The sequence below is a fragment of the Rhizobium anhuiense genome (assembly GCF_003985145.1).
GTDB lineage: Bacteria > Pseudomonadota > Alphaproteobacteria > Rhizobiales > Rhizobiaceae > Rhizobium > Rhizobium anhuiense.
The window spans coordinates 54,756-111,952 of the sequence record NZ_ML133524.1; the positions used below are offsets into that span (position 1 = coordinate 54,756).

The 57,197-nt window shown below is 61.5% G+C and carries 51 protein-coding genes and 4 tRNA genes (2 of these 55 cut by a window edge); 23 read left to right on the plus strand and 32 right to left on the minus strand.

Annotation, left to right across the window (positions count from 1 at the left end; all coding sequences use genetic code 11):
- The 13 genes from rpoB to EEQ99_RS13625 all read right to left on the minus strand — a co-directional run.
- Positions 1–2,309, minus strand: the 5' portion of a protein-coding gene (gene rpoB / locus EEQ99_RS13570; protein WP_127430615.1) for a DNA-directed RNA polymerase subunit beta. 1,855 nt of this gene lie to the left of the window's left edge; only the first 2,309 of its 4,164 coding nucleotides appear in the window; it begins with the start codon at positions 2,307–2,309; its stop codon lies beyond the left edge, outside the window.
- Positions 2,310–2,570: 261 nt separating this feature from the next.
- A complete protein-coding gene (rplL, locus tag EEQ99_RS13575) occupies positions 2,571–2,948 on the minus strand; it encodes a 50S ribosomal protein L7/L12 (RefSeq protein WP_028757409.1) in 378 nt (125 codons plus the stop codon).
- Between the two features lie 58 nt (positions 2,949–3,006).
- Positions 3,007–3,525 carry a 50S ribosomal protein L10 gene (gene rplJ, locus EEQ99_RS13580; protein WP_028757410.1) on the minus strand — a complete coding sequence of 173 codons (519 nt, stop codon included), beginning with the start codon at positions 3,523–3,525 and terminating at the stop codon, positions 3,007–3,009.
- A gap of 350 nt (positions 3,526–3,875) precedes the next feature.
- On the minus strand, positions 3,876–4,577 hold the full coding sequence (gene rplA, locus EEQ99_RS13585) for a 50S ribosomal protein L1 (protein ID WP_047620022.1): 702 nt from the start codon (positions 4,575–4,577) through the stop codon (positions 3,876–3,878).
- A 4-nt stretch (positions 4,578–4,581) separates the two neighbouring features.
- Complete coding sequence (gene rplK / locus EEQ99_RS13590; RefSeq protein WP_047620024.1) at positions 4,582–5,013, minus strand: 50S ribosomal protein L11; 432 nt, start codon at positions 5,011–5,013, stop codon at positions 4,582–4,584.
- Between the two features lie 176 nt (positions 5,014–5,189).
- The gene (gene nusG / locus EEQ99_RS13595) at positions 5,190–5,720 is read right to left on the minus strand and encodes a transcription termination/antitermination protein NusG (RefSeq protein WP_003547516.1); all 531 of its coding nucleotides are present in this window, start codon (positions 5,718–5,720) and stop codon (positions 5,190–5,192) included.
- Positions 5,721–5,737: 17 nt separating this feature from the next.
- A complete protein-coding gene (secE, locus tag EEQ99_RS13600) occupies positions 5,738–5,938 on the minus strand; it encodes a preprotein translocase subunit SecE (protein ID WP_003573826.1) in 201 nt (66 codons plus the stop codon).
- Between the two features lie 194 nt (positions 5,939–6,132).
- A tRNA-Trp gene (locus EEQ99_RS13605) sits at positions 6,133–6,208 on the minus strand.
- A 168-nt stretch (positions 6,209–6,376) separates the two neighbouring features.
- Positions 6,377–7,270, minus strand: coding sequence for an NAD-dependent epimerase/dehydratase family protein (locus tag EEQ99_RS13610; protein WP_047620026.1), 894 nt, complete (start codon positions 7,268–7,270; stop codon positions 6,377–6,379).
- Positions 7,271–7,499: 229 nt separating this feature from the next.
- Positions 7,500–7,634: a hypothetical protein gene (locus EEQ99_RS35380; protein WP_010069473.1), complete on the minus strand. Its 135-nt coding sequence runs from the start codon at positions 7,632–7,634 to the stop codon at positions 7,500–7,502.
- 202 nt (positions 7,635–7,836) lie between these two features.
- On the minus strand, positions 7,837–9,012 hold the full coding sequence (gene tuf / locus EEQ99_RS13615; protein ID WP_028757605.1) for an elongation factor Tu: 1,176 nt from the start codon (positions 9,010–9,012) through the stop codon (positions 7,837–7,839).
- Positions 9,013–9,360: 348 nt separating this feature from the next.
- Positions 9,361–9,434: transfer RNA gene (locus EEQ99_RS13620), tRNA-Gly, on the minus strand.
- A gap of 24 nt (positions 9,435–9,458) precedes the next feature.
- Positions 9,459–9,543, minus strand: a tRNA-Tyr gene (locus EEQ99_RS13625).
- 201 nt (positions 9,544–9,744) lie between these two features.
- Here EEQ99_RS13625 and rlmB point away from each other — a divergent pair.
- Positions 9,745–10,635: a 23S rRNA (guanosine(2251)-2'-O)-methyltransferase RlmB gene (gene rlmB / locus EEQ99_RS13630; RefSeq protein WP_047616594.1), complete on the plus strand. Its 891-nt coding sequence runs from the start codon at positions 9,745–9,747 to the stop codon at positions 10,633–10,635.
- Between the two features lie 29 nt (positions 10,636–10,664).
- Here the strand turns inward: rlmB and EEQ99_RS13635 are convergent, their stop codons facing one another.
- On the minus strand, positions 10,665–11,405 hold the full coding sequence (locus tag EEQ99_RS13635) for a hypothetical protein (protein ID WP_063474328.1): 741 nt from the start codon (positions 11,403–11,405) through the stop codon (positions 10,665–10,667).
- Positions 11,406–11,612: 207 nt separating this feature from the next.
- Between EEQ99_RS13635 and EEQ99_RS34600 the strand changes: the two genes are divergently transcribed.
- Both EEQ99_RS34600 and EEQ99_RS34605 read left to right on the plus strand, forming a co-directional pair.
- A complete protein-coding gene (locus tag EEQ99_RS34600) occupies positions 11,613–11,771 on the plus strand; it encodes a hypothetical protein (RefSeq protein WP_164735933.1) in 159 nt (52 codons plus the stop codon).
- A gap of 64 nt (positions 11,772–11,835) precedes the next feature.
- Complete coding sequence (locus EEQ99_RS34605) at positions 11,836–11,973, plus strand: hypothetical protein (protein WP_164735934.1); 138 nt, start codon at positions 11,836–11,838, stop codon at positions 11,971–11,973.
- 32 nt (positions 11,974–12,005) lie between these two features.
- Here the strand turns inward: EEQ99_RS34605 and EEQ99_RS13640 are convergent, their stop codons facing one another.
- Together EEQ99_RS13640 and EEQ99_RS13645 are read right to left on the minus strand one after the other, a co-directional pair.
- Positions 12,006–12,419: a hypothetical protein gene (locus EEQ99_RS13640; RefSeq protein WP_174824454.1), complete on the minus strand. Its 414-nt coding sequence runs from the start codon at positions 12,417–12,419 to the stop codon at positions 12,006–12,008.
- A gap of 151 nt (positions 12,420–12,570) precedes the next feature.
- Positions 12,571–12,646, minus strand: a tRNA-Thr gene (locus tag EEQ99_RS13645).
- Between the two features lie 157 nt (positions 12,647–12,803).
- Between EEQ99_RS13645 and EEQ99_RS13650 the strand changes: the two genes are divergently transcribed.
- Genes EEQ99_RS13650 through EEQ99_RS13660 form a run of 3 tightly spaced genes read left to right on the plus strand, consistent with a single transcriptional unit; the run spans position 12,804 to position 15,145 of the window.
- On the plus strand, positions 12,804–13,577 hold the full coding sequence (locus EEQ99_RS13650; RefSeq protein ID WP_047616590.1) for an NAD kinase: 774 nt from the start codon (positions 12,804–12,806) through the stop codon (positions 13,575–13,577).
- Positions 13,578–13,581: 4 nt separating this feature from the next.
- The gene (locus EEQ99_RS13655) at positions 13,582–14,091 is read left to right on the plus strand and encodes a hypothetical protein (RefSeq protein WP_047616589.1); all 510 of its coding nucleotides are present in this window, start codon (positions 13,582–13,584) and stop codon (positions 14,089–14,091) included.
- Between the two features lie 34 nt (positions 14,092–14,125).
- Positions 14,126–15,145 (plus strand): alpha/beta hydrolase family protein, encoded by a 1,020-nt coding sequence (locus EEQ99_RS13660; protein WP_127430616.1) that lies wholly within the window; start codon positions 14,126–14,128, stop codon positions 15,143–15,145.
- A gap of 55 nt (positions 15,146–15,200) precedes the next feature.
- Here the strand turns inward: EEQ99_RS13660 and prfB are convergent.
- From prfB to EEQ99_RS13675, 3 genes are all read right to left on the minus strand, one after another.
- A protein-coding gene (gene prfB / locus EEQ99_RS13665) for a peptide chain release factor 2 (RefSeq protein ID WP_164735935.1) occupies positions 15,201–16,332 on the minus strand; the annotation gives its coding sequence in 2 pieces (ribosomal slippage) (positions 15,201–16,262 and positions 16,264–16,332; 1,131 coding nt in all).
- A gap of 158 nt (positions 16,333–16,490) precedes the next feature.
- Positions 16,491–18,950, minus strand: coding sequence for a penicillin-binding protein 1A (locus EEQ99_RS13670; protein ID WP_047616584.1), 2,460 nt, complete (start codon positions 18,948–18,950; stop codon positions 16,491–16,493).
- A gap of 362 nt (positions 18,951–19,312) precedes the next feature.
- Positions 19,313–20,569 (minus strand): N-acetylmuramoyl-L-alanine amidase, encoded by a 1,257-nt coding sequence (locus tag EEQ99_RS13675; RefSeq protein ID WP_097543043.1) that lies wholly within the window; start codon positions 20,567–20,569, stop codon positions 19,313–19,315.
- Positions 20,570–21,191: 622 nt separating this feature from the next.
- Here EEQ99_RS13675 and EEQ99_RS13680 point away from each other — a divergent pair.
- Positions 21,192–24,068 carry an Rne/Rng family ribonuclease gene (locus tag EEQ99_RS13680; protein ID WP_127430617.1) on the plus strand — a complete coding sequence of 959 codons (2,877 nt, stop codon included), beginning with the start codon at positions 21,192–21,194 and terminating at the stop codon, positions 24,066–24,068.
- A 191-nt stretch (positions 24,069–24,259) separates the two neighbouring features.
- Here EEQ99_RS13680 and EEQ99_RS13685 read toward each other — a convergent pair whose 3' ends face one another.
- On the minus strand, positions 24,260–25,918 hold the full coding sequence (locus EEQ99_RS13685; RefSeq protein WP_097595134.1) for an acyl-CoA dehydrogenase family protein: 1,659 nt from the start codon (positions 25,916–25,918) through the stop codon (positions 24,260–24,262).
- A 179-nt stretch (positions 25,919–26,097) separates the two neighbouring features.
- Between EEQ99_RS13685 and EEQ99_RS13690 the strand changes: the two genes are divergently transcribed.
- The 9 genes from EEQ99_RS13690 (at position 26,098) to rpmG (ending at position 37,744) form a co-directional block, all read left to right on the plus strand.
- A complete protein-coding gene (locus EEQ99_RS13690) occupies positions 26,098–27,054 on the plus strand; it encodes an aspartate carbamoyltransferase catalytic subunit (RefSeq protein WP_007626148.1) in 957 nt (318 codons plus the stop codon).
- Complete coding sequence (locus EEQ99_RS13695) at positions 27,051–28,340, plus strand: dihydroorotase (RefSeq protein WP_048338644.1); 1,290 nt, start codon at positions 27,051–27,053, stop codon at positions 28,338–28,340. Before EEQ99_RS13690 ends, EEQ99_RS13695 begins: the two co-directional genes overlap by 4 nt.
- Positions 28,341–28,385: 45 nt before the next feature.
- Positions 28,386–29,006, plus strand: a complete 621-nt coding sequence (plsY, locus tag EEQ99_RS13700) for a glycerol-3-phosphate 1-O-acyltransferase PlsY (protein WP_048338645.1) — start codon at positions 28,386–28,388, stop codon at positions 29,004–29,006.
- Positions 29,006–30,148, plus strand: a complete 1,143-nt coding sequence (dprA, locus tag EEQ99_RS13705; protein WP_097595133.1) for a DNA-processing protein DprA — start codon at positions 29,006–29,008, stop codon at positions 30,146–30,148. Before plsY ends, dprA begins: the two co-directional genes overlap by 1 nt.
- Positions 30,149–30,384: 236 nt before the next feature.
- Positions 30,385–33,039 (plus strand): type I DNA topoisomerase, encoded by a 2,655-nt coding sequence (gene topA, locus EEQ99_RS13710; RefSeq protein WP_097595132.1) that lies wholly within the window; start codon positions 30,385–30,387, stop codon positions 33,037–33,039.
- A 1-nt stretch (position 33,040) separates the two neighbouring features.
- On the plus strand, positions 33,041–35,413 hold the full coding sequence (rnr, locus tag EEQ99_RS13715; protein ID WP_097595131.1) for a ribonuclease R: 2,373 nt from the start codon (positions 33,041–33,043) through the stop codon (positions 35,411–35,413).
- Positions 35,414–35,536: 123 nt separating this feature from the next.
- Positions 35,537–35,989, plus strand: a complete 453-nt coding sequence (locus tag EEQ99_RS13720) for a DUF983 domain-containing protein (protein ID WP_047616564.1) — start codon at positions 35,537–35,539, stop codon at positions 35,987–35,989.
- Positions 35,990–36,299: 310 nt separating this feature from the next.
- A complete protein-coding gene (locus EEQ99_RS13725) occupies positions 36,300–37,484 on the plus strand; it encodes an MFS transporter (protein WP_063474318.1) in 1,185 nt (394 codons plus the stop codon).
- 92 nt (positions 37,485–37,576) lie between these two features.
- Complete coding sequence (gene rpmG, locus EEQ99_RS13730; protein WP_003587245.1) at positions 37,577–37,744, plus strand: 50S ribosomal protein L33; 168 nt, start codon at positions 37,577–37,579, stop codon at positions 37,742–37,744.
- A 749-nt stretch (positions 37,745–38,493) separates the two neighbouring features.
- On the opposite strand, the gene EEQ99_RS13735 is transcribed toward rpmG, so the two are convergent.
- Positions 38,494–39,867 (minus strand): PleD family two-component system response regulator, encoded by a 1,374-nt coding sequence (locus EEQ99_RS13735; protein WP_063474317.1) that lies wholly within the window; start codon positions 39,865–39,867, stop codon positions 38,494–38,496.
- A gap of 18 nt (positions 39,868–39,885) precedes the next feature.
- On the minus strand, positions 39,886–40,257 hold the full coding sequence (locus EEQ99_RS13740) for a response regulator (RefSeq protein WP_003547430.1): 372 nt from the start codon (positions 40,255–40,257) through the stop codon (positions 39,886–39,888).
- A gap of 132 nt (positions 40,258–40,389) precedes the next feature.
- Here EEQ99_RS13740 and EEQ99_RS13745 point away from each other — a divergent pair, with 132 nt between their 5' ends.
- Together EEQ99_RS13745 and EEQ99_RS13750 are read left to right on the plus strand one after the other, a co-directional pair.
- Positions 40,390–40,698 carry a DUF3572 domain-containing protein gene (locus EEQ99_RS13745; protein ID WP_047616556.1) on the plus strand — a complete coding sequence of 103 codons (309 nt, stop codon included), beginning with the start codon at positions 40,390–40,392 and terminating at the stop codon, positions 40,696–40,698.
- A 2-nt stretch (positions 40,699–40,700) separates the two neighbouring features.
- On the plus strand, positions 40,701–41,375 hold the full coding sequence (locus tag EEQ99_RS13750) for a hypothetical protein (protein WP_097543037.1): 675 nt from the start codon (positions 40,701–40,703) through the stop codon (positions 41,373–41,375).
- Here EEQ99_RS13750 and EEQ99_RS13755 read toward each other — a convergent pair.
- On the minus strand, positions 41,350–41,937 hold the full coding sequence (locus tag EEQ99_RS13755; protein ID WP_127430618.1) for a GNAT family N-acetyltransferase: 588 nt from the start codon (positions 41,935–41,937) through the stop codon (positions 41,350–41,352). The genes EEQ99_RS13750 and EEQ99_RS13755 overlap by 26 nt on opposite strands.
- Positions 41,938–42,012: 75 nt before the next feature.
- Between EEQ99_RS13755 and EEQ99_RS13760 the strand changes: the two genes are divergently transcribed.
- Both EEQ99_RS13760 and EEQ99_RS13765 read left to right on the plus strand, forming a co-directional pair.
- Positions 42,013–43,305, plus strand: coding sequence for a DNA polymerase IV (locus tag EEQ99_RS13760; protein ID WP_047616550.1), 1,293 nt, complete (start codon positions 42,013–42,015; stop codon positions 43,303–43,305).
- A gap of 91 nt (positions 43,306–43,396) precedes the next feature.
- Positions 43,397–44,653 carry a L,D-transpeptidase family protein gene (locus tag EEQ99_RS13765; RefSeq protein ID WP_047616549.1) on the plus strand — a complete coding sequence of 419 codons (1,257 nt, stop codon included), beginning with the start codon at positions 43,397–43,399 and terminating at the stop codon, positions 44,651–44,653.
- An 11-nt stretch (positions 44,654–44,664) separates the two neighbouring features.
- Here EEQ99_RS13765 and dnaE read toward each other — a convergent pair whose 3' ends face one another.
- Complete coding sequence (gene dnaE / locus EEQ99_RS13770) at positions 44,665–48,162, minus strand: DNA polymerase III subunit alpha (protein ID WP_047616547.1); 3,498 nt, start codon at positions 48,160–48,162, stop codon at positions 44,665–44,667.
- 133 nt (positions 48,163–48,295) lie between these two features.
- On the opposite strand from dnaE, the gene EEQ99_RS13775 reads away from it, so the two are divergent.
- Complete coding sequence (locus tag EEQ99_RS13775) at positions 48,296–48,580, plus strand: hypothetical protein (protein WP_127430619.1); 285 nt, start codon at positions 48,296–48,298, stop codon at positions 48,578–48,580.
- Between the two features lie 83 nt (positions 48,581–48,663).
- Positions 48,664–49,128, plus strand: a complete 465-nt coding sequence (locus tag EEQ99_RS13780; protein ID WP_047616542.1) for a DUF5680 domain-containing protein — start codon at positions 48,664–48,666, stop codon at positions 49,126–49,128.
- Between the two features lie 8 nt (positions 49,129–49,136).
- Here EEQ99_RS13780 and EEQ99_RS13785 read toward each other — a convergent pair whose 3' ends face one another.
- The 3 genes from EEQ99_RS13785 to proS are packed head-to-tail and all read right to left on the minus strand — an operon-like array spanning position 49,137 to position 52,477.
- Entirely contained in the window at positions 49,137–49,820 is a 684-nt protein-coding gene (locus EEQ99_RS13785; RefSeq protein WP_047616540.1) for an ABC transporter ATP-binding protein, read from the minus strand.
- A gap of 14 nt (positions 49,821–49,834) precedes the next feature.
- A complete protein-coding gene (locus tag EEQ99_RS13790; RefSeq protein WP_047616538.1) occupies positions 49,835–51,139 on the minus strand; it encodes a lipoprotein-releasing ABC transporter permease subunit in 1,305 nt (434 codons plus the stop codon).
- 15 nt (positions 51,140–51,154) lie between these two features.
- On the minus strand, positions 51,155–52,477 hold the full coding sequence (proS, locus tag EEQ99_RS13795; RefSeq protein WP_127430620.1) for a proline--tRNA ligase: 1,323 nt from the start codon (positions 52,475–52,477) through the stop codon (positions 51,155–51,157).
- Here proS and EEQ99_RS34610 point away from each other — a divergent pair.
- Entirely contained in the window at positions 52,476–52,628 is a 153-nt protein-coding gene (locus EEQ99_RS34610; RefSeq protein WP_164735936.1) for a hypothetical protein, read from the plus strand. The genes proS and EEQ99_RS34610 overlap by 2 nt on opposite strands.
- A gap of 439 nt (positions 52,629–53,067) precedes the next feature.
- On the opposite strand, the gene EEQ99_RS13800 is transcribed toward EEQ99_RS34610, so the two are convergent.
- From EEQ99_RS13800 to nuoN, 5 genes are all read right to left on the minus strand, one after another.
- Positions 53,068–53,343: a DUF1467 family protein gene (locus tag EEQ99_RS13800; protein ID WP_047616533.1), complete on the minus strand. Its 276-nt coding sequence runs from the start codon at positions 53,341–53,343 to the stop codon at positions 53,068–53,070.
- A 113-nt stretch (positions 53,344–53,456) separates the two neighbouring features.
- Entirely contained in the window at positions 53,457–53,861 is a 405-nt protein-coding gene (mce, locus tag EEQ99_RS13805; protein ID WP_047616531.1) for a methylmalonyl-CoA epimerase, read from the minus strand.
- A gap of 2 nt (positions 53,862–53,863) precedes the next feature.
- Positions 53,864–55,534: a ribonuclease J gene (locus EEQ99_RS13810; RefSeq protein ID WP_047616529.1), complete on the minus strand. Its 1,671-nt coding sequence runs from the start codon at positions 55,532–55,534 to the stop codon at positions 53,864–53,866.
- A gap of 17 nt (positions 55,535–55,551) precedes the next feature.
- Positions 55,552–56,316 (minus strand): biotin--[acetyl-CoA-carboxylase] ligase, encoded by a 765-nt coding sequence (locus tag EEQ99_RS13815; RefSeq protein WP_047616527.1) that lies wholly within the window; start codon positions 56,314–56,316, stop codon positions 55,552–55,554.
- On the minus strand, positions 56,316–57,197 hold the 3' portion of the coding sequence (gene nuoN / locus EEQ99_RS13820; RefSeq protein WP_048338649.1) for an NADH-quinone oxidoreductase subunit NuoN. The gene runs 564 nt beyond the window's last position; only the last 882 of its 1,446 coding nucleotides appear in the window; its start codon lies beyond the right edge, outside the window; it ends in the stop codon at positions 56,316–56,318. The genes EEQ99_RS13815 and nuoN overlap by 1 nt, the downstream gene beginning before the upstream one ends.

The following is a 57,197-nucleotide window of genomic DNA, read 5'->3' on the forward strand; positions in this document are numbered from 1 at the left end:
TGGTTCGAACGCTGGAACTTCTGCAGACGGTAGATATCGACGCCGGATTTGCCGGCTTCGAGGTCTTCCGTGGCGCGGATAACGATACGCGTCGCGTCGACCTGGTCGACCACGCCGCCGCGACGGGCGCCGATGGCGGCACCGGAGTCACGGGCGACGACCGGCTCCATGCCGGTACCGACGAACGGGGCTTCGGCACGCAGCAGCGGCACGGCCTGACGCTGCATGTTCGAGCCCATGAGCGCGCGGTTGGCGTCGTCGTTTTCCAGGAACGGGATGAGCGCGGCTGCGACCGAAACGACCTGCTTCGGCGAAACGTCCATCAGGTTCATGCTGTCGCGCGGGGCGAGCATGACTTCGCCGGCATGACGGCAGACGACGAATTCGTCGACGAAGGAACCATCGGCGTTCATTTCGGCATTGGCCTGGGCGACGTAGTACTTCGCCTCTTCCATGGCGGAGAGGTAGAGCACGTCGTTCGTCACCTTGCCGTCGACGATGCGGCGGTACGGGCTTTCGATGAAGCCGTACTTGTTGACGCGGGCAAAGGTCGCAAGCGAGTTGATGAGACCGATGTTCGGGCCTTCCGGCGTTTCGATCGGGCAAATGCGGCCATAGTGGGTCGGATGCACGTCGCGGACTTCGAAGCCGGCGCGCTCACGGGTCAGACCGCCCGGACCGAGAGCCGAAAGACGGCGCTTGTGGGTGATTTCCGAGAGCGGGTTGACCTGGTCCATGAACTGCGAGAGCTGCGAGGAGCCGAAGAATTCGCGGACGGCGGCGGCTGCCGGCTTGGCGTTGATCAGATCCTGCGGCATGACCGTGTCGATCTCGATCGAGGACATGCGTTCCTTGATCGCACGTTCCATGCGCAAGAGGCCGAGACGGTACTGATTTTCCATCAGTTCGCCGACCGAACGGACGCGGCGGTTGCCGAGGTTGTCGATGTCGTCGATCTCGCCCTTGCCGTCGCGCAATTCGACCAGCATCCTGACCACGGCCAGGATGTCGTCCTTGCGCAGGATGCGGACGGTGTCTTCGACGGTCAGGTCGAGGCGCATGTTCATCTTGACGCGGCCGACGGCGGAGAGGTCGTAGCGCTCCGCATCGAAGAACAGCGAGTTGAACATGGCTTCGGCCGATTCCATGGTCGGCGGCTCACCCGGACGCATGACGCGGTAGATGTCGAACAGAGCGTCCTGACGGTTCTCGTTCTTGTCGGCAGACAGCGTGTTGCGGATATAGGCGCCGACATTGATGTGGTCGATGCCGAGAACCGGGATCTCGTCGAAACCGTTCGACAGGATGACGCCAAGCGTCTTCTCGTCGATTTCGTCGCCGGCCTCGAGATAGATTTCACCCGTGGAGTAGTTGACGATGTCTTCGGCAAGGTAGTTGCCGTAAAGGTCGTCGTCGCCGGCCTTCAGCGCCTTCAGGCCCTTGTCGGAGAGCTGGCGCAGCAGGCGCGGGGTCAGCTTCTTGCCGGCTTCCACGACGACTTCGCCGGTATCGGCGTCGACCATCTCGGTGATCGCCTTGGCGCCCTTCAGCGTTTCCGGCTTGAAGGGAATGCGCCAGCCTTCGCCGTCGCGCTTGTAGAGCGACTTCGTATAGAAGGTGTCGAGGATTTCCTCGCCGTCCATGCCAAGCGCCATCAGCAGCGACGTGACCGGAATCTTGCGGCGGCGGTCGATACGGGCGTAGACGATGTCCTTGGCGTCGAATTCAATATCGAGCCAGGAACCGCGGTAAGGAATGACACGCGCAGCAAAGAGCAGCTTGCCGGACGAATGGCTCTTGCCCTTGTCGTGGTCGAAGAAGACGCCCGGCGAACGGTGCATCTGGGAGACGATCACGCGCTCGGTGCCGTTGACGATGAACGTGCCGTTATTGGTCATGAGCGGCATGTCGCCCATGTAGACGGACTGCTCCTTGATGTCCTTGATCGACTTCGCGCCCGTATCTTCGTCGATATCGAACACGATGAGGCGCAGCGTCACCTTCAGCGGCGCTGCATAGGTCAGGTCGCGCTGACGGCATTCATCAACGTCGAACTTCGGCGGTTCGAATTCGTAGGACACGAATTCCAGCATGGAAGCGCCGGAGAAATCGGTGATCGGGAAAACCGACTTGAAGACGGCCTGAAGACCCTCGTCGGGACGACCGCCCTTCGGCTCTTCAACCATCAAAAACTGGTCGTAGGACGCCTTCTGAACCTCGATGAGGTTCGGCATTTCTGCGACTTCGGGGATCTTACCAAAAAACTTGCGTACGCGCCTGCGACCGTTGAACGAAAGGGTCTGAGCCATCGTCGCTCCTTCAAAATCTTGCACCCGGGCCTGCAACGGACGGGAACCGATGGCCAGTCGATCCCGTCAATCAATGAGTAATTCAATCTCGTCCGACTCCCGAAAACGCTCAGCTCGGATTGCTGTGCTGCCTTCGGTGCGAGACTATCCTTTTGAAGAACCCATTACCCAAAAGCCGTTTTGACGCGGCTTTTGGGTAATTCGTTCAGAAAAACGGCAAATGGGAGGCAGTAGATGCTGCCTCCCAAAAGCAGTTCAAGATTACTTGACGTCGGCCTTGGCGCCAGCGTCTTCAAGCTTCTTCTTGATGTCAGCGGCTTCAGCCTTGTTGACGCCTTCCTTGACAGCCTTCGGAGCGGCCTCGACGAGGTCCTTGGCTTCCTTGAGGCCGAGACCGGTGATGGCGCGGACTTCCTTGATGACGTTGATCTTGTTGGCACCAGCGTCGACGAGGATGACGTCGAATTCGGTCTTTTCTTCTTCAACGACAGCAGGGCCAGCACCACCGGCAGCGGCAGCAACAGCTACCGGAGCAGCAGCGGAAACGCCCCACTTTTCTTCGAGAAGCTTCGACAGTTCTGCAGCTTCCAGAACGGTCAGCGAGGAGAGGTCGTCTACGATCTTTGCGAGATCAGCCATTTTACTAGTTCCTTTTGTTCGGTTCGAACCGGTTGATTATAAACAGCGAAAAACCGCCTTACGCGGCTTCGTCCTTCTTGGCGTAGGCCGCAAACACGCGAGCAAGCTGGCTTGCCGGTGCTGCAACAACCCCAGCGATGCGGGTAGCCGGTGTCTGGATCATGCCCAGCAGCTTCGCACGCAGCTCATCAAGCGAAGGCAGGGTCGCAAGCGACTTGACTGCTTCGGCGTTGAGCGTGGTTGTTCCCATGGCGCCGCCCAGAACAATGATCTTGTCATTGGTCTTGGCGAAATCCATGACGACCTTCGGAGCGGTGATCGGGTCATTGCTGTATGCAATCAGCGTCTGACCTTTGAAGAGATTGGTAATCCCTTCCGCTTCCGTACCCTGAAGGGCAATTTTGGCCAGGCGGTTCTTCGCGACTTTGACGGTACCGCCAGCTGCACGCATCTTCGAACGAAAATCGTTCATCTGCGCGACTGTGGCACCAGCATAGTGGGCCACGACAACTGAGCCCGAAGCCTTGAAGACTTCGTTCAGTTCCGTGACGAATTCGCGTTTTTCCGCTCTTTCCACTGCCTATCTCCAGTTGGCAGGACCGAAATCGGACCTGCCGGGTTGCCTTTGCCTCCTGGGATCATGTGAGATCCCAAGCGACGCTTGAGGATCCTGTCCCCCCGCGCTCCCGCGCCAATCAAGGCTAAAGAGGCACAAGGCATCCAAGGCTCGAACCGAGTTACGAGAAGCGAACTTCATGCAATTCGGGTCTTACCCGTCTCATGCAGGCCAAGTGATTAAGGGAAAACCACCTGCAATCTCGGACAGGATTCCGGATTTCTCCGGAATATTCCGGCCCCTTGCGAGGCCGGAAATTCAGTCGCCGGGCTCAAAGCCCGACCATTGCGCCCAAGTCCTTGGGCGCGAACTTATGCAGTCGGAGCTGCGGTGACCGAGCCGACTTCGATCTTGACGCCCGGGCCCATGGTCGAGGAAATCGCCACGCGCTTGACATAGTTGCCCTTGGCGCCAGCCGGCTTTGCCTTGATGACGGCGTCAGCGAAGGCGCGGATGTTTTCTTCCAGAGCCTTGGCGTCGAAAGAGGCCTTGCCGATACCGGCATGGACGATGCCAGCCTTCTCGACGCGGAACTCGACAGCGCCGCCCTTGGAAGCCTTGACGGCTCCGGCGACGTCCATGGTGACGGTGCCGACCTTCGGGTTCGGCATCATGCCACGGGGGCCGAGAACCTTACCGAGACGGCCGACGAGCGGCATCATGTCGGGGGTGGCGATGCAGCGATCGAATTCGATCTTGCCGCCCTGGACGATTTCGACGAGCTCTTCAGCGCCGACGATATCAGCACCGGCAGCCTTGGCTTCATCAGCCTTGGCGCCACGCGCGAAGACTGCGACGCGAACCGTACGGCCTGTGCCGTTCGGCAGGTTGACGACGCCGCGAACCATCTGGTCCGCATGGCGCGGGTCGACGCCGAGGTTCATCGAGACTTCGATGGTTTCGTCGAACTTGGCGACAGCCCGTTCCTTGACCATGCCGATGGCCAGGCTCAGAGCGTAGAGCTTGGTGGGATCAACACCTTCGTTGATCTTCTGCGTGCGCTTACCAGCCATGATCTTAACCCACCACTTCCAGGCCCATGGCGCGGGCAGAGCCCTCGATCATCGCCATTGCACCTTCGATATCCGCTGCGTTCAGATCCTTCATCTTGGCTTCTGCGATCGTCTTGATCTGAGCCTTGGTGAGGGAGCCGGCCTTGGCGCCCTTGCCGGGCGTCTTGGAACCGGACGTGATCTTCGCTTCCTTCTTCAGCCAGTAGCTGACCGGAGGCTGCTTCATCGCGAAGGTGAAGGACTTGTCCTGGTAATAGGTGATGACGACCGGAATCGGCATACCCTTTTCCATTTCCTGCGTGGCGGCATTGAACGCCTTGCAGAATTCCATGATGTTAATGCCACGCTGACCAAGCGCCGGACCAATCGGCGGGGACGGGTTTGCCGATCCTGCCTTGACCTGAAGCTTGAGCTGGCCTGCAACTTTCTTAGCCATATCTCTCTGCCTTTCATGAACGGCCGGTCGCCCGGCCCGTGATGCCGGATCTCTCCGGCGGCTGCGGTTGCGTGGTGCGGATCGTTAGGGTCCGGCTAAGACCCCTCACCTTCCACGCGGATGCGGACAAAGTCCGCAGGAAACAGGCCGCAAGGGCCAGCCTCCAGTCTCTGCAATCAGACCTTCTCGACCTGAGCGTATTCCAGCTCGACCGGCGTTGCGCGGCCGAAGATCGACACTTCCACCTTCAGGCGCGAACGTTCTTCGTCCACATCCTGAACCGTGCCGTTGAACGACGCGAACGGGCCGTCGGAAACGCGGACCTGCTCGCCGATCTCGAAGGTAATGGAGGCCTTCGGCCGCTCGACACCTTCCTGGACCTGACCGAGAATGCGCTCGGCTTCGTAATCTGGAATCGGAACGGGCTTATTGTCGGAGCCGAGGAAACCTGTGACCTTCGGCGTATTCTTGATCAGGTGATAGGCTTCATCCGTCAGATTGGCGCGAACCATGACGTAGCCCGGGAAAAACTTGCGCTCCGAATCGACCTTGCGGCCGCGACGCACTTCCACCACCTTTTCGGTCGGCACGAGGATCTTCTCGAACAGGTGCTCCAGCCCCTTCTGGCGAGCCTTGTTCTCGATGTCTTCAGCCACCTTCTTTTCAAAATTAGAATATGCGTGGACGATGTACCAACGTGCCGCCATTTTCATCTCCACCCGTATCAGTTGCCGGTATTCAGCACGAAGCTCAGGACCCAGCCGATCAGCTGGTCAGCGGCAAAGAAAAACAGCGCGGCGAAAACCACCATCACAAGCACCATAACCGTCGAGATCATCGTCTCGCGGCGCGACGGCCATGTAACTTTGGACGTCTCGGAGCGAACCTGCTGCAGAAACGCAAACGGATTGGATTTGGATGCCATCGACTGCCCACGCAATTACGGCGCGTAAAGCTGAAACTATCAGCCCCACGCACCGCGTGTCTGTTGAACCCTAAATAAACACCGATTTCCGAATACACAAGAGGGAAACCGAAGTTTAACGAAATTACTTACCACCCATCAATCCCCGGCCGGAATGCCGCGAGCATGTCCGCGCTGTCCCGCATCAAGGAGAATGGCAGGGGCAGTAGGGCTCGAACCTACGACCTGCGGTTTTGGAGACCGCCGCTCTACCAACTGAGCTATACCCCTTCATACCTGTCATTCAGCGCCAGAGCCAAGGCCCGCAAATCGCTGCTGAAAAGCATGGCGCTCCCTTTAAGACGACGGCACGGGATTGGCAAGCACGATTTTCGATTTTCAAAGCCATTCTCCTCATATGCGAGCAGTAGGCTTTTCCACCGGGCGACCAAGATCCGTTCAGAGGTTCACATATTTCCGCCAATCGTGCTCTTCTTTAAAGCCCAGCACCTCGCGAATCTTGCGGTTGGAGAGCAGACCCTCATATTCGCCGATCTCGCGGGTGAAGGGCACGTTCGGGAAGAATCGCTTTGCAAGCTCCTTCGACGGCGTGTTGGCCGAGACAGTGTCGTTGGCGGCGTTGAAGACCTGATAGCCGAGACCGTCCTTCTCGATGCACAGATGGCAGATCTGTCCGAGGTCGCGGGCGTCGATATAGCTCCAGGCGATGCGCTTGCGCATCTCGGGATTGGCGAAAAAGGTGGGGAATTTCTCGTATTCGTGCGGCTCGATGACGTTGCCGATGCGCAGCGCATAAATGTCGAAACCCGAGCGTTCGGCAAAGGCGCGCGCCGTCTTTTCGTTGACCACCTTGGAAAGGCCGTAAGAATCCATCGGATTGACGTCGTAGTCCTCCTCCAGCGGGAAATGGTGGAAATCGCGATGGCCTTCGGCGAAGCAGACGCCGTAGGTCGTCTCGCTCGATGCGACGATGATCTTCCTGATGCCGAGCTTCACCGCCGCCTCGATGACATTGTAGGTGCCCATCGTGTTGATGCGGAAGGTTTCGTTGTCGGGCTTGATCAGAATGCGCGGGATGGCGGCGAAATGCACGACAGCATCGAAGGGCTGCACGCCCCTGCCCGCATCGAGATCGGGAAAATCGCGATGCATCGAGAGCGCATTGAAGACCTGACCGCTGTCGGTGATGTCGGCGATGAGATTGGTGACGCCGGGGCTATCCAGCGGCACGAGATCGAGGTTGTGAACCTCGTAACCGGCATTGACGAGCCATGGCACAGTATGGCGACCTGCCTTGCCCGAACCGCCCGTGAACAGAATGCGTCTCTTCATGGAATATCCTCCGCGTCATGAAATCGGAGGCATAGTGAGACGCTTCCGCGCGAAGAGCAAGCGAGCGTCGTGCAAGGGTTCACCCCCGCGTCGCCAGGAGCATCCTATCCGGGAGCGCCTGGCCGATCATTTCCGATCATCGCAGAAGGCTGCGATGCTCTGCAAGGGTCGTCACTTGACGACACTTACCTCCAGCGTCGTCACTTGACGACGCTTAACTCCAACGTCGTCACTTGACGACGCTTATCTCGTTGACCTGCACTCCGGCTGCCTGAACAACCTCTTGCGGAATTGCAGCGATGAAAAACATCGTGAAAACATACATAGCGAATATCGTCGCAGCGAATGTGGCCTTTGGAATCATCCGGGCTCTCCTCTTTGCAAGAAGGAGTCTGGACTAAAATGGGCCATTCACAAACCGGTTTCTGAATGTGAGATGAACAAAATACTGTGACAGGCCAATTTAACGATATTTTTACAACACCTGTTAAACCTACCGGAAGCCATGAAAATGAAAAACCCCGCTGTTTCCAGCGGGGTCTTCATAATTGCGGATAACTCGAAAGTTACTCGACGATCGAAGCGACGATGCCGGCGCCGACGGTGCGGCCGCCTTCGCGGATGGCGAAGCGCAGCTTTTCTTCCATCGCGATCGGAACGATCAGCTCGACGGCAACCGTGACGTTGTCGCCCGGCATAACCATCTCCGTGCCTTCCGGCAGCGTCACAATGCCCGTCACGTCGGTTGTGCGGAAGTAGAACTGCGGACGGTAGTTGGTGAAGAACGGCGTATGACGGCCACCCTCTTCCTTCGTCAGGATGTAGGCTTCCGCCATGAACTTCTTGTGCGGCTTGACAGAACCCGGCTTGCAGAGAATCTGGCCACGCTCGACGCCGTCACGGTTCACACCGCGGATCAGCGCGCCGATGTTGTCGCCAGCCTGGCCCTGATCGAGCAGCTTGCGGAACATTTCAACGCCGGTCACCGTCGTCTTCGAGGTCGGACGGATGCCGACGATCTCTACTTCTTCGCCAACCTTGACGATGCCACGCTCGACGCGGCCGGTCACAACCGTGCCGCGGCCCGAGATCGAGAACACGTCTTCGATCGGCATCAGGAACGGCTGGTCGATCGGACGCTCAGGCGTCGGGATGTAGGCGTCAACCGCAGCCATCAGCTCGCGGATCGCGTCTTCGCCGATCTTCTTGTCCGAATCTTCGAGAGCAGCGAGCGCCGAACCCTTGACGACCGGGATATCGTCGCCCGGGAAGTCGTAGGACGACAGCAGTTCGCGAACTTCGAGCTCGACCAGTTCGAGAAGCTCGGCGTCGTCAACCTGGTCGACCTTGTTCAGGAACACCACGATCGCCGGAACGCCGACCTGGCGGGCCAGAAGGATGTGTTCGCGCGTCTGCGGCATCGGGCCGTCAGCGGCCGAGCACACCAGGATCGCGCCGTCCATCTGGGCAGCACCGGTGATCATGTTCTTGACGTAGTCGGCGTGGCCGGGGCAGTCGACGTGCGCGTAGTGGCGGGCCGGCGTCTCATACTCGACGTGGGCCGTCGAAATGGTGATGCCACGGGCCTTTTCTTCCGGAGCCGCGTCGATCTGGTCGTACGCCTTGAACTCACCGAAGTACTTCGTGATCGCTGCCGTCAGAGACGTCTTGCCGTGGTCAACGTGGCCGATCGTGCCGATGTTGACGTGCGGCTTGTTGCGCTCAAACTTACTCTTTGCCATTTGAATGCTTCCTGTGAACGAAATGGTGGGCCCCGGCGAACCGGTTTAGTGCCGCCGTTTAAGGCTTTCGGCGACATTGCGCAAGACTTAATTGCAGACGCCATTCTTGGCCTGACAGCGCATATGGGAGACAATTCGCCGCCTGCAAGGCGATTCGCCGAAGTGCCCTCGAAAATCCCTGAAATCTCAGAGAAAATCGCATGGACGACTGGGGGACGAAGCTCAGGCGGTCGGCGCCGACCGCCCCTCGCCCGTCAGGCGATGGCCGCCATCGTGGAATTCATCGCCAGCGCGGAAACACCCAAAAACTACCGCGGCGGCGGTCGTATGAACTGGCTTCAGGGAAACTGGAGCGGGTAGCGGGAATCGAACCCGCGTATTCAGCTTGGAAGGCTGCTGCTCTACCATTGAGCTATACCCGCGGGGTGGTCCGATCCGATGACGAATGGTGGAGAGAGTTGGATTTGAACCAACGTAGGCTGAGCCAACGGATTTACAGTCCGTCCCCTTTAACCACTCGGGCATCTCTCCAGTTTTCGTCCGGATCGCTAGACCAAGTTCGTCAGACTTCGAAGCGTTGCCGCCCGTCGTCTGCGCCGCGTATATGACCGGAGCATTTCAGTCTGTCAACACGATGACAACGGAAAAAACACGAAAAATTTCATTCGCCGCCGAAAGCCGGCATATGAAAGAAAGCCTATGCGGCGGCGAGCGCCATAGCTATAAAGCCGCATGAGCAAAGACAACAAATCCGGCGGCAAGTCCGCGACAGACCCATCCGCCAAGGATACGCATTACGCCAATCTGCGGCGCGCCCACCGGGACGCCAAGCGCGAACGCGGCGAGATTCCGACACCTCAGCCGCAGAAGCGCAGGCGCGGGGCCGAGGACTGGAAGCCGCCGGCTCTTGCCCCCGATCAGGTGCATCTTTACGGCCTGCATACGGTGCGCGCCGCCCTCGACAATCCCGAGCGCAAGAAGATCAAGCTGTTCGTGACGCAGAATGCGCTGGCGCGGCTCGAAGTCGACGTCGAAACGCTCGGCATTCCCTTCGAAATCGTCTCGCCGCAGGAGATCGATAAGGTGCTCGGCCCGGAAGCGATCCATCAGGGCGTCATGCTGGAAACACGGCCGCTTCCGGTACGCCGACTCGAAGCGCTGAAGGACAGCCCTCTCCTGCTCGTCCTCGATCAGGTGACCGATCCGCACAATGTCGGCGCGATCATGCGTTCAGCCGTCGCCTTCAATGCCGGCGCCGTTATCACCACCCAGAGACATAGCCCGACCGAGTCAGGCGTGCTCGCCAAGTCCGCCTCCGGCGCGCTGGAGCTGATACCTTATATACAGGTCACCAATCTCGCGGATGCGCTCGGCGAATTGCACAAGCTCGGTTTCTCCACCATCGGCCTTGATTCGGAAGGGCCGGCGCCGCTCGAAGGCACCTTCTCTGGCGAGAAGGTGGCGCTGGTGCTCGGCTCCGAAGGCAAGGGACTTCGGCAGAAGACGCGGGAAACTGTCAACGCACTTGCCCGCCTCGATATGCCGGGCGCGATCAAATCGCTCAACGTCTCGAATGCCGCAGCGATCGCGCTTTATGCGGCGCGTCTCCACCTGAAGGCATAGGCTGGCCTGCTCGGACGCCGCGCTCCTGCTCAGCTCGGCGTCTGGCAGCTGGCAGGTCCGTCCAGCGGTCGGCGCAGTGTATCGCCCGCCACATAGGCCACCTCGACGGGATAGACGATCACGCTCGGCAGCTTCTCGATTTCACCAGCGTGGCCGGGGCTGCGTTTGATTTCCGCCTTGTAGGCTGAGGCACAATCCGGCAGCTGCTTCAGCGGCAGCCCGGTGTCGGCGGCGATCGCCTTTGCGCAGGCAGCACCATCGAGATAGAGCGAGCAGGACGCCGTGTAGACGCGGCGGAAGTCGAGGGTCAGCTCCCCCTTCCCGCTCCTTATCGCGGCAAAATTGTCGCCCTCAAACGAATCGTCGAGTAGCCGCTCGCCCGTCGCCGCATCGTAGACGACGAAAGGCAGTCCGCCGTTCCACCCGTCCGCTGCCCGGAAGAAGACGAAACCGCCGCTGACGCCCATGAGATAACCGGCTATATCGTCCTCGATCACCCGCTCGCGTTCGTCGGCGCGCTCACAGGGCGCATCGGCGGCAAGCAGCGCCAGCTTTTCGGCTCCGACCTCGCCGAGATCGACTTCCTTGACCATGAAGGCGGGATAACGGCTGCAGGTGATCTTCGGCTTTGCATCAGGATTGAGTTCGTCCTTCGGCAGCGCGACGACGTCCACTTTTATCGGCCTGTCGAACGGTGCCGGGCTTTCGGACGCTCCGGCCAAGGAAATCAGTGCCGCAAGGATAGTCGATGTCTTGATCGTCCGCTTCATCACAGTCCGCCTCTGAAATGCTTCGGTATCTCTGACATGGTTCGATCCGGCGCGACAGATGGGAAACGGATGCCGGCAAGACCCGTGCAACGCCTGGCCGATGCCGGAGAAATCCACTTTTGCCTTGGAAAGACCTTCCGGAACACTATGATCGGGCGATGACCGGTTGGCGCGACCGGTCAGAAGCAAGAAGGAACGATTCCCATCATGGCCATTCGACCGCTGATTTTCGGTATCCTCTTCGTCGCGGTCTTCGTCGTGATTATTCTCAGCATCATCTGGGTGGACACCTCGCATCCCATCCACCAGCCCGATCCCCTGTCGCCGACGGCGCCCGGCCCCGCGACGCCGGGACCGGTGCAATAATCCCGGCCGGAACGCGGAGGGCGCTTACGCGTTAATCCCGGAATCGAACGAGGATTGAACGCTCATGCGCATAATGATCGCCGTCGTCGCCTTCATGGTCGTCTCCGTGCTCAGCATCGCGATGATGTCGCCATCGGGCGCCGGAGAGACCGGCAATGGCGACAGGATCGAGGCGAGCGTCAATGAACCTATCGCGCATTAAAATAAAGGCCCGAATGATCCGGGCCTTTATCTTCAGCTGCGGTAGAGCCAGAAAGGCATGCCGCGATCACGATCGCGCCACTCGCGGCGTTCCTGCCAACGCTCGGCACGCCACCGCCGCCAATGACGGCGATCATCGCGCCAATCGGAGCGGCGCCAATCGCGCTCGTCGCGCCAGCCACGGTCGTCACGCCAGCCACGGTCGTCACCATCGTCACGGTCGCGATCACGTCGCCAGCCATCACGAATTTGAACGATATCGCCCTGTGCCGACACTGCCGGCCGCTCGACCGGCATGGCGGCCGCCGGTGCGACGGACGCGAAAGCCCCACCGACTGAAATGGTTGCGGCGAGAAAGAGATGTGCGAGCCTCATGGCTGTTTCCTCATTGATGATGAGGCGAAGATAGTCGGGCGCGGCTGAATTGGCGCTGAAGCAGCCCTTCACGCGCGGTTCATCGAGCGATGCGGGCTATTAAAAAAATCTGCTGGGTGCGATCGAACAAAGCAGCGTCGAACCGAGGTATGGCCTGCGAAGGCGGCGCCTTCGCTTAGCAGCTTTCTTCAGCTCGCCGAGCCGAAGCTCACAGAGCGTAGGCTGGTGCCCCCGCCAGGGTTCGAACCCGGGACCCCCTGATTACAAATCAGGTGCTCTACCAACTGAGCTACAAGGGCAATAATTGCCCAACTAGCAGATTCTATGATTCTGTAAAGGGAAATCCGTGCCTGCGCGAACAGGTCGGCTGCGGCTCAAAACGCTTCGCGGCAGAAAACGTCCTTGTCGTACAAGGCCTTTATCCTTTAGCTAGGACAGCATCATAAAGGGCATTGCATGGGCCGTTCATTTCAGACGCTATCCTTTCTCGCCTCACCAACGACGGAGGCGCTTGCCGCTCGCGAGGAGCTGATTCGCCTCTATGGTGACGTGCCGGCTGACGAAGCCGACGTCATCGTCGCGCTTGGCGGCGACGGTTTCATGCTGCAGACGCTGCACCACACCATGAACTCCGGCAAACTGGTTTACGGCATGAATCGCGGTTCGGTCGGATTCCTGATGAACGATTATCGCACCGAACAGCTTCAGGAACGCATCTGCCTCGCCGTCGAAAACGTCTTCCGGCCATTGCAGATGACGACGGCCAATGCCGACGGCACCAACTCGACGGCGCTGGCCATCAACGAGGTCTATCTTTTTCGCCAGTCCTATCAGGCGGCGAATCTGCGGGTCATGATAGATGGGCGCGTCCGCCTGGAGGAACTCATCTGCGACGGGCTGATGGTGGCGACACCGGCCGGATCGACGGCCTATAATCTTTCCGCCCATGGCCCGATCCTGCCGCTCGAAGCGCCGCTGCTCGCGATGACGCCGGTCAGCGCGTTCAGGCCGCGGCGCTGGAGGGGCGCGCTGCTTCCGAACAAAGTGACCGTCGATATCGACATTCTCGAGCCGGAGAAGCGGCCGGTGAACGCCGTGGCCGACAATACCGAGGTCAAGTCGGTGCTGCATATCCGAATCGCCCAGTCGGAGCATATGACGGCGCGCATCCTCTCCGATCCCGACCGCTCCTGGTCCGACCGTATTCTCGCCGAGCAGTTCAAGGATTGAGACGATGGCCATGCGAGGGATATTGACGACCACCATTTTCCTATTGGGATGGTCGGTCGCAGCCGCCCCGGCGCAGGATGCCATCCTGCCGGCATCGGTGATTTTCGCGACCAGCACCGGCTATTGGGAGGATGACGGCAACGCACCTGATGTCGAGCGGGCGCCGATGGGTGCCGAGAGCGTCGCCAACCCCGAGGGAAAGGCCACCCAGCGCCACGGCTACTACAAGCTCTTTGCCGTCCGCCAGGCCGACAGGACCTCGAAGGTCTACCTGCAGCAGATTGCCCAGACAGAGACCGGCCCGGCGATCGCCTCGACCATCGAACTGCAGGAAATCAGCGACCTGAAGCCTTACGTTACCGATATACGCCCGGAGAATTCGAACGGCATCATCAAGGAGCCGGGGCTGTTTGCCACGATCTATCTGAAGACCGATCCCGCCGCCGAGCCGGATAGCTGGACCGTGCTGATCGACGAATTCGGCGACATCACCGTGGAGAAGGCGACGAATTGAACGGCTGGGAATTGTTCGGAGAGACATCTGGGCGATGAAACTGGGCTATCGCGAGGGCATCCTCTACGACAAGAAGAGGTCGAATTGGGACGCAGCCGGCCCCAGGCCGATCAACTGGTCGCTCTGGTACCCGGCTGCCGATGACGCCCGGGAAAGCGATATAACGGAAAGAAGCTGGTTTCAGAAGGCGACTGTTGCCCGCGATGCGCCCATCCGGCCGGCGGCCCGGCCCTACCCCCTCGTCCTTCTGTCGCACGGCACCGGCGGATCCGCGGCCGGACTGGAGTGGCTGGCGCGACGCCTGGTCGATCGCGGATTTGCAGCGCTCGGCGTCAGCCATCACGGCAATACCGGTATCGAGCCCTATCGCGCCGAAGGTTTTGCCTGCCTTTGGGAGCGGGCACCCGACCTCAGCTACATGCTCGACCACAGCGATGACTGGCTCGGCAATCTGTCGGGCCATATCGAAACGGCCCGCGTGTTTGCGGCCGGATTTTCGGCCGGAGCCTATAGCGTGATGCTGCTGCTTGGCGCTATCGCCCAGTTCTCGCAGTTCGAACCGTCCAGGATGAAGCCGGATGGTGCGCGCGGACCAAGGGAATTTCCCGACCTTGCCGACCATATCCCGACATTGCTGCGCACCAGCGAGGTGTTTCGCGATTCACGGTCGCGCGTGTCGCAGTCCTACCGGGACGAGAGAATCAAGGCCGCGCTCGTCTGCGCGCCGGGCCGGTCCGTTCTCTGTTTCAGCGAGGAAAGCCTGAAGGCTGTCAATGCGCCCGCCCTCATCCTGGTCGGCGATGCCGACAGGGCGGCACCGGCGGAGGAATGTTCGTCATGGCTGCATGCGCGGCTGCGGCACAGCGCTCTTAAGATCTTCGGCGGCGGCCTTGGACATTATGTCTTCGTGCCGGAGGGCACGGCGCTCGGCCTCGCCTTCGCGGCAGAACTTTTTACCGATCCCCCGGGCATCGAGCGCGCCGCCATTCATGACGAGATTGCCGATCTGTCGGCCGCGCTGTTTCAAGACAGCGACGTCAGCGCCATGGTCTGAGCAAAAGAAAAGCCCCGTCTCCGGGGCTTTCGTGTCTCGATTCTGCTGTACCCTATCAGTCGACATCCTCGACGACCGCGTCGGCGGCGCCGCTGATGCGGTGGGCAAGGGCTGCTTCCATGAACTCGTTCAGATCACCGTCGAGCACATCGTCCGGGGCGCTGCTGGCGACACCGGTGCGCAGGTCCTTCACCAACTGGTAGGGCTGCAGCACGTAAGAGCGAATCTGGTGGCCCCAGCCGATATCCGTCTTGGAGGCGGCTTCGGCGTTGGCGGCGTCCTCACGCTTCTTCAGTTCCGCTTCGTACATGCGGGCACGCAGCATGTCCCACGCCTTGGCGCGGTTCTTGTGCTGCGAACGCTCCTGCTGGCACTGCACGACGATACCGGTCGGGATATGCGTGATGCGCACGGCCGAGTCGGTGGTGTTGACGTGCTGGCCGCCGGCGCCCGACGAACGATAGGTATCGATGCGGCAGTCGCTTTCGTTGATCTCGATCTGGATCGAGTCGTCGACAACCGGATAGACCCAGATCGACGAGAATGAGGTGTGGCGGCGCGCATTGCTGTCGTAAGGCGAGATGCGCACCAGCCGGTGCACGCCCGATTCCGTCTTCAGCCAGCCATAGGCATTGTGGCCCTTGACGAGCAGGGTCGCGGATTTGATGCCCGCTTCTTCGCCGTCATGGACTTCGAGAAGCTCGACCTTGAAACGCTGGCGTTCGGCCCAGCGGGTGTACATGCGCAACAGCATGTTGGCCCAGTCCTGGCTTTCGGTACCGCCGGCGCCGGAATGGACTTCGAGATAGGTGTCATTGCTATCGGCTTCGCCGGAGAGCATCGCCTCCACCTGGCGGCGGGCGGCCTCGGCCTTTAAGGCCTTCAGCGTGTCCTCGGCTTCCTTGACGACGCCCTGGTCGCCCTCTTCCTCGCCAAGCTCGATCAGCTCGATATTGTCGTTCAGCTGCTGTTCGAGCTGCTTGACGCCGTTGATGCCGTCATCGAGCTGCTGGCGCTCGCGCATCAGCTTCTGCGCTTCCTGTGCATCGTTCCAGAGGTTCGGATCCTCTGCCTTGTTGTTCAACCAGTCCAGTCGTCTTATCGCCTGGTCCCAGTCAAAGATGCCTCCTCAGCAGGGTGATAGCCTGCTTGGTTTCATCGACTACGTTTTCGATTTCCGCTCGCATTTTCCGCTTCTCTGCTCGGTCTCTTCAAGTGCTGGTTTACGTCTTTGTTTCACGCAATTCCGGACGCAAAACCGCTGCGCACTTTTGCTGGAAATGCTCTAGAGACACCCGCCGCGGATGTAAAGGGCCGCGGCAAGCGTTCCAAAATTCGGCGACGGTCAGAACAGGCCGGGCGTTCCGGTCTGGACGGCTTGGTTGGCCTGCGGCGAGGTCTTCAGGATCTCCTCCGGCGCCATGGTGCTGTCCATGCCGATGACGGAGAAGCTGTCGGCCGGGCCGGTGCCGGGCTTGAAAGCCTCGACAATGGTGTTCGGATCGCCGTCCGCGGCAGCCATGCCGGTCTTGCGGTCGATCGGGATCAGGTTCATGCCGGGCGGGATGACGAATTTGGATTCCGGCGTATCCTTGACGGCGGCCTGCATGAATTCGTTGAAGATCGGGGCGGAGAGACCGCCGCCGGTGCCGCCGCGGCCGAGCGGGGCCGGCGTATCGAAGCCCATATAGAGGCCGGCAACCAGATCCGGCGTGAAGCCGACGAACCAGGCATCCTTCTCGTCGTTGGTGGTGCCGGTCTTGCCGGCGACGTCGCGGCCGCCGAGGTCGATCTTGCCGGCGGCGGTGCCGCGCTGGATGACGCCCTGCATCATCGAGGTGATCTGGTAGGCGGTCATCGGGTCGAGAACGGTTTCGCGATTGTCGACGACATTCGGCTCTTCCTGGTTCTGCCAGTCACCGGCATTGCAGCCCTCGCACAGACGCTCCTCATGCTTGAAGATCGTCTTGCCATAGCGGTCCTGAATACGGTCGATCAATGTCGGCTTGATCTGCTTGCCGCCATTGGCGATGACCGAATAGGCCGAGACCATGCGCAGCACCGTCGTGTCGCCGGCGCCGAGCGACATGGAGAGAACCGGCAGCATGTGATCGTAGATGCCGAAGCGCTCTGCATATTCGGCGACGATGTTCATGCCGAGATCATTGGCGAGGCGCACCGTCATCAGATTGCGCGAATGCTCGATGCCCGAGCGCAGCGTCGAGGGCCCGCCGACTTCGCCGCCGTAGTTTTCCGGCTTCCAGACCTGGCCGCCCGACACGATCTCGATCGGCGCATCCATGATGACGGAGGCCGGCGTATAACCATTGTCCATCGCCGCCGCATAGACGAAGGGCTTGAACGAGGAGCCCGGCTGGCGCATCGCCTGGGTGGCGCGGTTGAATTCGGACTGCGAGTAGGAGAAGCCGCCGACCATGGCCAGCACGCGGCCGGTCTTCGGGTCCATGGCGACCAGGCCGCCCTGCACCTTCGGCGGCTGCTGCAGGCGGTAGGAGGTCGAGGCGTCGTCGCCGAGCTTTGCGACATAAACGACGTCGCCGGGGGCCAGGACGCCGACCGGCGACTTCGCGGTCTTGCGGGCGCCGTCGGCCGAACGGAAGGCCCACTGCATGTTCTTGGCATCGATCGTGCCGCGTTGACGCTCAGCCGCGACCTTGCCGCTTCCATCCTTGGCCGGCTGCAGGCCGATGTCGACATTGCTGTCGGACACGGCGAGCACGACGGCAAGCCGCCATTCCGGCACGTCGGACAGTGCGGGGATATCGGCAAGCGCCTTGCCCCAGTCACCGCTCGCATCGATCTGCTTGAGGGGGCCGTGGAAACCTCGGCGCTCGTCATAGGTGACCAGACCGTCCTGCAGCGCCTTGCGGGCAGCGAGCTGCATCTGCGGATCGAGCGACGTGCGCACTGAAAGGCCACCCTCATAGAGAACCTTTTCGCCATATTGGTCGATCAGCTGGCGACGCACGGCTTCGGCGAAATAATCCGATGCAAAGAGCGACGGGCCGGTCGTGCGGGCGGTGACGCCGAGCGGCTGCTTCTTGGCTTCCTCACCGTCGCTCTGGCTGACATAGCCGTTCTCGACCATGCGGTCGATCACCCAGTTGCGGCGCTCGAGCGCAGCTTCCGGGTGGCGGAAAGGATGATAATTGGCGGGCCCCTTCGGCAGCGAGGCCAGGTAAGCTGCCTCGGCGACGGTCAGTTCGGTGACGGATTTGTTGAAATAGGTGAGTGCTGCGCCGGCGATGCCGTAGGAATTCAGGCCGAAGAAAATCTCGTTCAGGTAGAGTTCGAGGATCTTGTCCTTGCTGTAGGCCTGCTCGATGCGGAAGGAGAGGATCGCTTCCTTGATCTTGCGGTCGATCGTCTGGTCCGAGCTCAAAAGGAAGTTCTTGGCGACCTGCTGGGTAATGGTGGAGGCGCCGACCGGACGGCGGCCGGAGCCGAAATTCTGCAGGTTGACGAGGATTGCGCGGCCGAGACCGGTAAGATCGACGCCCGGGTGATTGTAGAAATTCTTATCTTCGGCCGACAGGAAAGCGGCCTTCACGCGGTCGGGAATGGCCTGGATCGGCAGGAAAAGACGCTTTTCCTTGGCGTATTCGGCCATCAGGGCGCCGTTGCCGGCATGAACGCGGGTGGTCACCGGCGGCGCGTAGCTGTTCAGAACGGCATAGTCCGGCAGATCCCTGGCGACATTGGTGATATAGATGGCAACACCCGCCGCCGCGACCAGAAACAGGACGCAGGCCATTCCGAAGAAATATCCAAAAAGTCTAACCATATTTCAGCTACCGGTCTTTTCGATCTTCAATCGGCGCAGACGCAACGATTGCATGGATCAAGGCAATTTGCACGTTGCGCGGCTTACTCCATGAGCGTTACCGCCACAAGCCGATTCCGCGCCTCAGGCCTACGAAACATAAGCCGGAGTAACGGCGCGAATGTGAGCAAAATAGGGCTCTGCCCGCCGCATTCACCGCTGCAGCAGCGTTTCATTAGAACTGTCACATCCAAGCAACGCCGTCGCCGCCGCCAATCTGAGGCATCTTGCTCAGAACTTGATTCATGTGACGCGCTTTAAGTCGTTGTTTTTTATGCATATCGCCATGCCACAACCCGCTACAGCTCTTTGCGTGGCATTGATTAGCCGCCATTCGCCATGACGGCGGCGCGGTATCGCTTCACTGCGTCGGTCAAGAGACCGGCGATCTTGTCGCGCCAGGTCTCGTCGAGCAGCAGTTTCTCGTCATCGGCATTCGAGAGGAAGCCGAGCTCGAGAAGGATCGACGGCACGTCAGGGGCCTGCAGCACGCGAAAGCCGGCGTGACGGTGTGGATTGTTGATGGTGCCAACCTGATCCTTGAAGGAATTCAGCACGCTCTCGGCCAGCGAGATCGAAAAGGCCTGGGTCTCGCGCCGGGTCAGATCGAGCAGGATGTCTGCGACCTCGGGCGGCTCGGCGACCGTCTCCTTGCCGGCGATCTGGTCGGAAAGGTTTTCACGATCGGCAAGGTCGGCGGCGAGCTTGTCGGATGCCTTGTCGGAGATCGTGTAGACGGTCGCGCCGCGGATATCTTTCTGCTTCAGCGTGTCGGCATGCAGGGAAATGAACAGGCCGGCATGGTTCTGGCGGGCGATCAGCACGCGCTGCGAAAGCGACAGGAACTCGTCATCCTCGCGCGTCAGGAAAGCCTTGATGCCCGGTTCCTTGTTCAACCGGTCGGTCAGCGCCTTGGCGAAGGCGAGCGTTACCTGCTTTTCCTCGGTCTTGGTGTCGACGCCGATCGCGCCGGTATCGATGCCGCCATGGCCGGCATCGACGGCGATGACGAAATCGCCGGGAGCGGCTTTCTCAGGCGCCGGAATGGCGCTGGTCGTCTGGTCCGCCTCAGTTTGATCGTTCCAGGATTGGGTCTTCACCAGCTCGGCAAAGGCCTGCTTGTCGATCATCTCGGCATCGAGCACGAGGCGATGCCCCTTGCCTGCCTCGTCGGCCTGCACTTTGGCGAGCGCCAGCTTCACCGGCCTTGCCGTCGTCAGCACGATGCGGGCGCTTTCCTCATCCATCTTGCCGTAACGGATGTCCTTGAACAGGCCGCGGGCGGCAAGATCCTTCGCCGGAAAGCCGAAGGCGGTGGCCGGCAGGTCGACGACGATGCGTTCCGGATTGGCGATATAGTGGACGGAGAAGCGCGGTTCGCGATCGAAGTCGATGACGATGCGGGTCCTGGCGTCGTCGCCGACGATGCGCGCACCATAGGCGAGCAGCGGATCTCCGGCTTCGACGGAGCCGGCAACGGCCAGGAGGCTGGCGGCCAGAAGCATTGCCGTCAGAACCCGCCTTGCGAATGTCGATCGCCGCGCTGCGGATTTCGCCGCGATCCGAGCCCTCTTATACAATAAACCGCCACACCCTATTTGAATTGCCATGAACCCGACGCGGCTGCAGCGACCGTCCCCGTGACGAAACACCCGTTAGCCTGCCGAATCGCGATCACTTTATCCCCAGCTTCTATGCGTTACGAAATCCATCAATATTATGGCACATTTGGCTTTTCCCTTGCTATTGTGACACAGAAAACATACAACGAATTTCAGGGTAAAGTGTTGACGGGATAGAGTCGCCGCAAAGGCTGCCAGCCAGATCAGGACCTGGCGCCACATCGGTCATCGTCCGCCGTCTCATGCGCTTCATCCCTAGAACTGGATCCTGATTTTCCGGCTTATTGTCGGAATTCATTGGTGGATCAGCCACCACGCTCTCAGGGAGCAAACTCATCGGACCCGAACGGGTCTTCGTATTTGTCGATCACGCTTGGTTGTTGATGGTTTCGCAGCAGGTTTTATCTGAAGTGTACAGGCCCCGGACCGAAATGGTTCCGGCTGCTGTCTGGCTGCTGCCCTCCCCCTCGCATCAGGCGCGACTTTCATTATCCGGCGCGGCTACAGTGGACCGCATTCTTTCTGTTTCAACAGCAGTCGGGAATGCGCTCTCGCGGCCACGCCGAGGAGCACAGCTTACATGGCAGACAAAATGCTTATCGATGCGTCTCACGAGGAAGAGACGCGCGTCGTTGTCGTTCGCGGGAACCGCATAGAAGAATTTGACTTCGAGTCCCAGCACAAGAAGCAGATCCGCGGCAACATCTATCTTGCAAAGGTAACGAGGGTCGAGCCCTCGCTGCAAGCCGCCTTCGTCGATTACGGCGGCAACCGGCACGGCTTCCTGGCCTTCGCCGAAATCCATCCCGACTATTACCAGATACCGCTTGCCGATCGTCAGGCACTGCTTCGTGCCGAAGCCGAGGAGCATCGCCGCGACGAAGATGTCGAGCATGTCGAAACCGCGCCGATGGTCGATCTTTCCAAGCAGGATCAGCCGGATGTCGGCATCGTTCCGGCAAAGGCGCCAGAAGCGGCTGCCGTAACGGAAGAGACGACAGCGGCAGAGGCCGCGGCATCGCCCGAGGCCGCAGACGAAGCGCCGGCCAAGAAGGCAAGGCCGCGCCGCAGCCGCAAGAAGGTGACCGAACCGGTCGCCGAAACGACCGCGACCGAGGACGCCGTTCCCACAGACGTCGAAGCCGAAGGCGCTTCGACCGTCGACAACGAGGATGACGGCTCGACCGGCGGCGCGATGGCCGCCATGGTGGAAACCGACGAGATTTCCGAGGACGTCGATACCAGCAAGCGTCGCCACGATGATGATGACGACGATGACGATCACGGCGAAGAGGAAGTCATCGAATCCGTCGGCGCCGAAGACGCGATGGAAGAAGTGCCGGACCGCGTGCAGCGCAAGCCGCGCAAGCAGTACCGCATCCAGGAAGTCATCAAGCGCCGCCAGATCCTGCTCGTGCAGGTCGCCAAGGAAGAGCGCGGCAACAAGGGTGCAGCCCTTACCACCTATCTCTCGCTCGCCGGCCGCTATTCCGTCTTGATGCCGAACACGGCGCGCGGCGGCGGCATTTCCCGCAAGATCACCAACCCTGCCGACCGCAAGCGCCTGAAGGAAATCGCGCGCATGCTCGAGGTACCGCAGGGCATGGGCGTCATTCTTCGCACCGCCGGCGCCAACCGCACCAAGGTCGAGGTCAAGCGCGACTTCGAATATCTGATGCGCCTGTGGGAGAACGTACGCACGCTGACGCTGGCGTCCACCGCTCCCTGCCTCGTCTATGAGGAAGGCTCGCTGATCAAGCGCTCGATCCGCGACCTCTATAACAAGGACATCAGCGAGATCATCGTTGCCGGCGAAGAAGGCTATCGTGAAGCGAAAGACTTCATGAAGATGCTGATGCCGAGCCACGCCAAGGTGGTTCAGCCCTATCGCGACATCCACCCGATCTTCTCGCGCTCGGGCATCGAAGCCCAGCTCGACCGCATGCTGCAGCCGCAGGTGACCCTGCGTTCCGGCGGCTACCTGATCATGAACCAGACGGAAGCGCTGGTTTCGATCGATGTCAACTCCGGCCGCTCGACGCGCGAACATTCGATCGAGGATACCGCGCTGCAGACGAACCTCGAAGCCGCGGAAGAAATCGCCCGCCAGCTTCGCCTGCGCGACCTTGCCGGCCTGATCGTCATCGACTTCATCGACATGGAAGAAAAGCGCAACAACCGCGCCGTCGAGAAGAAGCTGAAGGAATGCCTGAAGAACGACCGCGCCCGCATCCAGGTCGGCCGGATCTCGCATTTCGGCCTGCTCGAAATGTCGCGCCAGCGCATCCGTGCTTCGGTTCTCGAATCGACCACGCAGGTGTGCTCGCATTGCGGCGGCACCGGCCATGTGCGTTCGCAGTCCTCCGTCGCGCTGCATGTGCTGCGCGGCATCGAGGAATATCTGCTGAAGAACACCACGCACAACATCACCGTGCGCACCACTCCTGACATCGCGCTCTATTTGCTCAACCACAAGCGCCAGACGATCATCGATTACGAAAGCCGTTTCGGCGTCGCGATCGTCATCGACGCGGACGGTTCGGTCGGTGCGCAGCATTTCGCGATCGATCGCGGCGAAGCCGTGGAAAACCCGGTCAAGATCGAAACACTGTTCAACTTCGCAGCCATTCCCGAGGATGACGACGACGATATCGTCATCGAAGTGGATGAAGAGGAAGACGAAGAACTCGAGGAAAAGCCGGCCGCTGCCGAACGTCCCGCAGCAGCGCGCTCGGAAGGCGAAGGTGACGGTAACCGCAAGCGCAAGCGCCGCAGGCGCCGCCGCGGCCGCAACGGCAATGCCGAGCAGCCGGTATCGGCAGCAGGCGAAGCCGGTGACGAGGATGAGGATGGCGACGACGAGGGCGGCGAAGGTGATGAAAACACCGAAGCCACACCCGAGACGCGCGCTGAAAGCGAGGAATCGCAGCGCCGCAAGCGCCGCCGTCGCGGCAAGCGTGGCGGTCGCCGCAATCGCGCCGAGGATGGCTCCGAGCTGACGGCCGGCGAAGCCGGTGAAGACAATGGCGGCGACGAGGACGAAGGTGACGACGTTTCGAACGACGGCGCTCCTGGTGAAGCCGTAGCTGTCGAGGCGATTGCCGAGCAGGCTGACGAAGCTCAGCCCGCGATGGCAGCCGTCGAGAGCGCAGTGGTCATCACCGAGGATGTGAAGCCCGCCCGCAGCCGCGGCCGCCGCAAACCGGCGGCAGCGCCGGTCGAGGAACCGGTGGCGGAGACCGCACCTGTGGTCGAGGCAGAACCGGAGTTGGTGGAAGCCTCCGCCGATCTCGAAACATCAGTCCAGGAAGAGGCAAAGCCGGTTCGCGCCAACCGCGAATCCAATATCTCCTCCTCCGAGCCGACGGTGAAATCCACCACCCGCGTCGAGAATGGCGACGGCGATGACGGCAAGCCGAAGAAAGCCGGCTGGTGGCAGCGCCGTGGCTTCTTCTGAACGCTGATTTTCGGACGTAAACACTGAAATCCGGCCGCGGCGACGCGGCCGGATTTTCGTTTATGGCGATAGCGTGGGGAGTAGAAATGGGCGGCACTTTGCCACTGTGTACCGCAAGCGAGACGGCATAGAGCGCTTCACTATCGCTCGGCTCGACGCCGGCGAAGAGCGACCATCATCCCCGGTAGCGATCAGGCCGCCGGCGGATAGAGCAAGTCGACGATGTAGCTGGCGTCGAAACGGGAATCGAGCATGCCGTAGGTGGAGCGCCAGCCGCCGGCAAGGCGCGTCTCGATGAAGGCATCGGCAATGCGCCCGGCGCCCAGCCGATAGAGTTCGGCGGCACCGGCAGCCAGCGCCAGTTGCTCGACCAGCAGGCGCGCGGCGCCCTCGTCCTGTTCACACAGCGCGATTGCGGCGCGCAACACGTCGATCGTCTTCTTGCCGGCAGGGCCGAGATCGCGGGCAAGGCCGGCGAAGACGGTTTCGAACAGATCCTTGCCACGGTTGAGCACACGCAGCACGTCGAGCGCCATGACGTTGCCGGAGCCTTCCCAGATGGCGTTGACGGGCGCCTCGCGGTAATGGCGGGCGATCGGGCGATCTTCGATGTAGCCGTTGCCGCCGATGCATTCCATCGCCTCGTAGATCAGCGCCGGCGCGATCTTGCAGCACCAGTATTTGGCGACCGGCGTCATGACGCGGGCATAGGCCGCCTCCTCGGCATTGCCGCGCGCCTTGTCGAAGGCGTCGGCAAGACGGAAGGACAGCGCCGTCGCGGCGGCGACATCGAGCGCCATGTCGGCGAGCACGCGCGTCATGATCGGCTGGTTGACCAGCATCTTACCGAAGACGCTGCGGCCGCGGGTGTGATGCACGGCTTCGGCAAGCGAGGCGCGCATGATGCCCGATGAGGCCAGCGCACAGTCGAGCCTGGTCAGCGTCACCATATCGAGGACGGTGCGGATGCCGGCATCCGGACCGCCGAGCAGGAAACCGAATGTGTCTGTAAACTCGACCTCGGAAGAGGCGTTGGAGCGGTTGCCGACCTTGTCCTTCAACCGCTGGAACTGCAACCCGTTGGCGGAACCATCTTCCAGAAGGCGCGGCACGAGAAAGCAACCCATGCCCTCCTTCGTCTGCGCCAGCATGATGAAGGCATCGCTCATCGGCGCGGACATGAACCATTTGTGGCCGGACAGCCGGTAGATACCCTCGCTGACCTTTTCGGCAGCGCTCCTGTTGGCGCGCACATCCGTGCCGCCCTGCTTTTCCGTCATGCCCATGCCGATGGTCACGGCGGATTTCTGCATGGCGGGCTTGTTCGACGAATCATATTTGCGCGAGAGGATCTTTGGCGCCCAGTCCTTTTGGACAGCGGGCGAAGCCGACAGCGCCGCAACCGAGGCGCTGGTCATTGTCAGCGGGCAGAGATGGCCGGATTCCAGCTGTGACGTCAGATAAAACCGCGCGGCGCGAACCTTATGCGCCTCATCCTTGGCCTCGGTATCGGCCTGCGGGTCCCAGACGGAGGAATGCAGCCCGACCGACATGGAACGGCGCATCAGCGCGTGCCAGGCGGGATGGAACTCGACGACGTCGAGGCGCTCACCGCGCGGACCATGGGTGCGCAGCTGCGGCGCGCCCTGGTTGGCCATGCGCGCCAGTTCCTGCGCCTCCGGCGAGGTGACGTAGCGGCCCATATTTTCCAGGTCTTCGCGGATGCCGCGCGGGAGGGCCGCCGTCAGGTCGACGATCAGCGGATCGGATCGATAGGCGTTGATGCCGGACCACAGGCTCGGCTGGTTGAGTTCTGCGAGTTTGTCGTCAGTCCGGTTGGCGGAGGTCATAATTCGCTTCTAGTGTAAGAACCCGGCAAAGGGAAACCGGAAGTTATGATTCGGTTCATTCTGCTCTATCGGAATTCGGGCGAAAATGCATGGGGACATAAGCCTTTGCCCACAGCGCATGCTTGCCCCGGCGGGCAGCACTCTTTATAGACCCGCCAGAGACAGCAAGAGGCAAGGTCATGGTCTTTTTCCCCCACCGCCACCTCATCGGCATCAAGGGCCTCACCGAGCAGGATATCACCTATCTTCTCGACAAGGCGGATGAGGCCGTCAAGATCAGCCGCCAGAGAGAAAAGAAGACGTCGACGCTGCGCGGGCTGACGCAGATCAATCTCTTCTTCGAGGCATCGACCCGCACGCAGGCCTCCTTCGAGCTTGCCGGTAAGAGGCTCGGGGCCGACGTCATGAACATGTCGGTCGGCAATTCCTCGGTGAAGAAAGGCGAAACGCTGATCGACACGGCGATGACGCTGAATGCCATGCGCCCCGACGTGCTGGTGATCCGCCATTCGAGCGCAGGTGCCGCCGCCCTTCTCGCCCAGAAGGTCTCCTGCTCGGTCGTCAATGCCGGCGACGGGCAGCACGAACATCCGACCCAGGCGCTGCTCGACGCGCTGACGATCCGTCGCGCCAAGGGCAAGCTGTCGCGCATCATCGTGGCAATCTGCGGCGACGTGCTGCATTCGCGGGTGGCGCGCTCCAACATCCTATTGCTCAACGCGATGGGCGCCCGCGTCCGTGTCGTCGCACCTGCAACCCTCCTGCCCGCCGGCATCGCCGAGATGGGCGTCGAGGTCTTCCATTCGATGAAGGAAGGGCTGAAGGACGCCGACGTCGTGATGATGCTGCGGCTGCAGCGCGAGCGCATGTCCGGCGCCTTCGTGCCTTCGGTGCGCGAATATTATCACTTCTACGGACTCGACGCCGAAACGCTGAAAGCCGCCAAGGAGGATGCGCTGGTCATGCATCCCGGCCCGATGAACCGCGGCGTCGAGATCGCGTCTGAGGTGGCGGACGGGCCGCAGAGTGTGATCGCCGAACAGGTGGAGATGGGGGTGGCGGTGCGCATGGCGGTCATGGAGACGCTGCTCGTCTCGCAGAACCAGGGTCCCCGCAGCGATGGAATGATGGCATGAGCAACCCGATCGTCCTCAAGAACGTCCGCATCGTCGATCCCTCGCGCAACCTCGATGAAGTCGGAACGATCATCGCCGAAAACGGCGTGATCATCGCCGCCGGCCATGCGGCGCAGAATCAGGGCGCGCCTGATGGCGCCGTCATCCGCGACTGCACGGGCCTTGTGGCGACGCCCGGCCTCGTCGATGCGCGCGTCCATATCGGCGAACCCGGCGGCGAGCATCGTGAGACGATCGCCTCGGCGAGCCGGGCGGCGGCGGCCGGGGGCGTCACCTCGATCATCATGATGCCGGACACCGATCCCGTCATCGACGACATCGCGCTCGTCGAATTCGTCAAGAAGACGGCGCGGGATACGGCCGCCGTCAATGTCTATCCGGCAGCCGCCATCACCAAGGGCCTTGCCGGCGAGGAAATGACCGAGATCGGCCTGTTGATGCAGGCCGGCGCCGTCGCCTTCACCGATGCCCATTCCAGCGTCCACGACACGCAGGTGCTGCGCCGGATCATGACCTATGCGCGCGAATTCGGCGCCGTCATTTCCTGCGAGACGCGTGACAAATATCTCGGCGCCAACGGCGTCATGCATGAGGGGCTTTTCGCCAGCTGGCTCGGGCTCTCCGGCATTCCCAGGGAAGCCGAGCTCATCCCGCTCGAACGCGATCTCAGGATCGCCGAGCTGACGCGCGGACGTTATCACGCCGCGATGATCTCGGTGCCGCAATCGGTCGAGGCGATTGAACGCGCCCGCAGCCGCGGCGCCAAGGTGACCTCAGGCATCTCGATCAACAATCTGGCGCTCAACGAAAACGACATCGGCGAATACCGCACCTTCTTCAAGCTCTATCCGCCGCTGCGACCGGAAGACGACCGGGTGGCGATGGTCGAGGCCCTTGCCAGCGGCGCGATCGACATCATCGTCTCCTCGCATGACCCGCAGGACGTCGATACGAAGCGCCTGCCCTTCGCCGAGGCGGAGGACGGCGCGATCGGGCTCGAAACCATGCTGGCGGCGGCGCTGAGGCTTTACCATGGCGGCCAGGTGAGCCTGATGCGCCTGATCGACGCCATGTCGACCCGCCCCGCCGAGATTTTCGGCCTCGCCGCCGGCACGCTGAAGCCGGGTGCGGCGGCCGATATCGCGCTGATCGATCTCGATGAGCCTTGGCTTGTCGCCAAAGACATGCTTCTCTCCCGTTCGAAGAATACGCCGTTCGAGGATGCGCGCTTCAGCGGACGGGCGGTCGCGACATACGTCTCGGGAAAGCTTGTCCACGCAATTTAGGAGACGGCTGGACCGAGGATAGGCCACGGAGGGCCGAGGGGGCATATGTTATCCAATCTCATGTCATGGCAGATCACCCTGCCGATCGCGCTTGCCGCCGCCGTCATCGGATATCTCTTCGGCTCCATTCCTTTCGGCCTGATCCTGACGCGTGCGGCCGGCCTCGGCGACGTGCGCAGCATCGGCTCCGGCAATATCGGCGCGACAAATGTGCTCAGAACAGGAAACCGCAAGCTCGCTGCGGCGACGCTGCTGCTCGATGCGCTGAAGGCATCGGCGGCGGCCTGGGTCGTCGGTTATTTCCTCGGTGAGGAGGCGGCGATCATCGCCGGCTTCTTCGCCTTCATTGGTCATCTCTTCCCGGTCTGGATCGGCTTCAAGGGCGGCAAGGGTGTCGCCACCTATATCGGCACCCTGCTCGGCGTCGCGCCGATCATGGTCGTGCTCTTCGCCGCCGTCTGGCTGGCCGTCGCCTTCACCACCCGCTACTCCTCGCTGTCGGCGCTGGTCGCCATGCTCGTCATCCCCGTTGCGCTGTGGATCCTGGGCAACGAAAAGGTTGCGGCCGTCATGGCGATCATGACCCTGATTTCCTACTGGAAGCACAAGGCGAATATCTCGCGGCTGATGGGCGGGACGGAAAGCAAGATCGGGGCAAAGGGATAATGGATGCGCTGAGCGCGGGACCAAAAGGCGTCGTGCTGACCGAACGGCAAAGAATTGCCTGGCTGCGCCTCATCCGCTCCGACAATATCGGCCCCGCCACCTTTCGCGACCTCATCAATCATTTCGGTTCGGCCGAAGCAGCGCTTGCCGCATTGCCGGAGCTTTCGGCGCGCGGCGGCGCCACGCGGGCAATTCGCATCGCCAGCGAGGCCGAAGCACATCGGGAACTGGAGGCAGCGCATCGTTTCGGCGCCCGCTTCGTCGGCATCGGTGAGCCGGACTATCCGCAGGCACTGAAACAGATCGACGGCGCACCGCCGCTTCTCGCCGTCAAAGGCGCGCTTGCCGCCGCCAAACGACCGGCTGTCGGCATCGTCGGCTCCCGCAATGCCTCGGTCGCAGGCGCGAAATTCGCGGCGATGGTGGCGCGCGACTGCGGCAGGGCGGGTTATACCGTGGTCTCGGGTCTAGCCCGCGGCATCGACACATCAGCCCACCGGGCAAGCCTCGACACAGGCACCATCGCCGCCCTTGCGGGGGGTCTCGACCAGCCCTACCCGCCGGAGAATATCGGCTTGCTCGAAGAGATCACCGACGGCAACGGCCTGGCGGTCAGCGAGATGCCCTTCGGCTGGGAGCCCCGCGCCCGCGACTTTCCGCGCCGGAACCGGCTGATCGCCGGCATTGCGCTCGGCCTCGTCGTCATCGAAGCAGCGACACGTTCGGGCTCGCTGATCACGGCGCGGCTTGCCGGCGAGTTCGGTCGCCTGGTGTTTGCCGTGCCCGGCTCCCCCCTCGATCCGCGCTGCCATGGCACCAACGGCCTGCTGAAGGACGGTGCATCGATCGTCACCGCCCCCGTCGATGTCGTCGAGGCTTTGGCGCCGCTTGCGCAATTCGACCTGTTCCCGTCATCGATGGCAGAGGAACCGGCGCGTGAGGGCAAGGCAATTTCGGTGCCACCCGGCGATCCCGACCGAACCCGCGTCATCGATGCGCTCGGGCCGACGCCGGTCGAGATCGACGACGTCATCCGCCATACCGGTCTGTCGGCATCCGCGGTCTATCTCATCCTTCTGGAACTCGATATATCGGGCAGGCTGCAGCGGCATCAGGGCGGGTTCGTCTCGCTTTCCGATTGAACTTTGCACGATATCGCAGAATTGCCGCCCCCTGTGTCGAAAACCTTCGACAACCTATCTAAGATTGCATTTCCCCGATACACTCCCTTCGGCTGCACCGGATGCAAGAACTAAAATTGTAGCAAACCCCTTGACCGCGGCGATTTCCCTGTCCATGTCGGAGGGCCGGGATCCATCTTTCGGTGTGTGTCGCGCTGGCTTCAACGCTGGCGTCGTTTCCTTTTTAGAGAATCATCATGAATGTTGTAGTGGTGGAATCGCCTGCCAAGGCCAAGACGATCAACAAGTATCTGGGTCCGGGATACAAAGTGCTCGCCTCCTTCGGCCATGTGCGCGATCTGCCTGCCAAGGACGGCTCAGTTCTTCCTGATCAGGATTTCGAAATGCTTTGGGAGGTCGATAGCGCCTCCGCAAAGCGGATGAAGGATATTGCCGATGCGGTGAAATCCTCCGACGGCCTTTTTCTCGCGACCGACCCGGATCGCGAAGGCGAAGCGATTTCCTGGCACGTTCTCGATATGCTGAACAAGAAGCGCGTGCTGAACGGCAAGCCGGTCAAACGCGTCGTCTTCAACGCCATCACCAAGAAGGCGGTGCTCGACGCGATGGCCGATCCGCGCGACATCGACGTGCCGCTGGTCGACGCCTATCTGGCGCGGCGCGCGCTCGACTATCTGGTCGGCTTCAATCTTTCGCCGGTGCTGTGGCGCAAGCTGCCCGGCGCCCGGTCGGCCGGCCGCGTCCAGTCGGTGGCGCTTCGCCTGGTCTGCGACCGTGAATCCGAGATCGAACGCTTCATTTCGGAAGAATACTGGAACATCTCAGCCCTTCTGAAGACACCGCGCGGCGACGAGTTCGAGGCCAGGCTGGTTTCGGCGAATGGCAAACGGCTGCAGCCGCGCGCGATCGGCAACGGCGAGGATGCCGGCAAGCTCAAGGCATTGCTCGAAGGCGCAAGCTATATCGTCGACTCGGTCGAAGCGAAACCGGTCAAGCGCAATCCCGGACCGCCGTTTACGACCTCGACCCTGCAGCAGGCCGCCTCCTCCAATCTCGGCTTCTCCGCCTCGCGCACCATGCAGATCGCCCAGAAGCTCTATGAAGGCGTCGATATCGGCGGCGAGACGGTCGGTCTCATCACCTATATGCGAACCGACGGCGTGCAGATGGCGCCCGAGGCGATCGATGCGGCGCGCCGCGCCATCGTCGACCAGTTCGGCGAGCGCTATATGCCCGAGAAGGCGCGCTTCTATTCCACCAAGGCCAAGAACGCTCAGGAAGCGCACGAAGCGATCCGTCCGACCGATTTCTACCGCTCGCCCGACCGCGTGCGCAAATTCCTCGATGCCGATCAGATCCGCCTCTACGACCTGATCTGGAAGCGCGGCATCGCCAGCCAGATGGCGTCGGCCGAAATCGAGCGCACGACGGCTGAAATCACCGCCGACAACAAGGGCGAGAAGGCCGGGCTGCGCGCCGTCGGTTCGGTCATCCGCTTCGACGGTTTCATCGCCGCCTATACCGACCAGAAGGAGGACGGCGAGCAGAGTGACGACGGCGACGAGGATGGCCGCCTGCCGGAGATCAATGCACGCGAGACGCTCGCCAAGCAGAAGATCAATTCGACGCAGCATTTCACCGAGCCGCCGCCACGCTATTCGGAAGCCTCGCTGATCAAGAAGATGGAAGAACTCGGCATCGGCCGCCCCTCCACCTATGCCGCGACGCTGGCGACGCTGCGCGACCGCGACTATGTGACGATCGACAAGCGCAAGCTGATCCCGCAGGCCAAGGGCCGGCTGGTGACCGCTTTCCTCGAAAGCTTCTTCACCAAATATGTCGAATACGATTTCACCGCCGATCTCGAAGAGAAGCTCGACCGGATTTCCGCCGGCGAGTTGAACTGGAAGCAGGTGCTGCGCGATTTCTGGAAGGATTTCTTCGCCCAGATCGAGGACACCAAGGAGCTGCGCGTCACCAACGTGCTCGATTCGCTGAACGAGGCGCTGGCGCCGCTCGTCTTCCCGAAGCGCGAGGATGGCAGCGATCCCAGGATCTGCCAGGTCTGCGGCACCGGCAACCTGTCGCTGAAGCTCGGCAAATACGGCGCCTTCGTCGGCTGCTCGAACTATCCGGAATGCAACTACACCCGCCAGCTCTCTTCCGAAAACGGCGGAGAGGCGGACGGTGCTGCCCTCAACGAGCCGAAGAACCTCGGCACCGATCCGACGACCGGCGAGGAGCTGACGCTGCGCTCCGGCCGCTTCGGTCCCTATATCCAGCGCGGCGACGGCAAGGAAGCCAAACGCGCCTCGCTGCCGAAGGGCTGGAAGCCCGAGGATATCGACTATGAAAAGGCGATGGCGTTGATTTCGCTGCCGCGCGATATCGGCAAACATCCCGAATCGGGCAAAATGATTTCATCCGGCATCGGCCGCTACGGGCCGTTCCTCCTGCATGATGGCTCCTATGCCAATCTGGAAACCGTCGAGGACGTGTTCTCGGTCGGCCTCAACCGTGCCGTGACCGTCATCGCCGAAAAGGCGAACCAGGCGCCGGGCCGAGGTTCGCGTGGGACACCGGCGGCGCTGAAGACGCTTGGAGATCATCCTGATGGCGGCCCCATCACCGTTCGCGACGGCAAGTACGGACCTTACGTCAATTGGGGCAAGGTCAATGCGACATTGCCGAAGGGCAAGGACCCGCAGGCGATCACCGTCGAGGAAGCGCTCGCGCTGATCACCGAAAAGGCCGGCAAGGCGCCTGCAGGCAAGACGGCAAAGGCGAAGGCCAAGCCGAAGGCGGCGGCCGCCGAAGCCAAGACCACCAAGACGGCGGCCAAGCCGAAGGCAACGAAGGCGAAAGCGCCGGCGAAATCGAAAAAGGGCTGACGTGAGCAGGATACCGCGCGAAAGAACAAATCCCGCGGGCAAGCGCCCCGGCAAGACAGGCCGCCCGGGCAAGGATGCTCCCGCCGTCGAGCCGCTGAACATCGTCCACGGCGCCCTGCCTTCGCGCGAGGTGATCCTGCGCTTCATCGCCGATCATCCGCAGAAAGCCTCCAAACGCGAACTCGCCAAGGCTTTCGGCCTGAAGGGCGACAACCGCGTCGAGCTCAAGCACATGCTGCAGGAACTCGAGCAGGAAGGCATGCTGCAGAAGAACCGCAAGTCGCTGATCCGTCCCGGTGCGCTGCCGCCCGTCACCGTTCTCGATATCACCACGCGCGACAAGGATGGCGATCTGATCGGCCGGCCGGCGGAATGGCCGGAAGACCAGGGCGTCGCACCCGCCGTCGCCATCCGCCAGCAATCGCCCGCAGGCCGCCAGGGCAAGGGCAAGGCGCCCGTCGCCGGCCTCGGCGACCGCATCCTGGCAAAGATCTTCCCGGCCGTCGATCGCGGCGGGCCGGCCTATACGGCGCGGATCATCAAGGTGATCGACAGGCGCCGCGGCGCCTCGATGGGCGTCTTCCGCACCGCACCCGGCGGCGGTGGCCGGCTGCTGCCGATCGAACGGCGCGGCGAGGAAATGGTGATCGATCCCGACTTCACCGGCGGCGCCGCGGACGGCGACCTGGTCGAAGTGGAAGTCGCCCGTCTAGGCCGCTTCGGCCTGCCGCGCGCCAAGGTGCTTTCCGTCGTCGGTTCCGTCGGTTCGGAAAAGGCGATCTCGATGATCGCCATCCATGCACACGGCATCCCGCATGTCTTCCCGCCTGCGGTCATCGCCGAGGCGGATGACGCCAAGCCTGCCAACATGTCGCATCGCGAGGATTGGCGCGACGTGCCGCTGATCACCATCGATCCGGCCGACGCCAAGGACCATGACGATGCGGTCTATGCCGAGCTCGACCCCTCGCCCGACAATCCCGGCGGCGTCCTCGTCACCGTCGCGATTGCCGACGTTTCCTGGTATGTCCGCCCCAATTCGCCGCTCGACCGCGAGGCGCTGAAGCGCGGCAACTCGGTCTATTTCCCGGATCGCGTCGTGCCGATGCTGCCGGAGCGCATCTCCAACGACCTCTGCTCGCTGAAGCAAGGCGTCGACCGCCCGGCGCTCGCCGTGCGCATGAGCTTTTCCGCGGAAGGCCGCAAGATCGGCCACACCTTCCATCGCATCATGATGAAGAGCGCCGCAAAGCTCTCCTACCAGCAGGCGCAGGCGGCGATCGACGGCAAGCCGGACGATCAGACCGGACCGATGCTCGAGCCGATCCTGAAGCCGCTCTGGCACGCCTATGAGGTGATGAAGCGCGGACGCGACCGGCGCCAGCCGCTGGAACTCGACATGCCGGAGCGCAAGATCCTGCTGAAGCCCGACGGCACGGTCGACCGGGTCTTCGTGCCGCCGCGGCTCGATGCGCACAAGCTGATCGAAGAAATGATGATCCAGGCGAATGTCTGCGCCGCCGAGACCCTGGAAAAGAAACGCCAGCCGCTGATCTACCGCATCCATGACGGCCCGACGCTCGCCAAGCAAGAAATCCTGCGCGAGTTCCTGGCGACACTCGGCATCTCGCTTGCCAAGGGCGGCAATATGCGCGCCAACAGCTTCAACGGCATTCTGGCGAAGGCGGACGGTACGCCGCACCAGACGATGGTCAACGAGATGGTGCTGCGTTCGCAGAGCCAGGCGATCTACGGTCCCGAGAATATCGGCCATTTCGGCCTCAACCTGATGAAATACGCCCACTTCACCTCGCCGATCCGCCGCTACGCCGATCTCATCGTGCATCGCGCCCTCGTCGGTTCGCTGGGCTTCGGCGAAGGCGGCATTACGCCCGACGAAGAGGCGGCACTCGACGATATCGCCGCCGAAATCTCGACCTTCGAGCGCCGCGCCATGGCCGCCGAGCGCGAGACGGTCGACCGGCTGATCGCCCATCATCTGAGCGGCCGCGTCGGCGAGGAATTTGCCGGGCGGGTCTCGGGCGTGACGAAATCGGGGCTTTTTGTCGCCTTGCCGGACTATGGCGCCGACGGCTTCGTCCCTATATCTACGCTCGGCACCGATTATTTCATCTATGACGAGGCGCATCAGGCGCTGTCGGGGGAACGAACGGGGCTCGGCTATCGCCTGGGCGACAGCGTCACCGTGAAGCTTGCCGAAGCGATCCCGCTTGCCGGCGCGCTGCGTTTCGAGATGATCAGCGAGGGCCGCGAGATGCCGACGGCGGTGCGCTCCTTCCACAAAGCGGGCCGCCGCGACAGGGGCCAGGTCCGCAAGAAACCCGGAACGAGGCCGCCGCGCGGACGGCACTAGCCCACCGGCTCGAAAATCGGAATCGATTTTCGAAAAGCGCGATGCAAGGATTGAAAGAGTTAGAGCGTTCTTTGTGCGTCCGAAAGGACGCACGGGGCTCTATGTCCGAAAGAGGAACAGGCGATGATCACACCGACCGATCCGGCGGTCCGCTACGGAGATGCGCCCGAGGTCGAGCGTCCGGTTGGGCGCTCGGTCATGCGCGGGCTGATGAACCGCTGCCCGGCCTGCGGTAACGGCAAGCTCTTTCGCGCCTTCCTGAAACCGGTCGATCATTGCGCGGCCTGCGGCGAGGCGATGCATCACCAACGCGCCGACGACCTGCCGCCCTATATCGTCATTCTCGTCCTTGGCCACGTCGTGGTCGGCGGCTATATGCTGACCGACCTGACTTTCGTGCTGCCGGTCTGGGTGCACCTTGCCATCTGGGCGCCGATCACCGTCATCACAGCGCTCGCCTCGATCCAGCCTATCAAGGGCGGCGTCATCGGCCTGCAGTGGGCGCTGCGCATGCACGGTTTCGGCGGGGAGAGTGATGGTGCGGACGATTATGACATCCCCGGCCGGCCGGATTAGAGCATGTCGAGCAAAAGCGCGAGCCGCGAATCTGAAAGATCGCGACGCACTTTAGCGCCTTCACCTTCCAGACATATTTAACGTGTAGTGCCAGCGCTCCACCGATCACCACCCGAACGCGGCAGCCGACGATCCTCAACGACTTGACATGGTACGCTTTTCTTGTCTGAACAGGCTTCACATTCCGCAGGTGGTCACTCACATCGGAAATACTGCGAAACGCTGCCCGTCACCTGGATTTGGCACGCCTGTGTCTTTCTATGCGAGGTGACAGGCCGGTTCGCTCGCGTAGCTTTCTAAGGATGGATAAATGTCTCAGCCGAGAAACGGCACACCGGGCGATGTCGAGGAAATCCATTGGCCTTCTCTGGTGGCAGCCATCTCGTCCATATCAGCCGTCGGCATAGCAATCGGCCTCGGACTCCCGCTTCTCAGCATCATCCTCGAAAAACGCGGCATCTCGTCCACCTTGATCGGGCTCAACACGGCGATGGCCGGGGTTGCGGCGATGGCCGCCGCACCAATCACCACCAAGCTTGCCCATAAATACGGCGTTGCGCCGACGATGCTCTGGGCGGTGCTGATTTCGGCGCTGAGCGCGCTCGGTTTTTATTACGCCGAGGATTTCTGGATGTGGTTTCCGCTGCGTTTCGCCTTCCATGGCGCGACGACGACGCTGTTCATCCTCTCCGAATTCTGGATCAATGCCGCTTCGCCGCCTTCCAAGCGCGGCTTCGTGCTCGGCATCTACGCGACGGTGCTTTCCCTTGGCTTTGCGGCCGGGCCGCTGCTCTTTTCGATCCTCGGCAGCGACGGCATCTTCCCCTTCCTGATCGGCGCCGCCGCCATCCTGCTTGCCGCCATCCCGATCTTCATCGCCCGCGACGAAAGCCCGGTGCTCGAGGAAAAACCGGAGCTGCATTTCATGCGCTACGTCTTCCTGGTGCCGACGGCGACGGCGGCGGTCTTCATCTTCGGCGCGGTCGAAGCGGGCGGGCTGTCGCTTTTCCCGATCTTTGCCGTGCGCGCCCATTTCACCGAATCGCAGGCAGCACTTCTGCTGACCATGATGGGTGTCGGCAACGTCATCTTTCAGATCCCGCTCGGCCTGCTCTCCGACCGCATCGGCGACAAGCGGCCGCTTCTGGCTGCCATGGCGCTGATGGGGTTCATCGGCTCGATGATGCTGCCGCTGCTGGTCGACAACTGGCTGCTGATGGCCGGGCTCCTGCTTTTCTGGGGCGGCTGCGTCTCCGGCCTCTATACGGTCGGACTCAGCCATCTCGGCTCGCGGCTGACGGGTTCCGACCTTGCGGCGGCCAATGCTGCCTTCGTCTTCTGTTATGCGATGGGAACCGTGGCCGGGCCGCAGGCGATCGGCGCGGCGATCGATGTCGCTGGAAATAATGGTTTTGCCTGGGCGATTGCCGCCTTCTTCGGCCTGTACGCGCTACTTTCCGGCATCAGACTGATGTTCATTCGAAAACGGACTTGACTTTTCGGGCTGGATTCGTAGTTTCGCGCCAGAATTTGCCGTGGAGCCCATCCGGCTTCCACGGCTTTCATTTTCTTAAAGGCAGGACGACCATGGCCAAGGCTACAACAATCAAGATCAAGCTGCTGTCGACAGCCGACACCGGTTTCTTCTACGTCACGACGAAGAACAGCCGTACGATGACGGACAAGATGACGAAGACGAAGTACGACCCGATTGCTAAGAAGCATGTCGAGTTCAAGGAAACCAAGATCAAGTAATCGCTTGAGCTGACGGATTTCAAAAAAGCGCGCGCTTTCGGGTTGCGCGTTTTTTATTGTCCGGATGATCGTCTTTGAGAGATGATAGCGCAAACAGACAAAACGCCGCCCTTCCATCTTCGGGAAGTGACGGCGTTTTTGTGAAAGGGGGTCGGCCAGCATGCAAAACGGCACGAGGAACCGCTATAACTTGCCTACTAGCCGACCGACCCCACGACCCAGGAGATGCGGCGGACCTGAGCATCATGGGGTATCGACAACTCCTCAACGGGAGCGCTTCTCTTATGAGCCGATAATTTGCGCAGAAATGAAAGAAAATCAACAAATTCTTAATGGTGAAATTTGTTAGCCTGATTCTATGGTTAAAAGTCCAGATTTGGGACATACAAAGATTTGTCGGCTCTGCTTGGGCTTGAAGCCTAGAGTTGGACCATCCCAAGAAATTCGACAATATAACTTAACAACTTACGCCTCCCCTCCCCTTACGTGAGGTGACGTCGCCGCAGTCTATTTGGCCCTTCCGGCGACAGGCATTTTTTATAGTCTCAATTTCATCTTGAGCCAGCGGCCAGACATCCTCAACACTGTCGCAGGTCGACATATCCGCAGCAACGCCGATGGTCCATTTTTGGGCTATTGAGTTGCAAAATTTTCGCCCCGCATTGCATAAGCGAAGATTAAAAATCGGTAACGATTGGCTTACAGCGGTGGAAAACCCGCAAATGGTGCCTATGGCGGCAACTGATTCGTCAGGCGGCTGCGGCGACCACGCGGTTGCGGCCGGTATTCTTGGCCTCGTAAAGGGCCAGATCCGCCTGTTTCATCAGCTGGTCCGGGGTCAGTACCGCCGCAATCCGCGAGGCGATGCCGAAGGAAGCGGTGACGTTCAGCGCTTGGCCGGCGTGTTTCAGCATGAAGGGAGCGCTTTCGATCGCCGCGCGCAGACGCTCGGCTACAGTGGCGGCAATTTCCGGCGAGGTGTCGGGCATCACGACGACGAATTCCTCGCCACCGTAGCGGCAGGCGAGATCGGCGCCACGGATGGTCGAACGGACGCGATTTGCGAATTCGCGCAGCACTTCGTCGCCGCCGTCATGGCCGTAGGTGTCGTTTACCTGCTTGAAGCGATCGATATCGGTGATCAACACCGAAAGAGGTCGGCCCCGGGCCATCGAACGGTTGAAGAGTACGTTCAGATGGTTGTCGAGATAGCGCCGGTTATAAAGGCCGGTCAGCGGATCGGTGACGGCAAGCTCGATCGTCTGCTTGACGCTGGCGCGCAGGCGGTCGTTGTAGCGCTTGCGGCGGATCTGCGTCAGGCTGCGGGCAACAAGCTCGTTGGGATCGACCGGGCGGATGATGTAATCGTTGACGCCGAGATCGAGCGCGCGCACCACCATGTCGTCCGCGCCCTGCTCGGTGATGATCAAAATCGGCAGGAAGCGCGTGCGCTCCAGCGAGCGCAGCTGCGAGCAGAGGCGAAGCGGATCGTAGTCATCGAAATTGGCATTGACGATGACGAGATCGAAGGCGCTTTCGGCCGCCTCGAAGAGGGCAGCCTGCGGATCGGAAAGGGCAAGCACGTCGGCGACCGGCTTCAGCGCCTTGACGAGGCGCTCCTGCGAATTGGCGCGGCCGTCAACGAGCAACACTTGAGCGGTCTCATCGGCGCGGCCCTCGCCTGCCCGCGCGAGGTCGTCGATGCCCATCGTATGGGCGGTATCGGAGCGGATGCGCAGCTCGTCGCTCAACGTCTTCAGCCGCAGCAGGCTCTTCACCCGAGAGATCAGCTGCAGATCGTTGACCGGCTTGGTGAGGAAATCATCGGCGCCAGCCTTCAGGCCGCGCACGCGATCGGCCGGCTGGTCGAGCGCGGTGACCATGACGACTGGAATATGGGCTGTCTTCTGGCTCGCCTTCAGCCGTTCGCAGACCTCGAAACCGTCTATGCCGGGCATCATGATGTCGAGCAGGATGAGATCGACCTGGTTGCGCTCGCAGATCGCCAGCGCCGTGTAGCCGTCGGCTGCGGTCATCACGTCGAAATACTCCGCGAGCAGCCGCGCCTCAAGCAGCTTCACGTTGGCCGGAATATCGTCAACCACCAGTATTCGCGCAGTCATAAGTGTCTTTCCGATGCGTCAAGCATCGCCCAGATAGGTCTTGATCGTCTCGATGAATTTTGGAACCGAGATCGGCTTGGAAACATAGGCCTCGCAGCCGCCCTGGCGGATCCGCTCCTCGTCGCCCTTCATCGCGAAAGCCGTGACGGCGATGACGGGAATCACATGCAGCTCGTCGTCTTCCTTCAGCCATTTGGTGACTTCGAGGCCGGAGACCTCGGGAAGCTGAATGTCCATGAGGATGAGATCGGGGCGATGCTTGCGCGCCAGATCCAGCGCCTCCATGCCGTTTCGGGTCTGGATCGTGGTATAACCGGACGCCTCGATGAGGTCGCGAAAGAGCTTCATGTTGAGCTCGTTATCTTCTACAATCATCACCTGTTTGGGCATGACAAGCTGTCCCTACGTCCGTTCGCGCAGCGGTTCGTCCCATGAGAAAGGCACATGCGGACAAAAGCTGCGTGAAACCGATAGCGCACGCTACCGGTATTTGGTTGAAGAAAAGGTAACTTACCCCGCGAAATGCAAAGCAACTTCAAGACATCGAAACAACTGGCAGCCGACCCGCACGAGACGGCGATTGCCGTGCTCGGCTGGCTTGCCGGCGATCCCGACATGTTCGGCCGCTTTCTCGCCCTGACGGGTGTGGCGCCCGGCCAGGTGCGCAACGCCGTCAACGATCCGGGATTTCTCGCCGGCATGATGGATTTCCTGATGAACCACGAACCGACGGCCTTGGCCTTCTGCGCGGCAAGCGGCATAAGCCCGGAGACGGTGACCGCCGCCTGGCGGCATTTCTCTTCGCCGGGCCTCGATTCCGGAGAATACTGACCGTGACCTCCGGGGAATTCGACATCTCGCATATTCGCCTCGGCGAACGGCCGCTGATCGTCTGCGACGTCGACGACGTCGTGCTGCAGTTCATCGGTCCCTTCCAGCTTTTCCTCGAGAGCCAGGGGCATGCGTTTCTGCCGCGATCGTTCCGGCTTCACGGCAACATCGTCTCGCAGGCGGATGGCACGGAGATCGAGGATCAGCAGGTCAGTCGGCTGATCGAGGAGTTCTTCGAAGCGCAGGAGCAGTGGCAGACGCCGCTCGATCGCGTCGTCGAAACGCTCGACCGGCTTTCCGAAGAGGCCGATGTGCTTTTCCTGACGGCCATGCAGCCGCGGTTCCAGGACCAGCGCCGTCGCCTGCTCGACAGGATGGGCCTGCTTTTTCCGCTGCTTGCCACCGAACAGCCCAAGGGGCCGATCGTTCACGCCTTGCATGCCAGCCGCTCCCTTCCCGTCGTCTTCATCGATGATATGGCGCGCAATCTGCATTCCGTCAGGGATCACGTCGCCGATTGCCTGCTCATTCATCTGATGCCGAACTCACCTGTCCATCGTTTCGCACCGGCGGCCGCCGATGACATTACCCGCGCTACGGACTGGACGCATGTGGCCGAACTCATCGAGGCGCATTTTCTGTCCGGCGCGGTCACTCGCGCAGTTCCAGCCGCATGAGCGGACGGCCGTCCTTGCGCCGCGCCACCGTTTCGAAACCGGCGGCATCAAAGATCGCCGTCGAACCGATGCAGAGCGTCACGGATTTCGACTGCTTCACATGATCGATCGGGCAGGCTTCGAGCAGCCGCGCTCCCTGGCGCCGGGCATGATCAATCGCGGCGGCGAGCAGGCGATGGCTCATTCCCTTGCCGCGCAGTTTGGGCAGCAGGAAAAAGCAACTGACGGCCCAGATGGACGGATCATGCGCATCGTCTTCCTCCAGCGGCCGCGAGACGGTGCGCGGCGAATTGAACTGTGGCACGTCATGACGCGGCCCGACCTGCACCCAGGCGACCGGCGCGCCGTCGGCATAACAGAGGATGCCCGGCGGCGGGCCTGCCTTGATCCGCTCCCGGATATGCGCCTTGCGCTCGTCGGGCGCCATCTCGGTCCTGATCGCATGCGGCAGGCGCAACGCAACGCACCAGCAGTTATAGAAGGCACCCTGCGGCCCGAACAGGATTTCGAAGTCGTCCCAGCGCTCTGAGGTGACCGGTTCGAAACGAAGGTCGTTATCCAAAGGCAAAGCTCCCGCGTCTCTTGTGACTCGGAAGCTTAAGGCGTAATGTCCCGGCGTTCAATCTTTGTTCTCATCATGACGCCTGCGCCTGACAAGACACCCGGCTTTTGTCGCGACTGCCTTGCCGAGCAGAAGGGCGAGGCGCGCCGTTGCGTTTCCTGCGGCAGCCCCCGTCTCGTACGCCATCGTGAACTCTACGCATTGACGCTTGCGCATATCGATTGCGACGCCTTCTACGCAGCAGTGGAGAAACGCGACAATCCGGAACTTGCCGACAAGCCCGTCATCATCGGCGGCGGCAAACGCGGCGTGGTGTCCACCGCTTGTTATATCGCCCGCATCCACGGCGTGCGGTCGGCCATGCCGATGTTCAAGGCGCTGGAGGCGTGCCCGCAGGCGATCGTCATCCGCCCCGACATGGAAAAATATGTCCGGGTCGGGCGGCAGGTGCGGACCATGATGCAGGATCTGACGCCGCTGGTGCAGCCGCTGTCGATCGACGAGGCCTTTCTGGAGCTTGGCGGCACCGAGAGGCTGCATCACGATCCGCCGGCGCGCACGCTCGCCAAATTCGCCCGCCGCGTCGAAAAGGAAATCGGCATCACCGTTTCGGTCGGGCTTTCCTACTGCAAATTTCTCGCCAAGGTCGCCTCCGACCTGCAGAAGCCGCGCGGCTTTTCCGTCATCGGCCGTGAGGAAGCGGTCGAATTCCTGGCGCCGCGTCCGGTCACCACGATCTGGGGCGTCGGCAAGGCTTTTGCGGCGACGCTGGAAGCGGACGGCATCCGCACCATCGGCCAGTTGCAGCAGATGGAGGAGAACGACCTGATGCGCCGCTATGGCAGCATCGGCCAGCGGCTCGCACGGCTGTCGCGCGGCATCGACGACCGCGAGGTGCATCTCAACGATGCGGCCAAAAGCGTTTCGTCCGAGACGACCTTTTTCGACGACATCTCGCGTCATGAGGAGCTGGTGCCGATCCTGCGCAACCTCTCCGAAAAGGTCTCCTGGCGGCTGAAGAAAAGCGGCATTGCCGGCCAGACCGTGGTGCTGAAGATGAAGAGCGCCGATTTCAAATCGCGCACCCGCAACCGCAAGCTCGAAGACCCGACCCAGCTTGCCGACAAGATCTTCCGCACTGGGCTCGAGCTTCTCGAAAAAGAGACCGACGGCACGAAGTTCCGACTGCTCGGCATCGGCGTCACCGATCTCGGCGACGCCGCCCGCGCAGATCCGCCCGACCTCATCGACCAGCAATCGGGCCGGCGGGCGGCCGCCGAAGCGGCGATGGACAAGCTGCGCGACAAGTTCGGCACGAAGACGGTCGAGACCGGCTACACCTTCGGCAGCGGCAAGCGCGATCACTAGCGCGTGAGGGCAACATCAAGCCCGGCCTATAAAATCTTCCTTAAACTTCGTCCCATAATCTGCCGGGCAGTATTGCGTATGGTTGGGTATCATGTTCTCGCGTCTCGTCTTCGGCCTCGGCTTGCTGTCGGCCACCGCACTCGTGCACCCTGCTCTCGCTGCGGATGCGCGCACGCTGCAGATCATCGTCTCGAAGGACAAGCAGTCGCTTGCGGTCTATGATGGCACCGAGGTCGTCGCGACCTCGAAGGTCTCGACCGGCAAGGACGGTCACACGACGCCGAGCGGCATCTTCTCGGTGCTCGAGAAGCAGAAATACCACGAATCCAATCTCTATTCGGCCGCCCCGATGCCGTTCATGCAACGGCTGACCTGGTCCGGCATCGCGCTGCATGAATCGAATTCGGTGCCGCGTTATCCAGCCTCGCATGGCTGCGTGCGTATGCCCGGCGCCTTCGCCAAAATGCTCTATGGCATGACCGACCCCGGTGTTCCCGTCATCATCAGCGACGGCGAAGTCGTGCCGCAGCCGATCGACCACCCGACCCTTTTCCATCCCGACGCACCGGCGGCCATGCCGCTGCTTTCGGATGTGGAGCTGCGGCCCTCCATGCCCGACAGCCCCGGGATACCAGTGCAGGTGGCAATGAACGACACGGCTGCGATGCCGATGCCGGCAATACAGCCGGCCGCAACACCCGAACCCGAACCGCCGTCCGAGCCGATCAGCATGCTGATCACGCGCCGGACGCTGCGCGAGACGGTGATCGACATCCAGACCCTGCTCAACCAGCTCGGCTTTTCCGCCGGCGATCCGGACGGCTTGCTCGGCCCGTCGACCGTGCAGGCGATCAAGGATTTCAGGGCGCTGCGGCCGGCGGAATTTGCCGGCGACAGGAGCCTGGTCTCCGACACGCTCCTCAAGGAAGTCTATGCCGCAACCGGCAAGGGTGCGCCGCCGAATGGTGTCATCATGGTGCGGCAGGCCTTCAAGCCGATCTTCGAAGCGCCGGTGACGATCGCCGATCCGGGCTTGGCGCTCGGCACACATTTCTTCACGCTGCACGCGGTCGATGAAAAGGCCGGTACGGCGGACTGGCTCGGCATCACGCTCGAGAACAATCTCTCCCGCGAGACGATGAAGCGGCTCGGCATCACCAATCAGGAAAGCTCGATCGTCACGGGCAAGCCGATCGCCCGTTCACTCAGCCGCATCACGATCCCCGACGAGACCCGCCGCAGGATCGATGCGCTGATCGCGCCCGGCTCGACACTGACGATCTCCGATACCGGCCTCGGCCGGGAGACCGGCGAAGGCACGGATTTCATCACGATCACCCGCGGGTGACGCGGGGCTGATCAAACCAGTTCGACGTCGACAACGCCGGGGGCGGCGCGAAGGGCGGCGGCGATCTCAGGGGTGATGCGGTATTTCTCCGGCAGCGCCACCTCCACCTCGCGTTTGCCCTCCTCCTTGATGACGATGAAGGAAACGAGGCCGTCGCCCCTGGCGTTCAAGTGGCCGGCGACCATCCTGAGCGGCCCGGAATCCCTGACATAGACGCGCAGCGCCTTCTGCATCTGCAGCGACTTTTCCTCCAGCGACTGAATCGTCTGGATGCGCAGGCCGATGCCCTCCGGCCGCTCCTCGCCGGTGGCCGTCAGCACGAAGGATTTGCCGGATTCGAGCACGTCGCGATACTGGTTCAGCATTTCCGAAAACAGCACCGCTTCGAACTGGCCGGAAGAATCCGAAAAGACGATAATGCCCATCTTGTTGCCGGTGCGGGTCTTGCGCTCCTGCTTGGAGATGACGGTGCCGGCAAGCCGGGCATTGGCCGCGCCCTGTTTGATCGCTTGGGAAAATTCGGCAAAGGTCTGCACCCGCATCTTCTGCAGGATGTTGTTGTAGGAATCGAGCGGGTGGGCCGTGAGATAGAAGCCCAACACCTGGAATTCCTTCAGCAGCCGCTCCGAGGGGAGCCAGGGCGAGAACGGCGGCAGCGAGATTTTCTCCGGTCCCGTGGTCAGCGTGCTGCCGAAAATGTCCGACTGGCCGCTCAGCTTGTTCTCCTGGGCGCGCTGGGCATAACCGAGGATGCGGTCGAGGCCGGCGGCTAGCTGGGCGCGGTCCATATCGAAACAATCGAAGGCGCCGGCATAGATCAGGCTTTCGAGCACGCGGCGATTGACCTGGCGCGGATCGATGCGCAGGCAGAAATCCTCGATGCTGGCGAAGGGCTTATCGCCACGCACCGCGACGATATGGTCGACGGCGGATTCGCCGACGCCTTTGAGGGCGGCGAGCGCGTAGTAGATGCGGTTGTCGCCGGTTTCGAAATGGCGGAAGGAGGTCTGCACCGAGGGTGCGATCACCTCGATGCCAAGGCGCTTGGCATCCTGGCGGAAATCATTGACCTTTTCCGTATTGGACATGTCGAGCGTCATCGAGGCGGCGAGGAATTCGACCGGATAATGCGCCTTCATGTAGGCCGTCTGGTAGGAGACGATGGCGTAGGCGGCGGCATGCGACTTGTTGAAGCCGTAATTGGCGAACTTCGCCAGCAGTTCGAAGATATTGTCGGCCTGCGGCTTCGACACACCGTTCTTGACGGCGCCGACGACGAAGCGCTCGCGCTGCTGGTCCATCTCGGCCTTGATCTTCTTGCCCATGGCGCGGCGCAGAAGGTCGGCTTCACCCAGCGAATAACCGGACAGGACCTGGGCGATCTGCATCACCTGCTCCTGGTAGACGATGACGCCTTGCGTTTCCTTGAGCAGGTGGTCGATCATCGGATGGATCGATTCCAGCTCTTCGTCACCGTGCTTGCGGGCATTGTAGGTCGGGATGTTCTCCATCGGGCCCGGACGATAGAGCGCCACCAGCGCGATGATGTCCTCGATGCAGTCCGGCTTCATGCCGATCAGCGCCTTGCGCATGCCGGCACTTTCCACCTGGAACACGCCGACCGTTTCACCGCGCGACAGCATCTCGTAGGTCTTCTTGTCGTCGAGAGGAATGGCCGCGAGATCGACCTTGATGCCGAGCTTGGCGACGAAATCGACAGCGACCTTCAGCACCGTCAGCGTCTTCAGACCGAGGAAGTCGAACTTGACCAGGCCGGCCTGCTCGACCCATTTCATGTTGAACTGGGTGACCGGCATATCGGAGCGCGGATCGCGATACATCGGCACCAGCTTGGAAAGCGGGCGGTCGCCGATGACGATGCCGGCGGCATGGGTCGAGGCGTGGCGGTAAAGTCCCTCGATCTTCTGGGCGATATCGAGCAGGCGCGCGACAACCGGTTCCTTAGCCGCCTCCTCCTGCAGCTTCGGCTCCTCTTCGATCGCTTTGGACAGCGGGGTCGGATTGGCCGGGTTGTTCGGCACCAGTTTGCAGATCTTGTCGACCTGGCCGTAAGGCATTTCCAGCACGCGGCCGACGTCGCGAAGGGCGGCGCGCGCCTGCAGCGAACCGAAGGTGATGATCTGCGCCACCTGCTCGCGGCCATACTTGGCCTGGACGTAGCGGATCACCTCTTCGCGGCGGTCCTGGCAGAAGTCGATGTCGAAGTCCGGCATCGAGACGCGTTCGGGATTGAGGAAGCGCTCGAAGAGCAGCGAAAAACGCAAGGGATCGACGTCGGTGATCGTCAAGGCATAGGCGACCAGCGAACCGGCGCCCGAGCCGCGGCCGGGACCGACGGGAATGTCATGCTGCTTGGCCCATTTGATGAAGTCGGCAACGATCAGGAAGTAGCCGGGAAACCGCATGCGTTCGATAACGCTGAGCTCGAAATCCAGCCGCTCGCGATAATCCTTCTCCTCGTAACCCGGCGACATGCCGAGCGTTGCAAGCCGCATGTCCAGCCCTTCGACCGCCTGGCGGCGCAGCTCGCTCGCCTCGGCGCGTTCGGCCTCCTCGGCATCGTCGGTCGCACCGGTGAAACGCGGCAGGATCGGCTTTCTGGTCTTCAGCACGAAGGAGCAGCGCCTGGCGATCTCGATGGTATTTTCGAGCGCTTCCGGCAGGTCGGCGAAGAGCTTGGCCATCTCGGCCCGGCTCTTCAGGTAGTGATCGGGCGTCAGGCGAAAGCGGCTGTCGTCGGAGACGATGGCGTTGTGCGCGACCGCCATCAGCGCATCATGGGCATCGTAATCGTCGCGCGTCGGAAAGAAGGCCTCGTTGGTCGCAACCAGCGGCAGGTCGTGGGCATAGGCAAGCCCGACAATCTTCTGCTCGTGCCGCTTGTCGTAGGTGCCGTGGCGCTGCAGCTCGACATAGAGCCTGTCGCCGAAGAGACGCTTCAGCAAGAGCAGCCGGGCCTCCGCCTGGGCGGGATGTCCTTCCCTGATCGCGATGTCGACCGGGCCGGTCGGGGCGCCGGTCAATGCGATCAGCCCTTCCGTGCCGGCCTCTTCCAACCAGGAGGCTTTGATATGAACGGCCTGGTTGCTTTCGCCGCCGAGATAGGCCCGGCTGACGAGATCGACGAGCCGTTCGTAGCCGGCATCGGTCGCGGCGAGAAGAACGATCGACGGCAGCTTGACCAGGGCTTGCTGGCCGCCGCGCTTTTCCGTTTCCAACCCATCTCCCATGTCGATCGAGACCTGACAGCCGATGATCGGCTGCAGGCCCTCGTCCATCGCCTTCTGGGAGAATTCGAGGGCGACGAACAGATTGTTGGTGTCGGTGATCGCAATCGCCGGCTGGCTGTCGCCGGTCGCCTTGTAGAGGATCTTCTTCAGCGGCAGAGCGCCCTCGAGAAGCGAATAGGCGGAATGGACCCTCAGGTGGATGAAACCCGGCGTGCCGCCGGTCGCCTCACCCGTTGAACCCTTTGCCGTGTCCGCCATGACATGCCTTCCCAATCACCCGAATGAATCGGACGCATTGTCGGCATAGAGGGCGATGATGTCCAGAAGAAGTCCCACCTCCGGACCGCATGATTGCCATGCGGTCCCCTGAAAACTTTAGATCGCCATCACGATGAGCGAGAAGCTGGCAACGAACATTGCGATGGAGGTGAATGCTGCGATATCACGGATCATGTCAGTCATCGGGCTCTCCTTTACTCGTTATGTTTTCAATTTGTTCCATGTATGTTCCGTTGTCAACAGGAATCTTTTCCTTCTTTCTTGCGTGTGGAAAATCCCGGATGCGCGCGGCGAATCGCACGAACTGGCACTTGTTGTGATCTGGGGCCGCCATGCCCTTGCCCCGCCCCCACAGACCAGACATCGTGTTCGGGCGGCCGCCTTCCCCTCAAAGTGATGCGCTTATTCCACCAGAAGTTCTCTTTTTGTTCTTTACATGTCGCGACCTATTTGCCAGCATCGGGCCGAAGGGAGAACGACATGCTCGACATTGCGATGCTGAATGAATTCATCGTGGAGGCGAAGGCTGCGACCTATGTCGGGGGCGGCGTGCCGCGCGCGCCGTGCCGGCCGGGTTCCCACGATATCGGTTACGAACGCGGTGACTGGCGCTATCTCGACAGCTATTTCGGCGGCACCGATTTCGCCGGGCAGGAAGTGGTGTGGTTTGCCGGAGAGCCCGCCTGGGCGATGAATTATTTCGGCTGCGTCATTGCGCCTGAGCTCATCGACGGCACAGCAGCCGGAGCGGTGATCAAGGCTGCACTTTCGGCGATGTATCGAGAGGGCCGGTTTCTGGACGGCATGGAATTCGATCATCCGTTCGGCCGCTATATCGATAGCAGCGAAGGCGGCTGTGCGCGGTTCACCGGCCATGAACGCATCATGGTCGACGGCCAGAAGGCCTATGCGCTCGATTATCGCGGCGGGCTGGTCATCCCCTGAGCACAGCCTCAGAAATCAACGATCTTGCCGTCGGAGATCGTGACGCGCCGATCCATGCGGCGGGCAAGCTCGTGATTGTGGGTGGCGATCAGGGCGGCAAGGCCGGACTGGCGCACCAGCGCTTCCAGCGCGTCGAAGACGTAGCTTGCCGTTTCCGGGTCGAGATTGCCGGTCGGCTCATCGGCAAGAAGCAGGGTCGGCGCATTGGCGACGGCGCGGGCGATCGCAACGCGCTGCTGCTCGCCTCCGGAAAGCTCGCCCGGGCGGTGCGAACCACGATGGCCGATGCGCATATAATCGAGAAGCTGGCCGGCCCGCTCTCCGGCTTCCTTCCAGGAAAGCCCGGCGATCAGCTGCGGCATCATGATGTTTTCGAGCGCCGAGAATTCCGGCAGCAGGTGGTGGAACTGGTAGACGAACCCGATTTCGCTGCGGCGGATCGCGGTACGTTTATCGTCGCTCAGGCCGTCACAGGCATGGCCATTGATGTTGACTTCACCGCCGTCCGGATGCTCCAGGAGGCCGGCGACATGCAGCAGCGTCGATTTGCCGGTGCCGGAAGGGGCGACGAGAGCGACGATTTCGCCTTTCGATATCGAAAAATCTGCGCCCTTCAGGATCGGGAGCAGCGTATCGCCCTGCCCGTAATGGCGCTCGACGCCGGTAAGCTTGAGAACGACGTTGCGTTTCATGAAGGCGGCATTCCTTATTCGTAGCGCAGGGCCTGCACCGGATCGAGCTTTGAAGCACGCCAGGCGGGGAAAATGGTCGCAATGAAGGACAGCGTCAGCGCCATGACGACGATCGAGATCGTTTCGCTGAGATCCATTTCGGCCGGCAGCTGGCTGAGGAAATAGACCTGCGGATTGAAGAGTACGGTGCCTGATATCCAGGAGAAGAACTGGCGGACAGATTCGATGTTGACGCAGACGAGAACGCCGAGCAGAACGCCGGCAATAGTGCCGACGATGCCGATCGCTGCCCCGGTCATGAAGAAGATGCGCATGATCGCACCGGCGGTGGCGCCCATGGTGCGCAGAATGGCGATATCGCTGCCCTTGTCCTTCACCAGCATGATGAGGCCGGAAATGATATTCAGCGCCGCGACAAGCACGATCAGCGTCAAGATCATGAACATGACGTTGCGCTCGACCTGGAGTGCGGAGAAGAAGGTCTGGTTGCGCTGGCGCCAGTCGGTAATGGCGATCTGGCGGCCGGCCGCCTCCTCCACCTTGGGCCTGAGATCGTCGATATCGTCCGGATTGTCGACGAAGAGCTCGATCGACTGCACCAGCCCCTCGGCGTTGAAATAGAGCTGCGCTTCCTCGAGCGGCATGAAGATGATCGAGGAGTCATATTCCGACATGCCGATCTCGAAGAGGCCTGAGATCTTGTAGGACTTGATGCGCGGGCTGACGCCCATCGGCGTGATGTCACCATCTGGCGACGTCAGCGTAATGAGATCGCCGACGCGCAGACCGAGCTGGTCGGCCATGCGGGTGCCGATCAGCACACCGTCGCCGGAGGCATAGCCGACCATATCGCCGGATTTGATGTTGTCGGAGATCGTCTTGAGCTTGGTCAGGTCGTCGGCGCGGGCGCCGCGCACCAGCGCGCCGGTGCTGCCACCGGCCTGGGCGGAAGCGAGCACCTGGCCCTCCACCAAGGGCAGCGCCATCTTGACGCCGGGTACGGCGGCGAGCTTGCCGCTGAGAGCGGGATAATCGGTGAAGGGGCCGTCGACCGGCTGGACGATCATGTGGCCGTTAATGCCGAGAATGCGCGAAACGAGCTCGGTGCGGAAGCCGTTCATAACGGCCATGACGATGATCAACGTCGCAACGCCCAGCATGATGCCGACGAAGGAGAAGCCGGCGATTACCGAGATGAAGGCCTCCTTGCGGCGGGCGCGCAGATAACGCCACGCCACGAGGCGTTCGAAGGTGGAAAATGGCTTGCCAGCCGGACCCAAGCCGGATTTTGAACTCCGGTCCACTGCTGCCTCTGCCATTTCGCCTCCGTTTCCTTAAGCCACGAACCGGTTGATCGCCGCTTCGATGGTCATCGTTTCGCGGGCGCCGGTCTTGCGGTCCTTCACTTCAACTTCGCCGTTGGCGACCGCGCGCGGGCCGGCGATGATCTGGACGGGCACGCCGATCAGGTCGGCGGTCGCGAATTTCGTACCGGCCCGATCGTCGGTATCGTCGTAGAGCACATCCTTGCCGGCCTTGCTCAGCGCGGCATAGATCAGCTCGCAGGTATCGTCGCAGGCCTGATCGCCCGCCTTCATGTTGATCACCACGACATCGAAGGGCGCGACCGATGCCGGCCAGATGATTCCGTTGTCGTCATGCGATGCTTCGATGATGGCGGGAACAAGGCGTGTCGGCCCGATACCATAGGAACCCATGTGGACGAAGTGTTCCTTGCCGTCCGGTCCCTGCACTTTTGCGCCCATCGGCTCGGAATATTTGGTGCCGAAATAGAAGATGTGGCCGACCTCGATACCACGCGCCGAAAGCCGGTCGCCTTCGGGAACGGCGTTGAAAGCCGCCTCATCGTGCATTTCCGAGGTCGCCGCATAGAGCGAGGTCCACTTGTCGAAGATCGCCTGCAGGCCCTCGACGCTGTCGAAATCGGTCTGTTCGCCGGGAATATCGAAACCGACGAAATCCTTGTGGCAGAAGACTTCGGATTCGCCGGTGTCGGCGAGGATGATGAACTCATGGCTGAGATTGCCGCCGATCGGGCCGGTGTCGGCGCGCATCGGAATGGCGCGCAGGCCCAACCGATCGAAGGTTCTGAGATAGGCGGCGAACATCTTATTGTAGGAATGCTCCGCCCCTTCGCGCGTCAGATCGAAGGAATAGGCGTCCTTCATCATGAATTCGCGCGAGCGCATGGTGCCGAAGCGCGGACGGATCTCGTCGCGGAATTTCAGCTGGATGTGATAGAGATTGAGCGGCAGGTCCTTGTAGGATTTGACGGAAGAGCGGAAAATATCCGTTACCATCTCCTCGTTGGTGGGGCCGTAAAGCATCGGCCGATCCTGGCGGTCCTTGATGCGCAGCATCTCCTTGCCGTAGGCGTCATAGCGGCCGCTTTCCTGCCAGAGTTCGGCCGATTGCAGCGTCGGCATCGACAGCTCGATGGCGCCCGCGCGGTTCTGCTCGTCGCGGATAATGGCGTTGACCTTGTCGAGCACGCGCTTGCCGAGCGGCAGCCAGGAATAGATGCCCTGCGACTGCTGACGGATCATGCCGGCGCGCAGCATCAGCCGGTGGGAGACGATTTCCGCCTCCTTGGGATTTTCCTTGAGGATGGGCATGAAAAAGCGAGACAGACGCATGGCGGATTCCGAAGCAGTTGAGATCCCGCAGCAAGCGGAATCGAAGGCAATTGTTGATGTGGGAGCGTTCATAGCCGCTTCGCGGCAGGAAGGAAACCCGCAACGGATGTTGGCAACCTCCCGGAAGCGCATGTTCGCACCCGCAAAATGAACGGGCCAGAAAAAGCGCGTGTTTATAAGGACTTGAACGAAAATCTTGTCAACAGAAAAATTTTGCTAGAGTGTAGCAAAAATGCAAAAAAAGCTGATGACAAAGCCCAATGTTTGAGCTAGCTTTAGCTCACAAAACAGGCAGGAAGGATAAATTCTTGCCGAATTCGCGGTCAAGTCTTGGGAGGATCAGATCTTAGGCGCGCTCGTCGCAGCCCCGGCAACGGTTACAGATCACGCGATACTTAAAACAAGGCTTCTAGCCTTGTTTTTTTTTGGCTTTTCGGCTCCCCACCTCATCCACGAAACCCGCAGCTTCCGTAGGGGATGATCCTCATTCCGTTACGTCAGCTCTGTGCCGCAACAGCATGACGCCGGTATGACGAAATTCGCTTTTCAATAGATTTGCATATGCTCAAAGTTTGAGCAAAAGCCACACTTCAATAGAAGCTGGGACCGAGTTGCGGCAGGGCGTCGAAGCCCCAACCGAAATAGGTGTCGCAAACGTACCAGAGGCCGTAGATCACAGCCGAAATCAGCGTCGTCAGCGAAAAGACGAAAGCGGCGCGAAACCGGGCGGGCGCACTCGGAACGGTGCCGAGCACCACATCATTATCTTCCGCCTGGGTGCGCAGACCGATCGGCAGAACGGCGAAAAGCGTCATCCACCAGATGATGAAGTAGACGGCAAATCCCTGAAGAAAGATCTCGAGCATTATCGGTCCCGTTGATGTCGCGCTGATATCGCGTCCTTATACGGCGGAATGGCGACCAACTCAAAGCGAACGAAGCGTTTAGTCGCCTTCGGGTCACTCTGCCGCAGCAGGAGTCAGGCCTGTTCGAGTTCGATCAGCGTGCCAAAGAAATCCTTGGGATGCAGAAAGAGCACCGGCTTGCCATGCGCGCCGGTCTTCGGCTTGATATCGCCGAGCACTCTGGCACCCGCCTCGACCAGCCGGTCACGGGCGAGAAGAATATCGTCCACCTCGTAGCAGATGTGGTGCATGCCGCCGGACGGGTTCTTTTCGAGGAAGGCTGCGATCGGCGAAGTGTCACCCAGCGGCTGCAACAATTCGACCTTGGTGTTCGGCAGTTCGACGAAGACGACGGTGACGCCGTGCTCCGGCAGAGCCTGCGGCTGCGATACCGCAGCCCCTAGCGTGTCGCGATAGGCGGCCGTCGCCACTGCCAGATCGGGAACGGCGATGGCGATATGGTTGACCCGGCCGAGCATGATCAGACCTTGGTGACGAAGGCGGTGACGACGGGCTTCTTACCCCAGGCGTGATTGGCGGCCGAGCGGATGGCGCGGCGCACGGCCTCCTGCAGCATGTCGATATCCTTGCGGCGGGCGCGCGGAATGCTTTCGATGGCGCTGACCGCCGCGTCGAACAGCGTATCTTCCATCTCCTCGCCCTCGTCGTCATAGACCGGCAGGCCGATCGACACGAGATCGGGATCGCCGACGATGTCATAGCGGGCGTCGAGCACGACGTTGACGGCGACATGGCCGACATAGGAGAGCTTCTTGCGCTCGCCGATGCCCATCTCGTCGAAATCGCCGATCAGCGTGCCGTCCTTATAGATGCGGCCATGCGGCGCTTCGCCGATCACCTCGACGGGACCGGGCGCCAGTCGCAGGATATCGCCGTTGCGCACCCGCGGCACGATCGCGATCCCGGATTGCTCGGCCAATTCCTTGTGCGCCGTCAGATGCGTCGCCTCGCCATGCACCGGCACGACGATCTTCGGCCGCGTCCACTCATACATCCGCTGCAACTCGTTGCGGCGGGGATGGCCGGACACGTGGACCAGCGCCTCGGTATCGGTGATGATGTGCACGCCCTGCTCGACGAGGCCGTTCTTGATGTCCTGGATCGCCTTCTCGTTGCCGGGAATGGCGCGCGAGGAAAAGACGACGATATCGCCTGCCGCAAAGGCCACATTGCGCATCTCGTCGCGGGAGAGCTTGGCAAGGGCTGCCCGCGCCTCGCCCTGGCTGCCGGTCAGGATGACGACGACCTTGTCGCGCGGGATATAACCGTATTCCTCCTCGGAGATGAAGGGCTTCACGCCTTCCATCAGGCCGATATCCTGGGCGACATCGACGACGCGCTTCAGCGAACTGCCGAGCAGCAGCACTTCGCGGCCGGCCGCCTCGGCGGCCTCGGCAACGGTACGGATGCGCCCGACATTCGACGAGAAGGTGGTGATCGCCACCCTGCCCTCGGCATTCTCGATGATCTTGCGCAGACTTTCGGACACATCCTTCTCGGAGGGCGAAACACCGTCTCGCAGCGCATTGGTGGAATCGCACATCAGCGCCAGCACGCCCTCGTCGCCGAGTTGGCGGAAACGTGTCTCGTCGGTCAGCGGCCCGAGTGAAGGCTCGTGGTCGATCTTCCAGTCGCCGGTATGGATGACATTGCCGACCGGCGTGCGGATCATCAGCGACATCGGTTCGGGGATCGAATGGTTGACGGCAACGCCTTCGATGCTGAAGGGGCCGACATTGATCGTATCGCCCGCCTTGAACGGCGTCACCGGCACTTCGCCGATCGTCGCCTTCTCGAAATTGCGCTTGGCTTCGAGCAGACCCGCGGTAAAGCCCGACGCATAGACCGGCACATTGAGGCCGGGCCAGAGATCGGCCAGCGCGCCGTAATGGTCTTCATGCGCGTGGGTGATGATGATCGCCTTGAGGTTCTTCCGCTCGCTGGCGAGGAAGCGGATATCGGGCAGCACGAGGTCGACGCCCGGCAGGTCAGGCCCGGGAAAGGTGACGCCGCAATCGACCATGATCCACTGGCGATGCTCGGGCGGGCCGTAGCCATAAAGAGCGAGATTCATGCCAATCTCGCCAACGCCGCCCAGAGGCAGGAATACCAGTTCGTCCTGTTTCGCCATAATTTTCGTTTGTTCCGCTATCCAAAAAACACATCACCGGCGGCAATGGGCACTATCCTGCCAGCGCCGGTATCGAGCATCAACAAGCCATTATCATCAATTCCGGCGAATTGTCCGGAAATCGATCGGTCCGGCAAATTCACCGTAATCTTTTCGCCGATGCCGCAGGCGATGGCGCGCCAGAGCGCCGTGATCTCGCAGATGCCGCGGCCCTCGTCCCATAGATCAAGCACCTCAGCCATTGCGGCGAAGAGATGGGCGAAGAGTTCCTCCGGAGAGGCCGCACTTCCCTGCTGACGCAGGCAGGTGACGGGGTAGAGCGGATTATCCGGCATCACCGAGACATTGATGCCGATGCCGACAATCAGCGCGTAACGGCCGTCCGGCAGCCTCTCGCCTTCGACGAGGATGCCGCAGGTCTTCTTTCGGCCGATAAGAATATCGTTCGGCCATTTGACCTCGAGCGGCTCGGCGCCCGGAGGCAGCACCATGCGGATCGCCTGGTGTACGGCAACGGCAACGGCCAGCGGCAGAGAACTCAGGCGCTCCATCGGCGCCGGGTCGATCAGCAGAAGCGAAGCGTAGAGATTGCCGCGTTCGGAAACCCAGAGCCTGCCGCGGCGGCCGCGGCCGCCGGTCTGCCTTTCGGCGGTCACCCAGAGATTGCCGCCGTCGCCCGCCCGGGCCCGGGCGAGGCATTCGCTGTTGGTGGACGATGTCTCCGACAGAGCCTCGTGCCTGAAATCGCCGAGCGATATCCGGCGCCGCCCGTCGGAAGCCATCAAAAGAGCGTCGCGGCGGCAAGCTCTGCCGCGCCACCGATCGGACCGCCGATGAGGACATAGACGGTGACGAACAGGCCGGAGAGACCGAAGACCAGACGCAGCGCACCGGAGACACGGGCGAATTCGCCAGTCGCTTCATCGAACCACATCAGCTTGATGACCCGCAGATAGTAGTACGCGCCGACGACCGAGGCGAGAACGCCGATGATGGCAAGCGCATAGAGCTTGGCTTCGATGGCGGCGACGAAGACGAAGTACTTGGCGAAGAAGCCGGCGAGCGGCGGGATGCCGGCGAGCGAGAACATCAGCGCCGTCAGCACCACGGCCATGAACGGGTTCGTTGTGGAAAGGCCGGCGAGATCGTCGACATTCTCGACGACGGTGCCGTCCTTGCGGCGCATCGACATGATGATCGCGAAGGTGCCGAGCGTCATGACCATGTAGATGACCATGTAAAGCATGACACCGGTGACGCCGGTCTGGTTGCCGGCGGCAAGGCCGACCAGCGCATAACCCATGTGACCGATCGAGGAATAGGCCATCAGTCGCTTGATGTTCTTCTGGCCGATGGCGGCAAACGAGCCGAGCAGCATCGAGGCGATCGAGATGAAGACGACGACCTGCTGCCAGTCCGCCAGAACCGGCTGGAAGGCGGTGATGACGATACGGGTCATCATCGCCATGGCGGCAACCTTGGGGGCTGCGGCAAGGAAGGCGGTCACCGGCGTCGGCGCGCCTTCATACACGTCGGGCGTCCACATGTGGAAGGGAACGGCCGAAATCTTGAAGGCGATGCCGGCGAGGATGAAGACCAGGCCGAAGATGAGGCCGAGCGAACGCGCACCCTCGACCGACAGCGCCTGGGCGATCTCGGAGAA

Excerpts from the sequence above, each read along its gene's own strand:
- rplL (WP_028757409.1), bottom strand. The coding sequence starts at position 2,948 with ATGGCTGATCTCGCAAAGATCGTAGACGACCTCTCCTCGCTGACCGTT.
- rplA (WP_047620022.1), bottom strand. The coding sequence starts at position 4,577 with ATGGCTGGTAAGCGCACGCAGAAGATCAACGAAGGTGTTGATCCCACC.
- rplK (WP_047620024.1), bottom strand. The coding sequence starts at position 5,013 with ATGGCTAAGAAAGTTGCAGGCCAGCTCAAGCTTCAGGTCAAGGCAGGA.
- nusG (WP_003547516.1), bottom strand. The coding sequence starts at position 5,720 with ATGGCGGCACGTTGGTACATCGTCCACGCATATTCTAATTTTGAAAAG.
- secE (WP_003573826.1), bottom strand. The coding sequence starts at position 5,938 with ATGGCATCCAAATCCAATCCGTTTGCGTTTCTGCAGCAGGTTCGCTCC.
- EEQ99_RS13610 (WP_047620026.1), bottom strand. The coding sequence starts at position 7,270 with ATGAAGAGACGCATTCTGTTCACGGGCGGTTCGGGCAAGGCAGGTCGC.
- EEQ99_RS35380 (WP_010069473.1), bottom strand. The coding sequence starts at position 7,634 with ATGATTCCAAAGGCCACATTCGCTGCGACGATATTCGCTATGTATGTT.
- tuf (WP_028757605.1), bottom strand. The coding sequence starts at position 9,012 with ATGGCAAAGAGTAAGTTTGAGCGCAACAAGCCGCACGTCAACATCGGC.
- rlmB (WP_047616594.1), top strand. The coding sequence starts at position 9,745 with ATGAGCAAAGACAACAAATCCGGCGGCAAGTCCGCGACAGACCCATCC.
- EEQ99_RS13635 (WP_063474328.1), bottom strand. The coding sequence starts at position 11,405 with ATGAAGCGGACGATCAAGACATCGACTATCCTTGCGGCACTGATTTCC.
- EEQ99_RS34600 (WP_164735933.1), top strand. The coding sequence starts at position 11,613 with ATGGCCATTCGACCGCTGATTTTCGGTATCCTCTTCGTCGCGGTCTTC.
- EEQ99_RS34605 (WP_164735934.1), top strand. The coding sequence starts at position 11,836 with ATGCGCATAATGATCGCCGTCGTCGCCTTCATGGTCGTCTCCGTGCTC.
- EEQ99_RS13650 (WP_047616590.1), top strand. The coding sequence starts at position 12,804 with ATGGGCCGTTCATTTCAGACGCTATCCTTTCTCGCCTCACCAACGACG.
- EEQ99_RS13655 (WP_047616589.1), top strand. The coding sequence starts at position 13,582 with ATGGCCATGCGAGGGATATTGACGACCACCATTTTCCTATTGGGATGG.
- EEQ99_RS13660 (WP_127430616.1), top strand. The coding sequence starts at position 14,126 with ATGAAACTGGGCTATCGCGAGGGCATCCTCTACGACAAGAAGAGGTCG.
- EEQ99_RS13670 (WP_047616584.1), bottom strand. The coding sequence starts at position 18,950 with ATGGTTAGACTTTTTGGATATTTCTTCGGAATGGCCTGCGTCCTGTTT.
- EEQ99_RS13680 (WP_127430617.1), top strand. The coding sequence starts at position 21,192 with ATGGCAGACAAAATGCTTATCGATGCGTCTCACGAGGAAGAGACGCGC.
- EEQ99_RS13685 (WP_097595134.1), bottom strand. The coding sequence starts at position 25,918 with ATGACCTCCGCCAACCGGACTGACGACAAACTCGCAGAACTCAACCAG.
- EEQ99_RS13690 (WP_007626148.1), top strand. The coding sequence starts at position 26,098 with ATGGTCTTTTTCCCCCACCGCCACCTCATCGGCATCAAGGGCCTCACC.
- EEQ99_RS13695 (WP_048338644.1), top strand. The coding sequence starts at position 27,051 with ATGAGCAACCCGATCGTCCTCAAGAACGTCCGCATCGTCGATCCCTCG.
- plsY (WP_048338645.1), top strand. The coding sequence starts at position 28,386 with ATGTTATCCAATCTCATGTCATGGCAGATCACCCTGCCGATCGCGCTT.
- dprA (WP_097595133.1), top strand. The coding sequence starts at position 29,006 with ATGGATGCGCTGAGCGCGGGACCAAAAGGCGTCGTGCTGACCGAACGG.
- topA (WP_097595132.1), top strand. The coding sequence starts at position 30,385 with ATGAATGTTGTAGTGGTGGAATCGCCTGCCAAGGCCAAGACGATCAAC.
- EEQ99_RS13720 (WP_047616564.1), top strand. The coding sequence starts at position 35,537 with ATGATCACACCGACCGATCCGGCGGTCCGCTACGGAGATGCGCCCGAG.
- EEQ99_RS13725 (WP_063474318.1), top strand. The coding sequence starts at position 36,300 with ATGTCTCAGCCGAGAAACGGCACACCGGGCGATGTCGAGGAAATCCAT.
- rpmG (WP_003587245.1), top strand. The coding sequence starts at position 37,577 with ATGGCCAAGGCTACAACAATCAAGATCAAGCTGCTGTCGACAGCCGAC.
- EEQ99_RS13735 (WP_063474317.1), bottom strand. The coding sequence starts at position 39,867 with ATGACTGCGCGAATACTGGTGGTTGACGATATTCCGGCCAACGTGAAG.
- EEQ99_RS13740 (WP_003547430.1), bottom strand. The coding sequence starts at position 40,257 with ATGCCCAAACAGGTGATGATTGTAGAAGATAACGAGCTCAACATGAAG.
- EEQ99_RS13745 (WP_047616556.1), top strand. The coding sequence starts at position 40,390 with ATGCAAAGCAACTTCAAGACATCGAAACAACTGGCAGCCGACCCGCAC.
- EEQ99_RS13760 (WP_047616550.1), top strand. The coding sequence starts at position 42,013 with ATGACGCCTGCGCCTGACAAGACACCCGGCTTTTGTCGCGACTGCCTT.
- EEQ99_RS13765 (WP_047616549.1), top strand. The coding sequence starts at position 43,397 with ATGTTCTCGCGTCTCGTCTTCGGCCTCGGCTTGCTGTCGGCCACCGCA.
- dnaE (WP_047616547.1), bottom strand. The coding sequence starts at position 48,162 with ATGGCGGACACGGCAAAGGGTTCAACGGGTGAGGCGACCGGCGGCACG.
- EEQ99_RS13775 (WP_127430619.1), top strand. The coding sequence starts at position 48,296 with ATGAGCGAGAAGCTGGCAACGAACATTGCGATGGAGGTGAATGCTGCG.
- EEQ99_RS13780 (WP_047616542.1), top strand. The coding sequence starts at position 48,664 with ATGCTCGACATTGCGATGCTGAATGAATTCATCGTGGAGGCGAAGGCT.
- EEQ99_RS13785 (WP_047616540.1), bottom strand. The coding sequence starts at position 49,820 with ATGAAACGCAACGTCGTTCTCAAGCTTACCGGCGTCGAGCGCCATTAC.
- EEQ99_RS13790 (WP_047616538.1), bottom strand. The coding sequence starts at position 51,139 with ATGGCAGAGGCAGCAGTGGACCGGAGTTCAAAATCCGGCTTGGGTCCG.
- EEQ99_RS34610 (WP_164735936.1), top strand. The coding sequence starts at position 52,476 with ATGGCGGATTCCGAAGCAGTTGAGATCCCGCAGCAAGCGGAATCGAAG.
- proS (WP_127430620.1), bottom strand. The coding sequence starts at position 52,477 with ATGCGTCTGTCTCGCTTTTTCATGCCCATCCTCAAGGAAAATCCCAAG.
- EEQ99_RS13800 (WP_047616533.1), bottom strand. The coding sequence starts at position 53,343 with ATGCTCGAGATCTTTCTTCAGGGATTTGCCGTCTACTTCATCATCTGG.
- mce (WP_047616531.1), bottom strand. The coding sequence starts at position 53,861 with ATGCTCGGCCGGGTCAACCATATCGCCATCGCCGTTCCCGATCTGGCA.
- EEQ99_RS13810 (WP_047616529.1), bottom strand. The coding sequence starts at position 55,534 with ATGGCGAAACAGGACGAACTGGTATTCCTGCCTCTGGGCGGCGTTGGC.
- EEQ99_RS13815 (WP_047616527.1), bottom strand. The coding sequence starts at position 56,316 with ATGGCTTCCGACGGGCGGCGCCGGATATCGCTCGGCGATTTCAGGCAC.